The following is a 42,769-nucleotide window of genomic DNA, read 5'->3' as shown; positions in this document are numbered from 1 at the left end:
TCCCCAAGCTCTCAACTCCGTTCGCGCAGGGGAGGCCCCATCCCGGGCGACCTTCGGGCGGCCGACGAAGAACACCGCCGGCAGTGCGGCGACGAGGAAGCGGAGGGCGGAGAAGAGCAGCGGCGGGAAGTGGTCGAGGCCGATCTCGATGACGACGAAGTTGACTCCCCAGACGGCGGCGACCAGGACGGCGAGGGCGATGTGGGCGGGGGCGAGGCGTGCGGGGTGCATGCGGTCGAGCATGGCCGTCACCGATCGTGTAGCACCAGCACAGGTCTCTTCATGGTGGGATGAAGCATTCCTACATCGAGGACCCTTCGGAGCTGCCCCGTGCTGGATCTCGGTCGTCTGCGCGCCCTGCACGCCGTCGCCGTCCACGGCAGTGTCGGCGCCGCCGCCACCGCCCTCGGCTACACCCCGTCCGCGGTCTCGCAGCAGATCGCGAAGCTGGAGCGGGAGACCCGTACGACCCTGCTCGAACGCAGCGGGCGCGGCATCCGGCTCACCGATGACGCGCATCAACTCGCCGCCACCGCACGCCAGTTGCTGGCGCTCGTCGAGGAGGCGGAGGTACGGCTCGAAGAGCGGCGCGGGCGGCCCGCCGGGCGGCTCACGATCGCCTGCTTCGCGAGCGCGGCGCGCGGTCTGATGCCCCGGGTGCTCGCCGAGCTGGCCCGGCTCCACCCCGACCTCGACGCCCGCCTCTCGGAGGTGGACCCGCACCTCTCGGTCGACCTGGTGGCGCGGGGCGTGATCGACCTGGCGGTGGCGCACGACTGGGACATCGCGCCGCTGCCGGCGCCGCCGGGGGTCGAGCAGGTGGTCATCGGCGACGACCGGTGCGACATCCTCGTCCACCGGGACCATCCGCTGGCGGCGCGGGAGTCGGTGCGCCGGGAGGAGCTGGCGGCGGAGCGGTGGATCTCGCAGCCGCCGGGCACGGTCTGCCACGACTGGCTGACGCGGACGCTGCGGGCGACGGGGTACGAGCCGCTGATCGTCCATCAGGCCGAGGAGAACCACACGCAGGTGGCGCTCGTGGCGGCCGGTCTGGGGATCGCGCTCGTCCCGCGCCTGGGGCGCGGGGCGCTGCCGCCGGAGGTGGTGCCGGTGCGGCTCGACCCGGTGCCGACGCGCCGGCTGCACGCCATGTGGCGGACGGGTGCGGCGCGCCGCCCGGCGATCCGGGAGACGGTCCGTACGCTCCAGGAGCTCTGGCCCTCGATCGCCTCGGCCGGCTGAGGCGTCCGAGGCCGGCCGCGGCGCCCGCGGCCGACCGGGGCGGCCATGGTCTGCCGAGGCGATCGAGGGCGATTCCTGCGCGGGTCCTTGACCTGGCAGTTACTTTCGGGCTATCCGTGACACCTTGGAAGTTTCCTTCAACCTTGCACGGCCGGAAGGAGCATCAGTGCACCACCGCGCCCCCGCCCCCTCCCGACGCACCCTCCTCACGGTGACCGCCGCAGCCGCCGCGGCGGCCGTCACCGGCGCCCTCGCCCCCGCGGCCCGGGCCGAGACGGACTCGGAGTCGAACGACCTCGCGCTCCGGCGGATCATCGACCGGATGTCCCTCGAGGAGAAGGTCGGCCAGCTCTTCGTGATGCGGGTCTACGGGCACTCCGCCACCGCCCCCGACCAGGCCGACATCGACGCCAACCTCGCCGAGATCGGCGTCCGCACCGCCGCCGAGCTGGTCGAGCGCTACCACGTGGGCGGGGTCATCTACTTCTCCTGGGCCCACAACACCCGCGACCCGCAGCAGATCGCCGAGCTCTCCAACGGCATCCAGCAGGCCGCGCTCGCGCAGCCCACCCCGGTCCCGGTGCTCATCTCCACCGACCAGGAGCACGGCATCGTCTGCCGGGTCGGCAAGCCCGCCACCCTGCTGCCCGGGGCGATGGCCCTCGGCGCCGGGGGTTCGCACGCGGACGCCCGCAAGGCCGCGCAGATCGCGGGCGAGGAGCTCGCCGCCCTCGGCATCCGGCAGAACTACGCCCCGGTCGCCGACGTGAACGTCAACCCGGCCAACCCCGTCATCGGCGTCCGCTCCTTCGGCTCCGACCCGCAGGCCGTCGCCGGTCTCGTCGCCGCCCAGGTCAAGGGGTACCAGCGGGCCGGGGTCGCGGCCACCTCCAAGCACTTCCCGGGTCACGGCGACACCGCCGTCGACAGCCACTTCGGCCTGCCGACGATCACCCACACCCGGGAGCAGTGGGCGGAGCTCGACGCGCCGCCGTTCCGGTCGGCGATCGACGCCGGCATCGACTCGATCATGACCGCGCACATCGTGGTCCCCGCGCTCGACCCCAGCGAGGACCCGGCGACGCTCTCCCGGCCCATCCTCACCGGCATCCTCCGCGAACAGCTCGGCTACGACGGCGTGGTGGTCACCGACTCCCTCGGCATGGAGGGCGTACGCACCAAGTACGGGGACGAGCGCGTCCCGGTCCTCGCCCTGAAGGCCGGCGTGGACCAGCTGCTCAACCCGCCGAAGCTCGACGTGGCCTGGAACGCGGTCCTGAAGGCCGTCGGGGACGGCGAACTGACGGAGGCCCGGCTCGACGAATCGATCCTGCGGATCCTGCGGCTCAAGGCGAAGCTGGGCCTCTTCCGGCAGGCGTACGCGACCCGGGCGGGCGTCGAGCGGGTCGTCGGCACCGAGGAGCACCTCGCCCAGGCCGACCGGATCGCCGAGGCGACCACGACGCTCCTCCTCAACGAGGACGGCTTCCTGCCGCTGAGCCCGGCCTCCCACGGCTCGGTCCTCGTCGTCGGCGCCGACCCGGCCTCGCCGTCCGGTACGACGGGCCCGCCGACGAGGACGCTCGCGACGGCGCTGACGGAACTGGGCTTCACGGCGACGGCCCTGTCCACCGGGATCACGCCGACGGCGGCGAAGATCGAGGAGGCGGTGGCGGCGGCGGCCGGCAAGGACGTGGTGCTCGTCGGCACCTACAACGTCTCGGCCACGAGCCCGCAGCGGACGCTCGTGGCGCGGCTCGTCGCCACCGGGGTCCCCGTGGTGACGGTCGCGATCCGCAACCCGTACGACGTCGCCCGTCTCGGCGGCCAGCGGGCGACCCTCGCCGCGTACTCCTGGACGGACGTCGAACTCCGTGCGGCGGTCCGGGTCCTGGCGGGCGAGGCCCGGCCCCGGGGCCGGCTCCCGGTCCCGGTCCAGAGCGCGGAGGACCCGACGAAGGTGCTGTACCCGGTGGGGTACGGGCTGTCGTACGAGCGCTAGCGGTGAGCAGGGGGTGCGCCCGTCGGGCGCGCCCCCCGCTCGTGCCGGGAGGTTACGGCCGGAGGCCGTGTTCCCGGGTCGTGTCCTCGTCGACCGGCTGGTCGACGCGTGCGTCGAAGCGCGCCAACGGCTGCGCCGCCTGGACCGCCGGGGCGGAGACGCCGGCCCAGTCCAGGATGCGGGCGGTGGCGTTCGCGCGCTCGGACTCGACGAGTCCGGCGACGTTCGCGCCGTGGTTCATGCCCGGCGCCACGTACACGTACGAGTCACGCGCGCCCTTGTCGACGCGGAACTGCTCGGAGCCCCACGGGTCGTTGCCGCCGTAGACGAAGAGCATGTGGTTCGCGTTCTTGCGGACCCAGTCGTCGACGTCGCGCATGACCCACGGCTTGAACTTCATCGGGATCGAGCTCGGCACGAAGCTGCTGGCCGGCTGGTAGCCGTAGCGGGTCAGACCGTCGAGGTGCGGCTGCTTGATGGTGGGCGAGCCGAGCTCGGTGGCCGCCTGGTAGTAGTACGGCGTGTAGTACTCCAGGCCCTGGTCGGTGTACGCGGACCAGCCGGAGTACGCGTCGATCGTGTCGTACACGACGTCGTCGCTCGCGGTCGCCGCGTCCGGGATCTGGTCGCAGACGTCCTGGCCGTAGTACTGCCAGAAGCCCCACACGAAGTCGAGGACGACGGCCTCGTAGGCCTTGTCGAGCGAGCCGACCGTGTTGAAGGTGGCGCCCTCGGACTCGGCCCAGGCCTTGTACTTCTTCTCCAGCGGCTCGCGGCGGACGAGGGCCTCGCGCTGCATGTTGTTCAGGCGGTCGCGGCAGTCCTTCGTGCCGACGGTCTCGAAGAACCGGTCGTAGGCCGAGTCCTCCTTGTTGACCACGTCGTTCGGGGCCACGTACGCGACGACGCCGTCCATGTCGCGCGGGTAGAAGCGCTCGTAGTACGTGGCGGTCATGCCGCCCTTCGAGCCGCCGGTGGCCAGCCAGTTCTTCCCGTAGATCGACTTCAGCGCCGTGTAGATGCGGTGCTGGTCGCTGGCCGCCTGCCAGATGTCCAGCTTCGACCAGTCGGCCGGCGCCGGGCGGGACGGCGTGAAGAAGCGGTACTCCATGGAGACCTGGTTGCCGTCGATGATCCGGGTCGGCTCGGTCCGGCTCGGCGTGGTGGAGAGACCGTAGCCGCTGGTGCGGAAGACGGTGGGGCGGCTCGTGTCCTTGTGGAGGATCGAGATCCGCTGCTGGAACGTGCCCAGCCACGGGCGCTTGTGGTCGATCGGCTGCTCGTAGTTGAGGACGAAGTAGCGGTAGCCCGCGTACGGCTTCTCCTCGATCAGGCTCATCCCGGGGATCGCCAGGATGCGGTCCTTGATGTCGGTGCTCGTGCTCTGCGAGTCGACGACGGTCGCGCTGCCGGTCTCCGTGTCCGCGGCGGTGGCCACACCGGACGACCCCACGGTGCCTATGAGCACCGAAAGCGACAGCGCCCATCTCAGCGACTTGCGCATTCACCCTCCCCTTGGTTCACAACGGTGTCGCGAACCTAGCGGGGACAACGTGCGGACCGCCAGCCCCAGTTGATCCTTACCCGTGGACTTTCCTGACTTCTCCGCACATCACTCGTACGGGTGAGGGGAGGGACGGTGGCCCCGGGAAACCTCGTTGCCGCCCGGGGCCCCCGTCCGGATCATGTGGCCATGGGGAAACAGGCGAGTACGGAGACCATCGGAGCACCTGCGGCTACGGCTACGTCCGCGCCCGCGGCCGCGGGCGTGCGCGTGGACTGGTGGGCCGTTCCCGCCGGCGTGAGGAGCCGGGTCGAGGCGGCCCTGGGATCCCCCGTGGAGAGTGCCGTCACCCAGGCCGGCGGCTTCTCGCCCGGCGTCGCCGCCCGTGTGCGCCTCGTCGACGGACGGCGGGTGTTCGTGAAGGCGGTGGGACCCGAACCCAACCCCGACACTCCCGCCCTCCATCGGGCGGAGGCCGGGATCACGGCGGCCCTGCCGGTCACCGCTCCCGCGCCGTCGCTGCTCCTGACCCTGGAGCACGAAGGCTGGGTCGTCCTGGTCCTCGAGGACGTGGACGGCAGGGCGCCGGCCCAGCCGTGGCGGCCGGACGAGCTCCGGCGTGTCCTTGCCGCGGCCGCCGAGCTGTCCGTACTGCTCGATCCTTCGCCGATCGAGGCGCCGACCCTCGCCGACCGGTTCGGTGAGAAGTTCCAGGGCTGGCGTCGTCTTTCCGCCGCTTCCGCGGAGGGGGCGGACGACCTGTCGTGGCTCGACCCCTGGGCGCGACGCCACATCGGACGTCTCGTCGACCGAGAAGCCGCCTGGACCGCCGCCGCGGCCGGCGATGTCCTGGTCCACGGCGATCTGCGTGCGGACAACGTGCTGCTGACCGATGACCGCGTCGTGGTCGTCGACTGGCCGTGGGCCTCGCTCGGTGCCGGGTGGTTCGACGTCGTGGCGATGGGCCCGAGCGTGATCATGCAGGGCGTCCCGGACACGACGAGTGTGCTCGACCGGCATCTCCACGCCCGGGGCGCCGACCCCGACGACGTGACCACCGTCCTCATCGCCCTGGCCGGCTACTTCCTTCGCCAGTCCGTCCAGGCCCCGCCGCCGGGGCTGCCGACCTTGCGGGGCTTCCAGCGCGCCCAGGGCGAAGCCGCCCTGAAGTGGGTGCGCGAGCGGACAGGGTGGCGTTAGCGGACCGGCCTCGCGCGACGGGGCTTCGGCATCAGCACAGGATCCAGCCCGTCGTCGTTCCCCGGCCCGCCACCGAACCGGTCGCCCGGACGCAGCGGTTGAGCGCGTGGACGGTCAGGGGGCCCGCCTGCCGGTCGAAGCGGCCCGACCGGACGACGGGGTGGCCGCCGCGCGGCTGGAGCGAGACGGCCATCGGGCGGCGGGGGCCCGGCCGTTTGGCGACGGTGACGGCGCAGACGTACTGGCGGGTCCGGTAGAGGCGCAGCTCGCCGGTGGCGAAGGCGATCGTCCGGGTGGGCCGGCCCTGGCAGACGGAGGCGGCGTCGGCCACCCCGCCACCGGGGCCGGGTCCGGGGAGGAGGAGCAGCGCGAGGGCGGCGAGGAGCGGGACGAGTATGCGGGCGAGCGCGCGGGACGTGCCGGTGTCCGTGGTCATGCGTTCCCCTCCCGGGCGAGTCGTCGTACGGCCGTACGACGCACGAGGTCCCGGAATGGTTGCCTCCACATGTATCCGTCAGCCGAAGGTCGTCATGACCAGCAGCAGGAAGACGAACTCCGCGCCGAGCTGGGTCCAGACCGCGGCCCGGCGGACGGTGGCGCGGTCCGCGCCCTGGGCGATCGCGAAGGCCACGGCCGCCACCACCAGGCTCACGACGTACGGGTAGCCGGGGGTCGAGCCGCATCCCTCCCCGTACTCGATGCAGCGGCCCGCGTTCTCCGCGGTGAGGGCGACGATTCCGGCGAGCACGGCCGCCGGGACGAACAGCCCGGCCCAGATCACGGAGCGCTTCCGGAGGCGCGCGCCCTCGACGTCCGGCGGGGTGACGGGGACGGGCGAGGCGGCGCGGGCGCGGGGGTCGTGGCTCATGTCCCCGATTCAAGCCCGCGGGACGACGGCGGGGGATCCGCCGGGATACTCACCCGGCGGATCCCCCGTACTCAGACGCGGTCCCGGACCAAGCCTCAGACCCGCTCCGGCTCCGCCTCCCCGATGAACGTGTTCCACAGCGTCGCGTACCGGCCGCCCAGGGCCAGGAGTTCGTCGTGGGTGCCGTCCTCCGCGACCCGGCCGTGGTCCATCACGACCACCCGGTCCGCGCGCGCGGCCGTCGTCAGGCGGTGGGCGACGACGAGGGTCGTGCGGCGGCCCGCGAGCCGGTCGGTGGCCTGGTTGACCTGGGCCTCGGTCGCCAGGTCCAGGGCCGCCGTGGCCTCGTCCAGGAGCAGGATGTCCGGGTCGACGAGCTCGGCGCGGGCGAGCGCGATCAGCTGGCGCTGACCGGCGGAGAGGTTGCGGCCGCGCTCGGCGACCTCGTGGAGGTAGCCGCCGTCGAGCGTGGCGATCATGTCGTGCGCGCCGACCGCGCGGGCCGCCGCCTCGACCTCGGCGTCGGTCGCCTCGGGGCGGCCGTACGCGATGGCGTCGCGGATCGTCCCGGCGAAGAGGTACGCCTCCTGGGGGACGACGCCGAGCCGGTGGCGGTACGCGGTGAGGTCGAGGTCCCGCAGGTCGGTGCCGTCGGCGGTGATCCGGCCGCCCGTCGGGTCGTAGAACCGGGCGACCAGCTTGACCAGCGTGGACTTGCCGGCGCCGGTCTCGCCGACGAAGGCGACGGTCTGCCCGGCCGGGATGCGGAGATCGATCCCGGTGAGGGCCTCTTCCTCGTCCCCGTACGCGAACGAGACGTCCTCGAACGCGATCTCGCCGCGCAGCGAAAGCACGTCCAGGGGCGCGTCGGCGGCGGCCGTCGACGTCGGCTCCTGGAGGAGCTCCTGCATCCGCTTCAGCGAGACGGCGGCCTGCTGGTAGCCGTCGAAGACCTGCGAGAGCTGCTGCACGGGCGCGAAGAAGAGGTCGATGTAGAGGAGGTAGGCGACGAGGGCGCCGGTGGTGAGGGTGCCGGCCTCGATGCGGTTCGCGCCGACGATCAGGACGGCGGCGGCCGCGACGGAGGACAGCAGGGTCACGAAGGGGAAGTAGACCGAGATCAGCCACTGGCCCCGGACGCGCGCCTCGCGGTACGAGTCGCTGCGCTCCGCGAACCGGGCCGCGCCCGAGCGCTCGCGGCGGAAGGCCTGCACGATCCGCAGGCCGGAGACGGACTCCTGGAGGTCGGCGTTGACGACGCTGATCCGCTCGCGCGCCAGCTCGTACGCCTTCACGCTGGAGCGGCGGAAGTAGTACGTGCCGATGGCGAGGACCGGCAGGGTCGCGAAGACGACCAGGGCGAGCTGGAGGTCGAGCACGAGCAGCGCGACCATGATCCCGAAGAAGGTCACGACCGAGACGAAGGCGGTGACCAGGCCCGTCTGCAGGAAGGTCGACAGGGCGTCGACGTCCGTGGTCATCCGGGTCATGATCCGGCCGGTGAGCTCGCGCTCGTAGTAGTCGAGGCCGAGCCGCTGGAGCTGGGCGAAGATCTTCAGGCGCAGCGCGTACAGCACCCGCTCGCCGGTGCGGCCGGTCATCCGGGTCTCGGCGGTCTGCGCGACCCACTGCACGAGGACGGTGACCAGGGCGAGCGCGGAGGCCGCCCACACGGCGCCGATGGCGAGCCGGTTCACGCCCTCGTCGATGCCGTGCCGGATCAGGACCGGGAGCAGCAGGCCCGCGCCCGCGTCGAGGGCGACAAGACCGAGGCTGATGAGCAGCGGGACGCCGAAGCCGCGCAGGAGCCGGCGCAGCCCGTACGCGTCCTCGGGCGACACGGCCCGGGCCTCGTCGATGTCCGGGGTGTCGGTGGCCGGCGGCAGCGCCTCGACGGCGGCGAGGAGCTCGGGGGTGGCTCCGGGCGCGGGGGTCTCGCGGCCGGTGGTCTCGTCCCGTACCCACAGGGTCGGGGTGATGCCCCGCTCGGCGTCGAACTCGGCGTCCAGCTCGGCCCGCAGCGTGCGGTCCTCGGGGAGCTCGTCCGGCGGGGTGAGGTGGCCGGGCGAGACGGCGCCGAGCTCCTCGGGGTCGGTGAGGAGGCGGCGGAAGAGCGGGGAGCGCTGCTCCAGCTCGGCGTGGGTGCCGATGTCGGCGAGGCGGCCGTCCTCCAGGACGGCGATGCGGTCGGCGAGGCCGAGGGTGGAGCGGCGGTGTGCGATGAGCAGGGTCGTACGGCCCGCCATCACCGACTTCAGGGCCTCGTGGATCTCGTGCTCGACCTTGGCGTCGACGGCCGAGGTGGCGTCGTCGAGGAGGAGGAGCCGGGGGTCGGTGAGGATCGCGCGGGCGAGGGCGACGCGCTGGCGCTGGCCGCCGGAGAGGGTGAGGCCGTGCTCGCCGACCTTGGTGTCGTACCCGTCGGGGAGATCGGCGATGAAACGGTCCGCCTGGGCGGCGCGGGCGGCGGTCTCGATCTGCTCGCGGGTGGCGTCGGGGACGCCGTACGCGATGTTCGCGGCGACCGTGTCGGAGAAGAGGAAGGAGTCCTCGGGGACGAGGCCGACGGCGGCGCGCAGCGAGTCGAGGGTGAGCTCGCGGACGTCGTGGCCGCCGACGAGGACGGCGCCGTGGGTGACGTCGTAGAAGCGGGGCAGGAGGAGCGAGACGGTGGACTTGCCGGAGCCGGAGGCGCCGACGACGGCGACGGTCTCGCCCTGGCGGATCTCCAGCGAGAAGCCTTCGAGGACGGGCCGCCCGTCCTCGTACGCGAAGCTCACGTCGTCGAACTCGACGGTCGCGGGCGCGTCGGCGGGCAGCTCCTTGGTGCCGTCCTTGATGGTCGGCTCGGTGTCGATGAGGTCGTAGACCCGCTCGACGCCGGCGCGGGCCTGCTGGCCGACGGTGAGGACCATGGCGAGCATGCGGACCGGGCCGACGAGGGAGGCCAGGTAGGCGGAGAAGGCGACGAAGGTGCCGAGGGTGATCTGGTGCCGGTAGGCGAGCCAGCCGCCGAGCGCGAGGACGGCGACCTGGCCGAGGGCCGGGACGGCCTGGAGCGCCGGGGTGTACTTCGAGTTCAGCCGGATCGTCCGCAGGCGCCCCGCGAACAGCTTCCGCCCGGCCTCGCGGATCTTGCCGGTCTCCTGGTCCTCCTGGCCGAAGCCCTTGACGACCCGGACGCCGGTCACGGCCCCGTCGACGACCCCGGCGACGACGGCGGCCTGCTGCTGCGCGTGCCAGGTCGCCGGGTGGAGGCGGGTGCGGCTGCGCTTGGCGATCCACCAGAGGGCGGGGGCGACGGCGAGCGCGACGAGGGTGAGCGGGATCGACAGGTAGGCCATGACGGCCAGCGAGATGAGGAAGAGCAGGATGTTCCCGATCGTCATCGGGAGCATGAAGAGAAGACCTTGGATGAGTTGCAGGTCGCTGGTGGCCCGCCCGACGACCTGCCCGGTGGACAGCTCGTCCTGCCGCCGCCCGTCGAGCCGGGTGACGGTCTCGTACATGTCGGTCCGCAGGTCGTGCTGGACGTCGAGGGCGAGGCGGCCGCCGTAGTAGCGGCGGACGTAGGTGAGGGCGTAGACGAGGACGGCGGAGCCGAGGAGCAGCCCCGTCCAGACGCCGAGGCTCCGGGTCTTCGTCCCGATGACGTCGTCGATGATCACCTTGGTGACGAGCGGCACGAGCGCGAGCACGGCCATGCCGACGAGGGACGACCCGAGCGCGAGCAGCGTGTTCGCCTTGTACCGCCACGCGTACCCGGCCAGCCTGCGCGCCCAGCCCTGCTGTTTCCGATCCGGCTCTTTGTGCCCCACCGCCGCCACGAAGGCCTCCCGTTCGTCCTGCTCTACCGGAAGGCCCAACACGGCCGACGTGCGATTTCATCCCGCCGCAACAAATACGGGACCGTGGTCCTAGGACCACCAGCAGGTGCAGGAGGCCGCGAGGAACGCCAGGACGGCCACGACCCCGAAGGCGACGGTGGCGGCGGCCGCCAGCCGTCCCTTGCGGCGCCGCCCGGGCCCGCGGAAGGCCTCCATGGCCCCGTACCCGACGAACAGCACGAACAGCCCGCCTGCGGTGGCGGTCCCCGCGGGGCTGACGCGCATCCCCTGGATCACCAGGAATCCGACGCCGAGCAGCACCCCGAAGACGAGCAGACAGGCGAGGGCCTCCCCGACGAGCTCCCCCACGAACTCGCCGATGCCCTTCGCCACCTTCACCAGCACGCGCATCACGGCTCCCCCCGTCGCTGCCACGGCCCCTTCGGGGACTGGGACCGCGGCAGCGGCGCGAAGGTTGCCCGCACGGGCGGGAGCGGTTGTGGGTAGGAGGCCCGTGGCACAGCCGAGCGGAAGGGAGAGCGCATGGCACGGGTCGAGGACGGGAGGGCGTACCAGTGGGGACGGCTGTACGCGGCGCTGCGGGCGGTACGGGGGTTCGCGACGGCGGGCCGGTTGACACCGGTGACGGACAGGGACCTGAGGAAGACGACGGACAGCCCGCGGGCGGCCTTCCTGGAATTCCTGCGAGATGCAGGACCCGACGTACTGACCGCGCGGGAGCGGGGCGGGGCCGTCGCCGAAGCGGCGGCGGAGGCCTTCGCCGACGTGGCGCGGCTGATACCCCCCAAGGCCATGAGCCGCGAGAACGTGAGGGCGGAGGCGGAGCACTTCCGCCAGGGGTACGAGGCCCAGCTCGCCGAGTACCGGAAGGCCTGGGAGGGGCTCGTCGACTGAGCGGGTGACCCGCCCGGCCCCCCACGGGCCGGGCGGGTCACCCGCACCCGTCACAGGTGCGTCGGCTCGAACATCCTCAGGAGGGCCGGGAGGACCACCACCGACGGGCCCGGGGTGGCGAGGGCCTTCGCCAGGTCCGCCGTCAGGGACTCCGGGGTCGTCAGGGTCGCCGGGACGCCGAAGGACTCGGCGAGGGCCACGAAGTCCGGGCGGGACAGTTCGGTGGCCGTGGCCTCGCCGAACGCGCCCGTCATGTACTCGCGCAGGATCCCGTAGCCGCCGTCGTCGACGATCAGCCAGGTCACGTCGAGGCCGTACTGCTTCGCCGTCGCCAGCTCCGCGATCGAGTACATCGCGCCGCCGTCGCCGGAGACCGCGAGGACCGGCCGGGACGGGTCGGCGGCGGCCGCGCCGAGGGCGGCGGGGAAGCCGTAGCCGAGGCCGCCGGCGCCCTGGGCCGAGTGCATCGTGTTCGGGTGCCGCGCGTCGAAGGCCGACCACGCCCAGTACGCCAGGATCGTCATGTCCCAGAAGCTCGGCGCCCGGTCCGGCAGCGCCTCCCGTACGGCCGCGACGATCCGCTGCTCCAGGCCGAGGTCCTGGGCCGCGATCCGGTCCCGGACCTTGCCCAGGACCGCCGAGACCCGCTCCGGGGCCGTCGGGTCCTCACGGGTCCCGACCGTCTCCAGGAGCGCCTGGAGCGCGAGGCGGGCGTCCGCGTGGATGCCGAGCGCCGGGTGGTTGGACTCCAGCTTGCCCGCGTCGGCCTCGATCTGGATCACCCGGCCGCGCGGGGCGAACGTGTGGTAGTTCGAGGACAGCTCGCCGAGGCCCGAGCCGACGACGAGGAGGACGTCGGCGTCCTCCAGGAAGTCCGTCGTGTGCTGGTCCTCCAGCCAGGACTGGAGCGACAGCGGGTGCTCCCACGGGAAGGCGCCCTTGCCGCCGAAGGTGGTGACGACGGGCGCGTCGATCTTCTCGGCGAGCGCGAGGAGCTTGCCGGAGGCGTCGGAGCGGACGACGCCGCCGCCCGCGATGATCGCGGGCCGCTCGGCGTTCGCCAGGAGGTGCGCCGCGACCGCCGTCAGCTCGGGGCGCGGGACGACGTCCTCGGGGGTCGCGTCCATGGCCGTGACGACGGGGATCGTCGTCTCCGCGAGGAGGACGTCCTGCGGGATCTCCACCCAGACCGGGCCGTGCGGGGCGGTGAGCGCCGACTCCCAGGCCGCCGCGATCGCGGACGGGATCTGGGACTGCGTACGGACCGTGTGGACGGACTTCACGACGTCGCGGAACGAGGCCTGCTGGTCGCGGAGCTCGTGCAGGTAGCCGTGCCGGCCGCCGCCGAGCCCGGCCACCGGGATCTGGCTGCCGATCGCGAGGACGGGGGCGGAGGCGGCGGCCGCCTCCTGGAGCGCGGCGAGCGACATGAGCGCGCCGGGGCCGGTGGAGAGCAGCAGCGGGGCGGCCTCGCCGGTGATCCGGCCGTACGCGTCGGCGGCGAAGCCGGCGTTGTTCTCGACGCGGAGGCCGACGTAGCGGAGGTCGGAGCGGCGCAGGGCGTCGAACATGCCGAGGGCGTGCTGGCCGGGGAGGCCGAAGACCGTCGTGGCGCCGAGGCCGGTGAGGGTCTCTACGACGAGGTCGCCGCCGTTGCGGCCGGGGGGCGGGTTCAGGGCCGCATCCGTCTGGGCCGCGGTGGGCCGGAGCACGAGGTCGTGGTCGTGGGTCATGGAGGCGTCCCTTCGGGGATGGCGGTCAGGACGTGGGCAGGCGTTCCGCAGGGCGGAACGGGCGGGCACGACCCGACCACCGGGCCGCACCCCACCACGTACCTGAGCCCGCTGCCGCCCGAGGTTACTTCGCGTCTGCGGCGCGGCCCGCAGCGATCTGGCGGGACATGATCGTCGTCAGTTCGTACGCCGTGTGCGACGCGGCGACCGCCGTGATCTCGGCGTGGTCGTACGCCGGGGCGACCTCGACGACGTCGGCGGAGACCAGGTTGCAGGAGGAGAGGCCGCGGAGGATCTCCAGGAGCTCGCGGGAGGTCATGCCGCCGGCCTCGGGGGTGCCGGTGCCGGGGGCGTGGGCCGGGTCGAGGCAGTCGATGTCGATGGAGATGTACAGCGGGCGGTCGCCGATGCGCTGGCGCAGCTGGTCGGCGACCTCGTCGGCGCCGCGGCGGTAGACGTCGGAGGACGTCACGATGCCGAAGCCGAGCTTCTCGTCGTCGGTGAGGTCCTGCTTGCCGTAGAGCGGGCCGCGGGTGCCGACGTGGGAGAGGGCGGAGGTGTCGAGGATGCCCTCCTCGACGGCGCGGCGGAACGGGGTGCCGTGGGTGTACTCGGCGCCGAAGTAGGTGTCCCAGGTGTCGAGGTGCGCGTCGAAGTGGAGCAGGGCGACGGGGCCGTGCTTCTTGGCGACGGAGCGCAGCAGCGGCAGGGCGATGGTGTGGTCGCCGCCGAGGGTCATCATGCGGGCGCCGGTGCCGAGGAGGTCGTCGGCGGCGGCCTCGATGGTCTCGACGGCCTCGTTGATGTTGAACGGGTTGGCGGCGATGTCACCGGCGTCCGCGACCTGGGCGAGGGCGAAGGGGGAGGCGTCCTGCGCGGGGTTGTAGGGGCGCAGGAGGCGGGAGGCCTCGCGGATGGCGTTGCCGCCGAAGCGGGCGCCGGGGCGGTAGGAGACGCCGGTGTCGAAGGGGACGCCGACCACGGCGACGTCGGCGGTGCCGACCTCGTCGAGGCGCGGCAGCCGGGCGAACGTCGCGGGACCGGCGTACCGCGGGATGCGGGACGAGTCGATCGGGCCGCGGAAGGCGTTCTGGTCGCTGCTGCTCATGGTCGGGGTCCTCCTGGGAGTGTCGGTGGGTCCGGCTCGACAGTAAATGGCCCGAAAGAGACATTGAAGTGTACGTTCCCTCCACTGCACGGACAGTTGATGTACGAAGGGTCCATCTCGATGACCGCACCCACCCCGGCGACCGCGGCGACCGCACCGGAGCCCGGCTCCACTCCCCCGGCGCCGCCGGTGTCGCTCGCCGCGCTGCTCGCCCGCCCCGACCTGGGGCTCAGGCTGCTCGCCGGGCCCGAGGACGTCCCGCTGCACTGGGTGCACACCTCGGAGATGGCCGACCCGTATCCGTATCTGCTCGGCGGCGAGCTGCTCATGACGGCCGGCGTGCAGCTCACCGATCCGGCGCACTACGTCGAGCGGGTCGTGGAGGCGGGGGCGGCGGCGCTCGCCTTCGGGGTGACGCCGGTCTACGACACGGTGCCGCGGGAGCTCGTCGCCGCGTGCGAGCGGCACGGCCTGCCGCTCGTGGAGGTCCCTCCCCGGACCCCGTTCACGGCGGTGGCGCGGGCGCTGTGGCGGCTGATGGCGGAGGCCCGGCTGCACGAGCTGCGCCGGGTGACCGAGGCCCAGCAGTCCCTGGCGGCGGCCGCGGCCCGGCCGGCCCCGGTCCCGGCGGTGCTCGGCGCGCTCGCCTCGCGGCTCGGCGGGCGTGCGGTGCTGTTCGGGGCGGACGGCACGGAGTCGGCGGCGGCCGGCCGGGAGGTCCCGGCGGAGGCGGCGCGGGCCCTGCGGGACCTGGCGGGGGTGCTCGGGCCGCGCCCGGGCGGACCGGCGTCGGCGAGCGGGGACGGCGGCGGGCTGCGGCTCGCCGCGTACGCGCTCGGCGGCGGGGAGGGCCTGACGCTGGGGGTGGCGACGGAGCGGCGCGGCCCGGGCGACCACACGATCGCGGGCGTCGCGGTGGTCCTGCTCTCCCTGCTCACGGCCCCGCACCGGGGCGCGGACGTGACCGTGCGGGACGGGGCCCTGGTCCGGCTGCTGCTCGGCGCGCCCCCGGCGGAGGTCGCGGGCGCGCTGGGCCCGGGCCCCTGGACGGTGGTCCACGCGCGCGGCGGCGACGGCACCCCGTTCGCGGCGGCGAGCCTGGCGGCGGCCCTCGGGACCCCGCTGGTGGCCACGGACGTGGCCGCGGACGTGGCCACGGGCGCGACACCGGCCGCGACACCGGCGGGCCCCGGCCCGGGCCCGGACACCCCGGGCGCCGTGCGCCCCGGCACCGTGCGCCTCCTCCTGCCCTCCTCCGCCCCCGTCACCGCCCAGCAGGGCTGGACCCTCGGCGCGAGCGCCCCGGTGGCGGCCTCGGAGCTCGCGGCCGGGGACGCCCAGGCGGCCCGGGCACTGCGCAGGGCGGAGGCGTCCCGGGCGGCCCTGGTCCGGCACCGCGCCAACGGCTTCGCCTCGCTGGTGGACCGCGACGAGGCCGCCGCGTACGCCCGGGACGTGCTGGCCCCGCTCACCGAACCCCTCGTCGAGACGCTCCGGGTCTGGCTCTCCCTGCACGGCAGCTGGGACCGGACGGCGGTGGCGACCGGCCTGCACCGCAACACCGTCCGCCAGCGCATCGCCCGCTGCGCGGCGCTCCTCGACCGGGACCTGGACGATCCGGACGTACGGATGGAGCTGTGGTTCGCATTGCACTCGGCACCGAACGCTGGACAGAGGGGTTGACCGGTCGGTAACTTCGTACTCAACAACACTGAGCAAGCGCTTAGACAACTGGCCCGCACACCGGAGGAGTCGCACCGTGCGCCGTACCGTATTCAACGAGGACCACGAGGCGTTCCGGGAGACCATCCGCGCCTTCATCGAGGCCGAGGTCGTCCCCGTCTACGACGAGTGGTTCGCCGCGGGCCAGGCGCCGCGCGAGTTCTACGACAAGCTCGGCGAGCTCGGCATCTTCGGCATCAACGTCCCCGAGGAGTTCGGCGGCGCGGGCCTGGACACCCACAAGTTCGAGGCCGTCCTGTACGAGGAGACCTCGCGCGCCGGCGTCCAGTTCGGCGGCTCCGGCGTCCACGTGCTGCTCGCCCTGCCGTACATCAAGATGCTCGCCACCGACGAGCAGAAGAAGCGCTTCCTGCCGAAGTTCGTCACCGGCGAGGAGATGTGGGCCCTCGCGATGACCGAGCCGGGCACCGGCTCCGACGTCGCGGGCATGAAGACCACCGCCAAGCTCTCCGAGGACGGCACCCACTACGTCCTCAACGGCGCCAAGACCTTCATCACCGGCGGCGTCCACGCCGACCGCGTGATCGTCTGCGCCCGCACCTCCGCCCCGTCCGAGGACGACCGCCGCTTCGGCATCTCCCTCTTCGCCGTCGACACCAAGTCCGAGGGCTACTCCATCGGCCGCAAGCTCGACAAGCTCGGCCTGCGCACCTCCGACACCGCCGAGCTGGCCTTCGTCGACGTCAAGGTGCCCGCCGAGGACCTGCTCGGCGAGGAGGGCAAGGGCTTCTACTACCTCGGCCACAACCTGGCCTCCGAGCGCTGGGGCATCGCCTTCGGCGCCTACGCCCAGGCCAAGGCCGCCGTCCGCTTCGCCCAGCAGTACGTCACGGACCGCACGGTCTTCGGCAAGCCGGTCGCCTCCTTCCAGAACACCAAGTTCGAGCTGGCCGCCTGCCAGGCCGAGGTCGACGCCGCCGAGGCCGTCGCCGACCGCGCCCTGGAGGCCCTGGACGCGGGCGAGCTGTCCCCCGCCGAGGCCGCCAGCGCCAAGCTGTTCTGCACCGAGGTCGCGCACCGCGTCATCGACCGCTGCCTCCAGCTGCACGGCGGCTACGGCTACATGAACGAGTACCCGATCGCCCGCCTGTACGCCGACAACCGCGTCAACCGCATCTACGGCGGCACCAGCGAGATCATGAAGTCGATCATCGCGAAGTCGATGGGCCTGTAAGTGCCGCAACCGCACACGGCACTGGATGACCTGCTCGATCTGCTCGACCTGGAGCGGATCGAGCAGGACATCTTCCGGGGCGAGTCCCGCTCCTCGATCGTCCCCCGCGTCTTCGGCGGCCAGGTGGCCGCCCAGGCGCTGGTGGCGGCGGGCCGGACCGTCCCCGGGGACCGCCTCGCACACTCGCTCCACGCGTACTTCCTGCGGCCCGGCGACCCGGGCGCGCCGATCGTCTACACGGTCGACCGCATCCGCGACGGCCGCTCCTTCACCACCCGCCGGGTCGTGGCCGTCCAGCACGGGCAGCCGATCTTCCACCTCTCCGCGTCCTTCCAGACGTACGAGGAGGGGCTCGACCACCAGGTGGAGATGCCGGCAGCGCCGGATCCGGAGTCGCTGCCCACGCCGGCCGAGATGCTCCCCCGCCACCTCCCCCGCGAGGTCGCGGACCGGCTGATCGAGGCCAGGGCGGCGGTGGACCTGCGCTACGCCGAGACGCCCCCGTGGGGGACGGTCGGGCAGCCGCGCGAACCGCGCTCCCAGGTCTGGTTCCGCACCAACGGCAAACTGGCCGACGACCCGCTCCTGCACGTCGTCCTCGCCACGTACGTCTCCGACATGACGCTGCTCGACTCGGTCCTCCTCGCCCACGGGCGCGGCGGCTGGGCCGTCGGCGACGTCGTCGGGGCGTCCCTGGACCACGCCATGTGGTTCCACCGCCCCTTCCGGGCCGACGAATGGCTCCTGTACGACCAGGAGTCGCCGACCGCGTCCGGCGGGCGCGGCCTCGGGCAGGCCCGGATCTTCACCCAGGACGGACGCCTGGCGATCTCCGTCATCCAGGAGGGTGTCGTTCGCGTCCCGCGCCACTGACCGGACATACCGTCCGACACATGGCGGAACAGGGAGAGAGCACCTTCACGGTGATCGTGGCGGCGGCGGCGAACCTCGGGATCGCCGTCGCCAAGGCCGTCGCGGGCATCGTCAGCGGCTCCAGCGCGATGCTCTCGGAGGCCGCCCACTCGGTCGCCGACACCGTCACCGAGGCCCTGCTGCTCACCGCGCTGAAGCGGAGCGAGAAACCGGCCGACGAGGACCACCCCGTCGGCTACGCGGGCGAGCGCTACGTCTGGGCGTTGCTGGCCGCGGTCGCCACCTTCGTCGGAGGCGCGGTCTTCTCGATCTACGACGGCATCCACACCCTCACCCACGGCGAGGAGCTCGGCGACCCGCTGGCCTCGTACATCGTCCTGGGCGTCGCCTTCCTCCTGGAGGGCTTCTCGCTCCGCACCGGCATCAAACAGGTCAGGGCGGAGGCGGAGCGGGTGAAGACCCCCTTCGCCCAGTACCTCCGACTGACCCCCGACACGACCGTCAAGGCGGTCGTCATGGAGGACTCCGCCGCCCTCGTCGGCCTCATGCTCGCGGCGGGCGGCCTGCTCGGCGGCCAGATCACCGGCTCCGGCGTCTGGGACGGCATCGCCTCGATCCTCATCGGCGTGCTGCTCGTGTACGTGGCCTGGGTCCTGGGCCGCTCCAACGCCGAACTCCTCGTCGGCCGCCCTGCCCCGCGCCGCATGCGCGAAGGCATCCGCGAGGAACTGCTCTCCGTCCCCCACGTCATCGGCGTCCTCGACCTGATCACCCTGATCCAGGGCCCCGGCGAGGTCATGGTCGCGGCGAAGATCGACTTCCGGGACGTGTCGTCGGCGGAGCAGGTGGAATGGGCCTGCGAGGACGCGGAGTCCCAGCTCAGGGAGCGGTTCCCGGCGATCCGCCGGGTGTACCTGGACCCGACGCCGGGGGTGGGACAGCGCCGGGCCGCCCCCTGACGGGGCTCAGGCAAGCCCCGCCGCGTTCAGCGTGTACGCCGTCAGGGGCTCGTAGAAGCGGGGGTCCAGGACGTGGTCGTCGAGGGGGATCGTGACCTGCATCGTGCCCTCCGCCTCGCCGATGAAGAGCGCGGGGTCGTTGCAGTCCGCGTAGCCGACGGAGTCGATGCCCCGCTGGCCCGCGCGCCCGGCCCAGCCGTGGTCCGCGACGACCAGGTCCGGGCGGCCGTCCTCGCCGAGCGCGTCGAGGATCGCGTTCATCGGCTCAGGGGAGTGGGTGTGCCACAGACTCGCGCCGCGCTCGAAGACGGCCACGTCGGCGAACTGCACGACGTACCCCTCGTCGGCGACGAGCCCGCCGGGGATCCGGACGATGTCGCAGCCCTGGGCCCGCAGCGCGGCGGCGACCCGGCTGTGGACGTCGATGAGCGAGCCGGGGTGACCGGTCGCGAAGAGGACCCGCTCGCGGCCCGCGGCGGCCTTGCGGAGGCGCGCGGCCATCCGGTCGAGGCCGTCGACGGTGAGCTCGGGGTCGATGGTGTCCTGACCGACCCGGTGGGCGGGGTCGTCGACGACGCCGCACCGCTCAGCCATCACGGCGAGCACGTCCTGCTCGTCGGTCCAGCGGTCGCCGAGCTCCAGGCCGAGCCAGTAGTGCCGGTCGCCGTTGGCGAGCGCCCGGTAGTGGGAGAGGTTGTTGTCGCGCGGGGTGGCGACGTCTCCCGCGATCCGGGTGCGGACGAGGTGCTCGACGAGGGCGGGGCGGCTGAGTATCGGCATGGGGTCATTCTGTCGGAGCCGCCTTGCCGATCGGTAAACGTTTCGGCCCTCGGACCGGACGGCCTACGCGCCCAGCGCCCCGAACGCCCCGTGCGCCAGCTTCCGCAGCAGGTCCTCCATGGGGCGGCGGCCGAGCGCGGCCAGGTGCGGGGTCGAGTTGAGCAGGCCGAAGACGGCGTGGACGGCCGTGCGGGACTCGGACTCCCCCGCGTCGGGGTACAGCTCGCGGACGACCGCGACCCACAGTTCGACGTACTGCCGCTGGAGCTGCCGGACCCGCTTGCGGTCCTCGTCCTTGAGCCGGTCGAGCTCGCGGTCGTGGAGGGTGATCAGCGGCCGGTCGTCGAGGGCGAAGTCGATGTGCCCGTCGATGAGGGAGCCGAGGAGGACGACCGGATCCCCGTCGGCCTCGGCCACGCGCAGGCGGCCGCCGGACAGGAGCCGCTCGCTGATGCCCACCAGGAGCTCCGCGAGCATCGCGTCCTTCCCGGGGAAGTGGCGGTAGAGGCCGGGGCCGCTGATGCCGACCGCGGCTCCTATCTCGTCCACGCCCACCCCGTGGAAGCCGCGCTCGGCGAAGAGGCGGGCGGCCTCCTTGAGGATCTGCTCGCGGCGGGTCGGCGCGTCCATCCGCGTCGGGCTGGTGGTCATGAATCCAATCCTAGACAACCCGGTTAGCGGTCGTTAACCTGGGCGGCATACGTTAACGCTCATTAACCGGACAAGGGAGATCGGTCGATGCAGCAGGCACCTGTGCTGTCGAGTGCGGCGGATCCCGCCTCGCCGGCCTGGCAGGCCAACGAGGCGGCCCATCACGAGCTGGCCGCGACCCTGCGCGCCAAGCTCGCGGCGGCCGCCCTGGGCGGCGGTGAGAAGTCCCGGGCCCGGCACACCGCGCGCGGCAAGCTGCTGCCCCGGGACCGGGTGGACACACTGCTCGACCCGGGCTCGCCGTTCCTGGAGCTGGCGCCGCTCGCGGCGAACGGCATGTACGGCGACCAGGCCCCGGCGGCCGGTGTCATCGCGGGCATCGGCCGGGTCAGCGGGCGCGAGTGCGTGATCGTCGCGAACGACGCGACCGTCAAGGGCGGCACGTACTACCCGATGACCGTGAAGAAGCACCTGCGGGCGCAGGAGGTGGCACTGGAGAATCGTCTCCCCTGCCTCTATCTCGTCGACTCGGGCGGCGCCTTCCTGCCGATGCAGGACGAGGTCTTCCCGGACCGCGAGCACTTCGGCCGGATCTTCTTCAACCAGGCCCGGATGTCCGGCGCCGGCATCCCGCAGATCGCGGCCGTCATGGGCTCCTGCACGGCGGGCGGCGCGTACGTCCCGGCGATGAGCGACGAAGCCGTGATCGTACGGAACCAGGGCACGATCTTCCTGGGCGGTCCGCCGCTCGTGAAGGCGGCGACCGGCGAGGTCGTCACGGCCGAGGAGCTCGGCGGCGGCGAGGTCCACTCCCGGATCTCCGGCGTCACCGACCACCTGGCGGAGGACGACGCGCACGCCCTGCGGATCGTGCGGAACATCGTGGCGACCCTCCCCGAGCGCGGGCCGCTGCCCTGGAAGGTCGAGCCGGCCGAGGAGCCGAAGGTCGACCCGTACGGTCTTTACGGGGCCGTGCCCGTCGACTCCCGCACCCCCTACGACGTGCGCGAGGTCATCGCCCGGATCGTGGACGGCTCCCGCTTCCAGGAGTTCAAGTCGGAGTACGGGCAGACGCTCGTCACCGGCTTCGCCCGGATCCACGGCCACCCGGTCGGCATCGTCGCCAACAACGGCATCCTGTTCGCCGAGTCCGCCCAGAAGGGCGCGCACTTCATCGAGCTGTGCGACCAGCGCGGCATCCCGCTGGTGTTCCTGCAGAACATCACCGGCTTCATGGTCGGCAAGGCGTACGAGCACGGCGGCATCGCCAAGCACGGCGCGAAGATGGTCACGGCCGTGGCCACCACCCGGGTGCCGAAGCTGACGGTCGTCGTCGGCGGTTCGTACGGCGCGGGCAACTACTCGATGTGCGGCCGGGCGTACTCCCCCCGCTTCCTGTGGATGTGGCCCAACGCCAAGATCTCGGTCATGGGCGGCGAGCAGGCCGCGTCCGTGCTCGCGACCGTCAAGCGCGACCAGCTCGGCGACGAGTGGAGCGCGGAGGACGAGGAGGCCTTCAAGGCTCCGATCCGCGAGCAGTACGAGAGCCAGGGCAACGCCTACTACGCGACCGCCCGGCTGTGGGACGACGGGGTCATCGACCCGCTGGAGACCCGGCAGGTCCTCGGCCTCGCCCTGACCGCCTGTGCCAACGCGCCCCTGGGTGACCCCCAGTTCGGCGTCTTCCGGATGTGAAGGGCTCCCAGAAGATGCAGAGCATGTTCGACACCGTCCTCGTGGCCAACCGGGGCGAGATCGCCGTCCGCGTCATCCGCACCCTGCGGGCGATGGGCGTGCGCTCGGTGGCCGTCTACAGCGACGCGGACGCCGACGCCCGGCACGTACGGGAGGCGGACACGGCGGTACGGATCGGTCCGCCGCCGGCCTCCGAGTCGTACCTGTCCGTCCCGGCCCTGCTCGACGCGGCCCGGCGGACCGGGGCGCAGGCCGTCCACCCCGGCTACGGCTTCCTCGCCGAGAACGCCGGGTTCGCGCAGGCCTGCGCGGACGCGGGCCTCGTCTTCATCGGGCCGTCCGCCGAGGCGATCTCCCTCATGGGCGACAAGATCCGGGCGAAGGAGACCGTGAAGGCGGCCGGCGTGCCGGTCGTCCCCGGTGCCGCCGACCCCGAGATCGCCGAGGCCGCCCGCGAGTTGGGCGCCCCCGTCCTCCTCAAGCCGAGCGCGGGCGGCGGCGGCAAGGGCATGCGCCTGGTGCGGGACCTCGCGGTCCTGGACGAGGAGATCGCGGCGGCCCGCCGGGAGGCGCGGGCGTCCTTCGGCGACGACACGCTGCTCGTCGAGCGGTGGATCGACCGGCCCCGCCACATCGAGATCCAGGTCCTGGCGGACGCGCACGGGAACGTGGTGCACCTCGGCGAGCGCGAGTGCTCGCTCCAGCGCCGCCACCAGAAGATCATCGAGGAGGCGCCGAGCGTCCTCCTCGACGAGAAGACCCGCGCGGCGATGGGCGCGGCGGCCGTGGAGGCCGCCCGGTCCTGCGGCTACGTCGGCGCGGGAACGGTCGAGTTCATCGTCCCGGGCGGTGACCCGTCCGCGTACTACTTCATGGAGATGAACACCCGTCTCCAGGTCGAGCACCCCGTGACCGAGCTGATCACGGGCCTGGACCTGGTGGAGTGGCAGCTGCGGGTCGCCGCCGGTGAGCCGCTGGGCTTCGGCCAGGACGACGTCCGGCTCGACGGCTGGGCGATCGAGGCCCGGATCTGCGCCGAGGACCCCTCGCGCGGCTTCCTGCCCTCGGGCGGCACGGTCCTCGCGCTGAACGAGCCGCAGGGGAACGGCGTACGGACGGACTCGGGCCTGGTCGAGGGCAGCGAGGTCTCCTCCCTCTACGACCCGATGCTGTCGAAGGTCATCGTCCACGCGGCCGACCGGCCGACGGCCCTGCGGAAGCTCCGCGCGGCCCTCGCCGACCTGGTCACCCTGGGCGTCCCCACGAACGCCGGCTTCCTCCGCCGCCTGCTCGCCCACCCGGACGTGGTGTCCGGGGCGATGGACACGGGTCTGGTGGAGCGGGACGCGGAGAGCCTGGTCCCGGCGGGCGTACCGGACGAGGTGTACGCGGCGGCGGCCGCCGTGCGGCTCGCGGAGCTGGCCCCGGCGCCCCGGGACGGCTGGACGGATCCGTTCGACGTGCCGAGCGGGTGGCGCCTGGGCGGCGCACCGAAGCCGCTCGCCTTCCCGTTCCGGGTACCGGGACTCGAGCCGGTGACGGCTCAGGCCCCGACCGGCTCCCGGGTCACCCCCACCGGGGTGACCGTCACCGTGGACGGCCTCACCCACGCCTTCCACCGCGCCGGCGACTGGCTCGGCCGGGACGGGGACTCCTGGCACGTCCTGGACCACGACCCCGTCGAGGCCGCCCTCTCCGGCGCCCGGCACGGCGGGGCCGACACGCTCGCCGCGCCGATGCCCGGGACCGTGACCGTCGTGAAGGTGGCCGTCGGGGACGAGGTGGAGGCCGGGCAGAGCCTGCTGGTGGTCGAGGCGATGAAGATGGAGCACGTCATCTCCGCCCCGCACGCCGGCACCGTCACCGAGCTGGACGTCACGCCCGGCACCACCGTCGCCATGGACCAGATCCTGGCCGTGGTGACGCCCCGCGAGGAGGAGGACGCATGAGCGGCGGACTGCCGATGACCGTGCCCGACCCGTCGCTCCCCGCCCGGGTGCGGATCCACGAGGTCGGTGCCCGGGACGGGCTGCAGAACGAGAAGACGGCCGTCCCGACGGACGTGAAGGCCGAGTTCGTGCGGCGGCTCGCCGCCGCGGGCCTGACGACCATCGAGGCGACGAGCTTCGTGCACCCGAAGTGGGTGCCCCAGCTCGCCGACGCCGAGGAGCTGTTCCCGCGCGTCCGGGACCTTCCCGTACGGCTCCCGGTGCTCGTGCCGAACGAGCGCGGTCTCGACCGGGCCCTCGCGCTCGGCGCCCGTGAGGTCGCCGTGTTCGCCTCGGCGACCGAGTCCTTCGCGAAGGCCAATCTGAACCGGACCGTCGACGAGGCGCTCGCGATGTTCGCGCCGACCGTCACCCGGGCCATAGAGGCCGGGCTGAAGGTGCGCGGCTATCTGTCGATGTGCTTCGGCGACCCCTGGGAGGGCGCCGTCCCCGTCGAGCAGGTCGTCCGGGTCACGAAGGCCCTCGCCGACATGGGCTGCGACGAGCTGAGCCTCGGCGACACGATCGGCGTCGCGACCCCCGGGCACGTCCAGGCCCTGCTGACGGGGCTGAACGAGGCCGGTGTCCCCACCTCCCGTATCGCCGTGCACTTCCACGACACGTACGGGCAGGCCCTGTCCAACACCCTGGCGGCCCTGCGCCACGGGGTGACCACGGTCGACGCCTCCGCCGGCGGCCTCGGCGGCTGCCCGTACGCGAAGAGCGCGACCGGCAATCTCGCCACCGAGGACCTCGTGTGGATGCTCGACGGCCTCGGCATCGAGACCGGGGTCGATCTGGCCGCCCTCACCGCCACGAGCGTGTGGATGGCCGAACAGCTGGGCCGGCCCAGCCCTTCCCGCACCGTCCGCGCCCTCTCCCACAAGGAGTGACGAAAGACATGTCCCTCGACCACCGGCTCTCCGAAGAGCACGAGGAACTCCGCCGCACCGTCGAGGAGTTCGCGCACGATGTCGTCGCGCCGAAGATCGGCGACTACTACGAGCGGCACGAGTTCCCGTACGAGATCGTCGCCGAGATGGGCCGCATGGGCCTGTTCGGGCTGCCGTTCCCCGAGGAGTACGGCGGCATGGGCGGCGACTACCTGGCGCTCGGGATCGCCCTGGAGGAGCTGGCCCGGGTCGACTCCTCCGTGGCGATCACCCTGGAGGCGGGCGTCTCCCTCGGCGCGATGCCGGTCTTCCGTTTCGGTACGGAGGAGCAGAAGCGGGAGTGGCTGCCGAAGCTGTGCTCCGGCGAGATGCTCGGCGCGTTCGGCCTGACCGAGCCCGGCGCGGGTTCGGACGCGGGCGGCACCCGCACCACCGCCGTCCGGGACGGCGACCACTGGGTCATCAACGGTTCGAAGTGCTTCATCACCAACTCCGGTACGGACATCACGGGTCTGGTGACGGTCACGGCGGTCACCGGCCGCAAGCCCGACGGGCGTCCGCTGATCTCCTCGATCATCGTGCCGTCCGGCACCCCGGGCTTCACGGTCGCGGCGCCGTACTCGAAGGTCGGCTGGAACGCCTCGGACACCCGTGAGCTCTCCTTCGACGACGTCCGCGTCCCGGTGGGGAACCTGCTCGGCGAGGAGGGCCGGGGGTACGCGCAGTTCCTGCGGATCCTGGACGAGGGCCGGGTCGCGATCGCGGCGCTCGCGACGGGCCTCGCACAGGGCTGTGTGGACGAGTCGGTGAAGTACGCGAAGGAGCGCCACGCCTTCGGGTCGCCGATCAGCACGTACCAGGCGATCCAGTTCAAGATCGCCGACATGGAGACGAAGGCGCACATGGCCCGGATCGGCTGGCGGGACGCGGCCTCGCGCCTGGTCCTCGGCGAGCCGTTCAAGAAGGAGGCGGCGATCGCGAAGCTGTACTCCTCCACGGTGGCGGTGGACAACGCCCGCGAGGCGACCCAGGTCCACGGCGGCTACGGCTTCATGAACGAGTACCCGGTGGCCCGCATGTGGCGCGACTCGAAGATCCTGGAGATCGGCGAGGGCACCAGCGAGGTCCAGCGGATGCTGATCGCCCGGGAGCTGGGCCTGCCGGCCTGACGGGACACGTAAGAGCCAGAAGGGGCGCGCGGCCCGAGCCGCGCGCCCCTTCCTTGTGTCATGCCCGATCAGGCCACGGTCGCTCCGGCGCCCTGGCCGGGCGTGGCGTTCCACTCCCGGATCCGGGCGGCGAGGTCCACGAGCCGCTGGTCGAGCGGGCCGACGGCGATGTAGAAGAGGGACTCGTCCACCGGCTTGTCGTCACCGCCCCAGCGGACCACGCCGTCGCAGTCCGCGAGGATCGCGCGGACGGCGTCGGTCTGGAGCGGGAACAGCGTTCCCCGCGTCGCCCCGATGCCCGGGCGGATCCGCACGGCCGTGCCGGACGCGAGGTTCGACTCGGGGTGGCGGCGGCGCACCTCCTTGGCGGGGCGCCAGCCGGCGAGGTCCCCGGCGTGGAGCTCCTCCACCTCGTAGTGGAAGCGGCGCACGACGTGGAGCAGGACGGTCTCGACGTCGCCGATCCACACGGGCACGGTCAGTCCGGCGCCGGACACCGAGCGCGTCCACACCTGGGAGTCGCGGTCGACGTTGGTCTGGATCGTCCAGCCGTTCGCGGACGTCGCCGGGCGCTCGGGCCTGCGGGCCCCCGGGGCGGCGGCCGTGGCGGCGGCCGTGGCGGCGCCCGTGCCCGGCGCGGCCGTGGCGGTGGCGGACAGGACCGGGCTGAGGGCGGCGGCCGCGCCCACGACGGCGGCGGTCCGCACGACCGTGCGGCGCGTCATCTTCTGCTGCATGTGCTTCGTGTCTCCTCTCAAGTCTTCGTCAGAACAGCCCGATCGCCAGGAAGGGCGCCAGGGAAGCCACCGCGCACACCGTCCAGTACACGGTCTTCGGGGCGGGTGTCCGGCGCGCGAGGCGCCGGTTCACCAGGCCCCACACGAGGCCGTAGATCCCGAGGACCGGTACGAGGATGACCAGCCACAGCAGCATGCCGTCGTTCTCGTTCGGGTCCTGCGTCGTCCACCCGAGGGCGGCGAGCGGTCCGTTGGCCAGGACGTACCAGACCAGGAAGTACGGAACGATTCCGGGCACGCCGAGCAGCAGGTTCACCCCGGCCGGCACGAGCAGCTTCCTCATGCACCCATTCTTCGCGATCGGTGGGGGCCGCTAGGCGCGGCTGAGCGCGTTGTAGTTCTCCAGGACCTGGTAGAGGCCGACGAGCTCGCGCCCGTACTGCTCCGCCTTGGGCCCGGTGCCGTTGTACCGGGCGAGCAGCGCCTGGGTGTCGGCGAGGCTGGTGGTCAGCGACGGCGAGGGGATGCTCAGCTGGTAGGAGTTGAACATCGTGAGGTACGCGACGGACCGGATGTTGTACTCGGGGTCCTGGAGCTGGTCCCAGACCGACTTCAGGTCGGCCTCGTAGGTCAGCGGGCTCGCGTTGAGGATGCCCTGCTGGATGCAGTAGTTCCGGGCGTCGATGGCGACCTTGGCGAAGATCTGGCCCCAGCCCGTGCTGCTGTCGTCCCGCAGGCCGGCCTTCACGGCCTCGTCGGAGACCGCGTCGAGCGGGTTCAGCTTGCGCAGCTCCCACAGGACGGGGGCCTGGATGAGCGCCTTGCGGATCTTCAGCGTCCTGGCGAGGTTGGTGAACAGGTAGTCGGCGCTGAGGACCATGTTGAAGGCCTCGGTGGTGGAGATGACGCCGTACGTGACCCAGTCGCCGTCCAGGGTCCAGCCCTCGCCGCCGGTCTCGGGGACGCCGATGGAGGTGAGGTAGGACTGGATGTCGGCGAGCAGGGGCGCCTTGTACTTGGCCTGGTCGAGGTCCTTGTCCAGGCCGGAGACGATCCCGGCGGGCGGGTTGAAGTCCGCCTGGCCCTGGTCCCGGCCGGAGGCCATGTTGTTGTCGATGTTGATCGCGCCGTCGCCGGAGCCGACCGTGATCGTGGAGATCTGGTCGAAGGCCCACTTCGTCGGCAGCGGGTAGCCCAGGTTCCCGGAGAAGCCCGCCGACATGTCGGAGACGAAGGCGGTCTCGGCGTACCCGGCGTCGGTGACGCGCTGGCAGATGTTGCGCGGGCCGTAGACGCCGACCCGGTAGCCCGAGTTCTCGGTGACGGTGCGGGAGACGCCGCGGAAGTGCGGGAGGATGAAGTCGGTGACCTCGCCGTCCATGGCGTCGTAGTCGACGGCGAAGTAGATGATCGAGCCCGGCTTGAAGCCGTGCGCCTGGGCCCATTCGACGGCGTTGGTCGCGTCGACGCAGCCCTGGCCGTACTTGAAGTAGCTCGCGGAGTTCGAGAACGTCTGGTAGATCGGGAAGCAGCGCAGCCCGTAGTTCTTGATCGTCTCCAGCTCGCCCGGCTGGATCTGCTTCTCCGGCAGGCTGCCGTTGGGGTACGGGTTGTAGAGGTACCGGCCGACGTACGTGTAGCCCGCGTTGACGAGGGTCTGGGCGCGGGCCGGCGTGATCTTGGTGACGCAGTCGCAGGCGCTGCCCTTGCGGGTCTGGTCGCCGTACGAGACGAGCAGCGAGGACCAGGTCGCGTAGTCGCCGACGCCGGTGACCGGGAGCATGGAGAAGGCCTGGAAGGTCTCGACCTCGCTCTGGACGGCGCCGGTGAACTCGCCGAAGAGGACGTTGCGCTTGTTGAGGACCATCGCGGCCGTGAACAGGTACGCCCAGGTGCTGCTGTTGCCCTGGCCGACGGTGTGGGACTTCAGGCCGGACTGGGTGCCGGGGCCGAAGTTGCCGTTGGCGACGCCGTCGGCCATGCCCAGCTCGTACTGGATGGCGAACAGCATGGACTTGGCGACGTCACGGGAGTGGTGGCCGTCGCAGGGGATGATGTAGAAGTCCCGGCGGTTCACGTAGCGCGCGTTGAGCCACCGCTGGACGGTGCGGATCTGCTCGTTCGCGCCGGCGGTGCTGACGTACGCGTCCATGTTGAGCAGGCCCTTGACGACCTTCGGCTCCAGGGACGTGCCCGGGTAGGCGCCGTCCACGCCCATGTGGAGCTTGAGCTGCGCCACGGCGCTCTGGACCCGGCTGTTGTAGGTTCCGTCGATCTCGCCGCCGTCGTAGCCCTTGCAGTACAGGGCGGACTGGATGATGCGGCAGAAGTTCGCCGACGGCATCGTGGAGGCGTTGAGGCTCGGGTACTTCGACTGCAGCGTGGACAGCGTGGTGGGCCCGAAGGCGTTCGACAGGCTGGTGAGGCCCATCTCGTACTGGAGAGCCCGGGTGAGGGCGTACATGACCGTCCAGCCGGTCTTGCCGTCCTCCTCCAGCTTGGATATGCCCAGCATCGCCCCGTTGTCGTAGGTCGAGTTGATGAAGCGCTGGGCCCTCTCGACCATAGCGTCGGCCATGGATCTCCTTCGTTCTGTGGCAACGCACGCGGAGAGGCGTCACGCCGTCGCCGAAACGAGGAGCCCCCTCTCCTGAATCAGCCAGACCCTAGCAACAGAACCAGCCCCTGTTGATCAATATGAGGTTAGGCTAACCTCATTTCCATGACGAACGCCGAGACCGCCCCCTTCCAGTTCTTCTCCCTCCAGGTCGACCGGACACGGCGGCTCGGCCCGTCCCTGGTCAGGATCACCTTCACCGGGGACGACCTGAAGGACTTCGCCGCCGGGGGCCGCGACCAGTCGCTCTCCCTCTTCCTGCCGCACCCCGGCCAGGAGGCGCCGGTCCTGCCGCCCCTGGACGACCCGGACATGTACGCGATCCTCGGCGCCTGGCGCGCGATGCCCGACGACGAGCGGGCCGTGATGCGCTCGTACACCGTCCGCGAGCAGCGCACCGAGCCGGCGAACGAGGTGGACATCGACTTCGCGCTCCACGAGGACGGGGGTCCCGCCTGCCGCTGGGCGAGCCGCGCCGAGCCCGGCGACCGGGTGGTGGTCCTGGGCCCGGCGGTCGCCGAGAACACGGGCGTCCGCTTCCAACTGCCCGAGGACGCCGACTCCGTACTGATCTGGGCCGACGAGACGGCCCTGCCCGCCGCCTCCGCGATCCTGGAATGGCTGCCGGCCGAGACCCGCGCCCGGGTGTTCCTGGAGGTGCCGTACTCCGGCGACCGGACGGAGCTCGCGACCGAGGCGGACGCCACGGTCACCTGGCTCGTACGGGAGGAGGGGGCGCCGTCCGCCGTGGACGCGGTGTCCGGCGTCGAACTGCCCGGAGAGGCCCCGTACGTCTGGATCGCGGGCGAGTCGGGCTCCGTGAAGGCACTGCGCCGCCACTTCGTACGGGAGCGGGGCCTGGACCGGCGCCGGGTCACGTTCGTCGGCTACTGGCGCAAGGGCCTGTCCGAGGACGCGCTGCGCGAGGTCCCGGACGAGACGGCGCAGGACGAGGCGTAGGGAGAGGCGCCGGGAGAGGCGCGGAACGAGACGCGGAAGGAGGCGCCGGGAGAGGCGCAGCAAACCGGCCATTCACCGACGGCCCCTCAGCCCCTCGGGGCCGGGGGGCTTCCCCATGGTCAGACTTAGGTTAGGCTAACCTTACTAACGACCATCTCGGCCGACCGCGTCCCCACACCCGGAAGGGCACCCGCATGCGCTCCCACCTGCTCAACGACACGACGGCGGAGAGCTACCGGCGCTCCGTCACCGAAGGAGTCGAGCGGGTGGCGAGGAAACTCGCCGCGACGCGAGGCCCGTTCACCGGCGTCACGCCCGCCGACCTCGCCCCCGTCGTCGACGCCGTCGACCTCGACCGCCCGCTCGGCGACCCCTCCGCCGCCCTCGACGAGCTGGAGAGCGTCTACCTCCGCGACGCCGTCTACTTCCACCACCCCCGCTACCTCGGGCACCTCAACTGCCCGGTGGTCATCCCCGCCGTCCTCGGCGAGGCCGTCCTCTCGGCGGTCAACTCCTCCCTCGACACCTGGGACCAGAGCGCCGGCGGCACCCTCATCGAGCGGAAACTGATCGACTGGACCACCGGCCGCATCGGCCTCGGCCCGCTCGCCGACGGCGTGTTCACCAGCGGCGGCACCCAGTCCAACCTCCAGGCCCTGCTCCTCGCCCGCGAGGAGGCCGGCAGCACCGACCTGAAGAAGCTGCGGATCTTCTCCTCCGAGTGCAGCCACTTCAGCGTCCAGAAGTCGGCCCAGCTGCTCGGCCTCGGCCGCGACGCCGTCGTCGCCGTCCCGGTCGACCGGAACAAGCGCATGCAGTCCGTGGTCCTCGCCGCCGAACTGGAGGCCTGCCGCGCCGAGGGCCTGATCCCGATGGCGATCGTCGCCACCGCCGGCACCACCGACTTCGGCTCCATCGACCCGCTGCCCGAGATCGCCGCCCTCGCCGCCGAGTACGGCGCCTGGATGCACGTCGACGCCGCCTACGGCTGCGGACTGCTCGCCTCCCGCACCCGCCGCCACCTCCTGGACGGCATCGAACGGGCCGACTCCGTCACCGTCGACTACCACAAGTCCTTCTTCCAGCCGGTGAGTTCCTCCGCCGTCCTGGTCCGCGACGGCGCCACCCTGCGCCACGCGACCTACCACGCGGACTACCTCAACCCGCTCCCCCAGGCTCTCGGCTTCGCTCGAGCAGGGGGGACCCCCTCGACCCTCGCCGAGCAGATCCCCAACCAGGTCGACAAATCCCTCCAGACCACCCGCCGCTTCGACGCGCTCAAGCTGTGGATGACCCTGCGCGTGATGGGCGCCGACGGCATCGGGGAGCTCTTCGACGAGGTCTGCGACCTGGCCGCCGAGGGCCACGCGCTGCTCACCGCCGACCCGCGCTACGAGGTCGTCGTCGAACCGCAGCTCTCCACCCTCGTCTACCGCTACGTCCCCGAGGCCGCCGCCTCCCCCGCCGACGTCGACCGGGCCAACCTCCACGCCCGCAAGGCCCTGTTCGCCTCCGGCGAGGCCGTCGTCGCGGGCACCAAGGTCGACGGCCGCCAGTACCTCAAGTTCACCCTGCTCAACCCCGAGACGACGCCGGCCGACATCGCCGCAGTCCTCGACCTCATCGCCGGCCACGCCGAGCAGTACCTGGGAGAGAACCTTGTCCACGCAGCCTCTTGATTTCATCGGCATCGGGCTCGGTCCGTTCAACCTCGGACTCGCCTGCCTGACCGAGCCGATCACCGAACTGAACGGCCTGTTCCTGGAGTCCAAGCCGGACTTCGAGTGGCACTCGGGGATGTTCCTCGAAGGCGCCCACCTCCAGACCCCGTTCATGTCGGACCTGGTCACCCTCGCGGACCCGACCTCGCCGTACTCCTTCCTCAACTACCTGAAGGAGAAGGGCCGCCTGTACTCGTTCTACATCCGCGAGAACTTCTACCCGCTGCGGACCGAGTACAACGACTACTGCCGCTGGGCCGCCGGGAAACTGACCTCGATCCGCTTCTCGACGACGGTCGCGTCGGTGACGTACGACGGGACCACCGACCTGTACGCGGTGACCACGGAATCCGGAGAAACGTTCCGGACGCACCGGATCGTCCTCGGCACGGGCACCCCGCCCCACATCCCCGAGACCTGCGAAGGCCTCGGCGGCGACCTGATCCACAACTCGAGCTACCTCCCGAACAAGGAGCGGCTCCAGAAGAAGAAGTCGATCACCCTGGTCGGCAGCGGCCAGAGCGCGGCGGAGATCTACTACGACCTCCTGAGCGAGATCGACGTCCACGGCTACAAGCTGAACTGGGTGACCCGCTCCCCCCGCTTCTTCCCCCTCGAATACACCAAGCTCACGCTCGAGATGACGTCCCCGGAGTACGTGGACTACTTCCACGCGCTGCCCGAGCAGACCCGCTACCGCCTGGAGACGGCGCAGAAGGGCCTGTTCAAGGGCATCGACGGCGAACTCATCGACGCGATCTTCGACCTGCTCTACCAGAAGAACCTGGCCGGCCCGGTCCCCACCCGCCTCCTGACCAACTCGTCCCTGAACACGGCGGCGTACGACGGGACGACGGGCACGTACACGCTCGGCTTCCGCCAGGAGGAGCAGGAGAAGGACTTCACCCTGGACACCGAGGGCCTGATCCTCGCGACCGGCTACAAATACACCGTCCCGGCCTTCCTGAAGCCGATCGAGGACCGCCTCCGGTACGACGGCCGGGGCCGCTTCGACGTGGCCCGCAACTACGCGATCGACACCACGGGCCGGCGGATCTTCCTGCAGAACGCCGGCGTGCACACGCACTCGATCACGTCCCCGGACCTGGGCATGGGCCCGTACCGGAACGCGTACATCATCGGGGAGATGCTGGGTTCCGAGTACTACCCGGTAGAGAAGACCATCGCCTTCCAGGAGTTCGCGATATGACCGTCCAGACCATCGAGATCCGCCCCCTCGACCCCCTGAAGGACGCGGAGCTGATCCACCCCTGGGTCACGCACCCGAAGGCCGCCTTCTGGATGATGCAGGACGCGAAGCTCCAGGACGTCGAGCGCGAGTACATGGCGATCGCGGCGCACCCGCACCACGACGCCTTCGTCGGCCTGGTGGACGGCGAGCCGGCCTTCCTGATGGAGCGCTACGACCCGTCGAAGGTGGAACTGGTCGGCCTGTACGAGCCGCAGCCCGGCGACGTGGGCATGCACTTCCTCGTGGCACCCACCGACACCCCCGTGCACGGCTTCACCCGGACCGTGATCACCGCCGTCATGACGGAGCTGTTCGCCGACCCGGCGACCGCCCGGGTGGTCGTCGAGCCGGACGTCCGCAACAAGGCGGTGCACGCGCTCAACGAAGCCGTGGGATTCGTCGCCTCCGGAGAGATACAGAAGCCGGAGAAGAAGGCCCTGCTGAGCTTCTGCACCCGTGCCCAGTTCGAGACCGCCGTCGGAGCCGCAGCATGAACCCCGTCGCACACCTCACCCCCGAGCGCTGGGCCGCCGCCAACCGCGCCCTGATCCGCAAGGGCCTCGCCGAGTTCGCCCACGAGCGGCTGATCGACCCGAAGGAGCTGGGCGAGAGCCGCTACCGGGTCCTCAGCGACGACGGCGGTACGGAGTACCGCTTCACGGCCGACCGCTTCGCCCTCGACCACTGGCAGGTCTACCCGGACTCGATCAGCCGCCACCGGGGCGAGGAGCAACTCCCCCTGGACGCACTCCAGTTCATCACCGAACTGCGCGGCTCGCTGGGCCTGAGCGACGAGATCCTCCCGGTCTACCTGGAGGAGATCTCCTCCACCCTGGCCGGTACGGCGTACAAGGCGACCAAGCCGCCCGTGACCTCGGCGGAGCTGGCCCGCGCCGGCTTCCAGGCGATCGAGACGGGGATGACCGAGGGCCACCCCTGCTTCGTCGCCAACAACGGCCGGCTGGGCTTCGGTGTCGACGAGTACCGCGCGTACGCCCCGGAGACGGCGAGCGGGATCCACCTGATCTGGCTGGCGGCGCACCGCGACCGGACCACCTTCACGGCCGGGGCGGGCATCGAGTACGAGACGTTCATCCGTGCGGAACTGGGCGACGCGGCGGTGGACGGCTTCGCGGCGGCCCTGGCCGCCCGGGGCCTGGACCCGGCGGACTACCTCCTCGTACCGGTGCACCCCTGGCAGTGGTGGAACAAGCTGTCCGTCACCTTCGCGGCCGAGGTGGCGCAGCAGCGTCTGGTGTACCTGGGCGAGGGCGACGACGCGTACCTGGCGCAGCAGTCGATCCGTACGTTCTTCAACTCCACGGACCCGGCCAAGCACTACGTGAAGACGGCCCTGTCGGTCCTCAACATGGGCTTCATGAGGGGCCTGTCGGCGGCGTACATGGAGGCGACGCCGGCGATCAACGACTGGCTGCACGGCCTGATCGAGTCGGACCCGACGCTCAAGGCGGCCCGCTTCTCGATCATCAGGGAGCGGGCGGCGGTCGGCTACCGGCACCTGGAGTACGAGGCGGCGACGGACCGCTACTCGCCGTACCGGAAGATGCTGGCGGCGCTCTGGCGCGAGTCCCCGGTGCCGGCGCTCGCGGAGGGCGAGCGGCTGTCGACGATGGCGTCGCTGCTGCACCTGGACCACACGGGCGCGTCGTTCGCGGGAGCGCTGATCAAGGAGTCGGCCCTGGAGCCGACGGTGTGGCTCCGCCGGTACCTGGACGCGTACCTCCTCCCGATCCTGCACTGCTTCTACGCGTACGACCTGGTCTACATGCCGCACGGCGAGAACGTGATCCTGGTCCTGGACGAGCGGGGCGCGGTCGAGCGGGCGATCTTCAAGGACATCGCGGAGGAGATCTGCGTGATGGACCCGTCGGCGGTCCTCCCGCCGGTGGTGGAGCGCATCCGCGCCGAGGTCCCGGAGGACATGAAGCTCCTCTCGGTCTTCACGGACGTCTTCGACTGCTTCTTCCGCTTCCTGGGCGCGACGCTCGCGGCGGAGGGCACCCTGGCGGAGGACGACTTCTGGCGCACGGTGGCGGAGTGCGTGAAGGACTACCAGCGCGCGAACCCCGCCCTGTCGGAGAAGTTCGCGCAGTACGACATGTTCGCGGAGACCTTCGCCCTGTCGGCCCTCAACCGCCTCCAGCTCCGCAACAACAAGCAGATGGTCGACCTGGCGGACCCGTCGGCGGCCCTCCAGCTGGTCGGCGACCTGGTGAACCCGATCGCGCGGTTCGCCTGACCCCGCATACGGGCGAGCCCCGGCGGAGTAGGTCCTCCGCCGGGGCTCGCATCCGTGCGACCGAACGGAGCGCCCGGCCGAGGGGGCTCGGCCGGGCGTTCGGTGCGTACGGACCCCTTTTCGCGGGCGGCGTCAGTTGTAGCTGGGCACCATCCAGCGTGCCCGGTAGTACTGGGCGTTGGTCTTGCGCCAGTACTCGTTGTGGCGGCTCGCCTCATTGTCGACGTCGGGGTCGACGTCGATGGTGGTGTCGATGAAGGTGATCGCCGGGGTCGTCCACAAGGCGGCGCCCGAGACGGACGGGTCGCAGGCGGTGGCGTCTTCCGCGCACGTCGTGATCACGCGGCCGGAGACCGGGTCGTTGCCGACGCTCTTGGCCATGCCGCCCTTGTTGACCAGGCCTTCGTAGTCGTAGTCCGTGCACCAGCGGTTGGGCTCGCCGTGCTCCATCGCCGTAGGGGTCGGCCACCGGGACGTCTTGTAGCAGGACGCGGCTCCGGACTTGGAGAACTGGACGATGCCCGCGTTGGCGGACACCCACAGCCGGTCGGGGTTCCCGTAGACGGGCTGGATGTCGTGCCCGTAGGGCGAGGAGTAGCCGTTGGCGTTCAGCGGGATGGCGAAGGTCTCGGGTTCTCCGAGCTTCCCGGTGCCGAGCGTGTAGGGGTAGCGGACGAGTTCGTTCTTCCCGATGGCCCACAGCGAGTCGGTGTCCTTGTCGTACAGCAGGCTGTGGGCTTCCTCCAGCGTCTTGGTGTCCGCGGGGGTGGCGTAGGCGCTCGGGGCGTTGCCGATCGCGCCCTGGGCCTTCGTGTAGACCTTCACCTGATGGGTCCGGGTCAGGGCCACGGCCACGTTGCCGTCCGGCATGAGTTCCACGCCGTGCAGGTTGGTGACCGCCTGGGTTCCGACGTTGATCGCGAAGCGCGCGCCCGACAGCGCGGGGTACGGGACGACGGCGACGAGGCCGCTCTGCCCGTCCCCGACGACCAGGACCTGCTCGTCGGTGCGTCCGGGCGCCGTGTACTCGCCCGCGGGGCGCAGCTTGTGCTCCGTGCCGCCCGCGAACGCCCCCCGGAGGAGGTCGCCGTAGGGGTCCTTGAAGGAGTGGTACGCGTCGGGGACCCACCGCTGGTAGGGGCCCGTCGCCGGCCACAGGGAGGGGTTGGAGGAGTCGTAGAACTCCAGCGCCGAGCTCGTGGCCGGGTAGCCGCCGTAGTTCACGGCGTACTGGTCGCCCGCGCTGATGACCGGTGCGCCGGGGTTGAACTCCACTTCCAGCGTCGGCGTGTAGTACGACAGGTGGCAGGCGGGGTCGGAGGCGGCGGGGTTCATGGAGCAGAGCTCCTTGTACGCCACGCTGCCCAGCTCGCCTGCCGACAGGCGCAGGCCGTTGTTGGGCAGCCTGTCCTGCATCCGCGTCCAGGCCTTGACCGTCGCGGTCAGGTCGATCCGCTTGATCGCGTTCGAGGTGTCCGGGTCGGAGTCCACCGGCCGGTCCGGGCAGGCGGCGCTTCCGAGGCCGAACTTCGCGGAGGTCTCGTAACCGGTGACGAGCGCCGGCTGGTTGGCCCAGGTGATCGCGGACGGGTCCCAGGCGGCGGCGACCGGGTTGGCGTACATCCAGTAGCCGTCGCAGGAGCCCGTGTCGGAGTTGTACATCCGCAGGCTGGCGCTCTTGATGTCCGCGCCGTTCAGCTTGGAGACGTCGAACTTCAGGAAGCTGCGGTACCTGGTCGTGCCGTTGTCCGGCGTGCCGAGGCGCAGGAGGTGCTCCGTGGAGTGGTCCGCGCTGTCCACGTTGCTGACGTAGGTGTCCTGCACCCGCGTGATGATGTTGCGCGGGCCGCTCTGCACGAACGGGGAGACGGCGGGGGTGACGGTGTAGGCGGCGGCCTCCGGGGCCGGTGCGGACGCGTCGGCGCCGTCGCCGCCGGAGGGCGCGGTGACCAGCGAGGCAGTGAGTCCGGCACCCATCAGGAGCACGGCAAGGCGGGGAAGTCTGCCTTTGTGGCGAATCATGCGGGAATCTTTCCGGGGGAAGGCGGCGCTGGTGTGGGGCCGCTTGCGGGAAGGGGTGAAGCCCCTGGTGGATTCTCGACCAAGATCAACCTGCCCGCCCGCCGTTTTCCGCTCGCGGCCTCCGTCCCGACGGGACCCCGTCGGGACGGCCTCGCCCTGCGGATGTGGGGCCGGTCCGATGCCCTGCTCGCGGGCTCTTGAACTGCCGCGGCTCCGCCGTCGGATCGGATCAGCCGTTCAGGGCGTCGGACAGCAGGCCTGCGACCACGAAGAAGACGCCGACCGCGGCGAGACCGACCCCGAGCATGGCGACCGCCTTGACGGGTGTCGGCAGCTGCGTCTTGGCGATCTTCACGTTGGTGACCATGCCCAGCGCGCCCACCGCACCGCCTATCGCGCCGCCGACGAAGAGCAGTGCCAGCGGAAGCGCCGCGAGAGCCGTCTGCCACGGGGCGAGCCCGTCGAAGAGCCTCTTCTTGGCGAGGAGCGGGGTGGGGCCGTTCTTCGACGGCTGCGACATGTCTGATCCTTCCGATGGGTCGTACGTGCGCAGTCGACTCGAAGTGAGGGTGCGCGGGAGATGAGGCGCCTGATCAGAACGTGTCCACGGGACCGGTCCGGCGAGCGCGACGAGATCCTAGCGGGCTCCGTTCGCCGCCTTCGTGGCCGTGGTCGAGAACGGCGGCCCCGGCGACGCCCGACCGTCACACCCACGCGGAAACGCCCGGCCGGGTCTCCCCGGCCGGGCGTTTCGCGTGAACGTACAGGCGGCTACTCCGCCGGCCACGGCACCTGCGGTGAGCGGTAGTACGTGATGCCCAGCGCGTCGAAGCGCGGCGCCTGTTCCGCGAGCCGCTCCTTGTACGTGTTCCAGTCGTGGGTCGACGCCGGGGACCAGCCCAGTTCCGCCACGCCCGGGAGGCGGGGGAAGGCCATGACGTCCAGGTCGCCCGTGGAGGCGAGGGTCTCCGTCCACAGAGGGGCCTCGACGCCGCGGACGGAGTCCGCCGGGGCGCCGGGGAGGTACGTGGAAGGGTTCCAGTCGTACGAGCGGCGGACCTCGACGTGTCCCGCCCAGGCCAGGCCCAGCGGGGTGTCCTTCGTGTACTTCATGTCGAGGTACGTGCGGTCCGCCGGCGAGAGGATCAGGCCCGTGCCGTTGCGGGCGGCGGCCGCGACCCGCTCCTTCTCCTCCGCGGGGGTGCGGTCGAGGCCCCAGTACTGGACGAGGGCGCCCTTCGCCGGGGTGGCGCCCGTCAGCTGGTGCCAGCCGACGACGGTCTTGCCGTACTTGGCGACGATCGGCTGCACCCTGTCCATGAAGGCCGCGTAGTCCTCGTGGCTGGTGGAGTGGGCCTCGTCGCCGCCGATGTGGAGGTAGCGGCCCGGGGTGAGCGCGGCGATCTCGCGGATCACGTCGTCCGCGAAGTCGTACGTGATCTGCTTCGGCGCGCACAGGGAGCTGAAGCCGACCTTCGTGCCCGTGTAGAGGGGAGGGGCCACGCCGTCGCAGGTCAGGTCGGCGTACGAGGCGAGGGCGGCGTTCGTGTGGCCCGGCATGTCGATCTCGGGGATCACCTCCTGGTAGCGGGAGGCGGCGTATTCGACGATCTCCCGGTACTGCGCCTTGGTGTAGAAGCCGCCGGGGCCGCCGCCGACCTCGGTGGAGCCGCCGTAGGTGGTGAGCCGGGGCCAGGAGTCGACGGCGATGCGCCAGCCCTGGTCGTCGGAGAGGTGCAGGTGGAGGGTGTTGACCTTGTAGAGCGCGAGCTGGTCGATGTACCGCTTCACCTCGTCGACGGTGAAGAAGTGGCGGGCGACGTCGAGCATGGCGCCCCGGTAGGCGTAGCGCGGGGTGTCGGTGACGGTGCCGCCGGCGATCTTCCAGGGGCCGGGCTGGACGCTCTTGCGCTCGACGGCGGAGGGGAGCTGCTGGCGGAGGGTCTGGACGCCGCGGAAGAGGCCGGCGGGTTCGCGGGCGGTGAGGGTGAGGCCCTCGGGTGCGGAGGTGAGCCGGTAGCCCTCGTCGCCGAGGTCGGTCTCCTCGGGGTCGAGGCGGAGCCGGATGCCGCGGCCTGCGGCGCGGTCGTCGACGACGGGCAGCGGGAAGCCGGTGGCGGGGCGGAGGAGTCCGGCGAGGTAGCGGCCGAGGTCCCGGGATTCGCCGGAGGTCTTGTCGATGCCGATGCGGGTGGCGGCGGTGAGGGTGTAGGGCTCGCCCTCGGGGGTGACGGAGGCGGGTACGGGCACGATGCGGCCGAGCGGGCGGACCTCGGGCTCGGCCGAGGCCCTGCCGGGTGCCTTGGCGTCGGTGCCGTCGCCGTCGGCGGCGGCCTCTCCGCAGCCGACCCCGGCGGTCGCGAACAGGAGCAGGGATCCGATCAGGCGCGGAATCGTCATGCGCTGTCTCACAGGCGGGCTCCCCTTCGGGTGATCAACTTCGGATGATCGACTTCGGGTGATCGACTTCGGGTGATCGACACGTCCCTCGTTCTGTATATCCCCTCGGCGACCATGCGTATCGCGCGCCCTACCGGCGGTCAAGGTCTGGACCAAAGGGCCGGTTCCATGCGTGAACCATGACACTCCTGCCCGATTTCGGGCAGGATTCTTGCTAAGCGCCTGGGTGACCCCTCAGTATTCACGGGTGCTCGAACGCCGCCCGTCGCACGACGACCTCATCGACCACCTGGTCCGCAGCACCGCGCTCCAGCGCGGTGAGGCCGCCCGGGTGGTGCTCGACGTGCTGGCGTACTTCGACGAGACGACCGAGGAGTTCGTCCGCCGCCGCCACCGCGAACTGCAGTCCGGCGGCGCCGTGAACGCCGAGATCTTCGAACGGATCGCGACGGAGCTGCCGCACCGGGCGGTGGCGCCACCGGAGCTCTCGCTCCGGCAGCTGCGCCGGATCGTCTACGGCTGAACCGTCCGAGGCCGAATCGTCCGCGGCCGAGCAGCACTCACCACTGACCTGGAGGGGTTTCACCTTTATGTGCGGAATCGTCGGTTACATCGGTAAGCGCGACGTGGCCCCGCTGCTCCTTGAGGGCCTGGCCCGCCTGGAGTACCGCGGCTACGACTCGGCCGGCATGGTCGTCACCAGCCCGAAGGCCACCGGCCTGAAGGTGGTCAAGGCCAAGGGCCGCGTCCGCGACCTGGAGGCCAAGGTCCCCAAGCGCTTCACCGGCACCACCGGCATCGCCCACACCCGCTGGGCCACGCACGGCGCCCCGAGCGACGTCAACTCGCACCCGCACCTCGACCCCGAGAACAAGGTCGCGGTCGTCCACAACGGCATCGTGGACAACGCCCAGGAGCTCCGCGCCAAGCTGGAGGCCGACGGCGTCGTCTTCGCCTCCGAGACGGACACCGAGGTCATCACCCACCTGATCGCCCGCTCCGAGGCCGAGACCCTCGAGGAGAAGGTCCGCGAGGCGCTCAAGGTCATCGAGGGCACCTACGGCATCGCCGTGATGCACGCCGACTTCAACGACCGCATCGTGGTGGCCCGCAACGGCTCCCCGGTCATCCTCGGCATCGGCGAGAAGGAGATGCTCGTCGCCTCCGACGTCGCCGCCCTGATCGCCCACACCCGCCAGGTCGTCACCCTGAACGACGGCGAGATGGCCACCCTGAAGGCCGACGACTTCCGCACCTACACGGTCTCCGGCGCCTCCACCACCGCCACCCCCGAGACCGTCGAGTGGGAGGCCGCCTCCTACGACATGGGCGGCCACGACACGTACATGCACAAGGAGATCTCCGAGCAGCCCGACGCGGTCGACCGCGTGCTGCGCGGCCGCATCGACGACCGCTTCTCCACCGTGCACCTGGGCGGCCTGAACCTCGACGCCCGCGAGGCCCGCACCATCCGCCGCATCAAGATCCTCGGCTGCGGCACCTCGTACCACGCCGGCCTCATCGGCGCCGGGCTCATCGAGTCCATGGCCCGCATCCCCGCCGACGCCGAGCCGGCCTCGGAGTTCCGCTACCGCAACCCGGTCGTGGACCCCGACACCCTCTACATCGCCGTCTCCCAGTCCGGTGAGACCTACGACGTGCTCGCCGCCGTCCAGGAGCTCAAGCGGAAGGGCGCCCGCGTCCTCGGCGTCGTCAACGTCGTCGGCTCCGCCATCGCCCGCGAGGCCGACGGCGGCGTGTACGTCCACGCAGGACCCGAGGTCTGCGTCGTCTCCACCAAGTGCTTCACCAACACGGTCACCGCCTTCGCGCTGCTCGCCCTGCACCTGGGCCGCATCCGCGACCTGTCCGTCACCGACGGCAAGCGGATCATCGAGGGCCTGCGCAAGCTGCCCTCGCAGATCGAGGAGATCCTCAAGACCGAGGAGCAGATCAAGGAGATCGCCGCGGAGTACGCCGGCGCCCAGTCGATGATGTTCATCGGCCGTGTGCGCGGCTACCCCGTCGCCCTGGAGGCCTCCCTCAAGCTGAAGGAGATCTCCTACATCCACGCCGAGGCGTACCCGGCCTCCGAGCTGAAGCACGGCCCGCTCGCCCTCATCGAGCCGGCCCTGCCGACCGTCGCGATCGTCCCCGACGACGACCTGCTCGAGAAGAACCGCGCCGCCCTGGAGGAGATCAAGGCCCGCAGCGGCCGCATCCTCGCCGTCGCGCACCAGCCGCAGGCGAAGGCCGACCACACCATCGTCGTCCCGAAGAACGAGGACGAGCTGGACCCGATCCTCATGGGCATCCCGCTCCAGCTCCTCGCCTACCACACGGCGCTCGCCATGGGCCGTGACATCGACAAGCCGCGCAACCTGGCGAAGTCCGTCACCGTCGAGTAGGCCCACCCGGCCCCCTCAGCCGTCGCGGCCGAGGCTCCGGGGGACAGGCCCGGAGCCTCGGCCGGACA

35 protein-coding genes are annotated in these 42,769 nt (G+C 71.6%); 19 read left to right on the top strand and 16 right to left on the bottom strand.

Going from position 1 to position 42,769, the window contains the following annotated elements:
* Positions 1–231 (bottom strand): EamA family transporter (locus tag CCN56_RS03495; protein ID WP_179199669.1); only part of this gene is annotated, 231 nt, incomplete at its 3' end.
* A 99-nt stretch (positions 232–330) separates the two neighbouring features.
* On the opposite strand from CCN56_RS03495, the gene CCN56_RS03490 reads away from it, so the two are divergent.
* Positions 331–1,242, top strand: a complete 912-nt coding sequence (locus CCN56_RS03490) for a LysR family transcriptional regulator (protein ID WP_041129333.1) — start codon at positions 331–333, stop codon at positions 1,240–1,242.
* Between the two features lie 166 nt (positions 1,243–1,408).
* Positions 1,409–3,244: a glycoside hydrolase family 3 protein gene (locus tag CCN56_RS03485; RefSeq protein WP_086823431.1), complete on the top strand. Its 1,836-nt coding sequence runs from the start codon at positions 1,409–1,411 to the stop codon at positions 3,242–3,244.
* A gap of 52 nt (positions 3,245–3,296) precedes the next feature.
* On the opposite strand, the gene CCN56_RS03480 is transcribed toward CCN56_RS03485, so the two are convergent.
* Complete coding sequence (locus CCN56_RS03480; protein ID WP_086823428.1) at positions 3,297–4,748, bottom strand: S28 family serine protease; 1,452 nt, start codon at positions 4,746–4,748, stop codon at positions 3,297–3,299.
* A 189-nt stretch (positions 4,749–4,937) separates the two neighbouring features.
* Here CCN56_RS03480 and CCN56_RS03475 point away from each other — a divergent pair, with 189 nt between their 5' ends.
* Positions 4,938–5,948, top strand: coding sequence for a phosphotransferase family protein (locus tag CCN56_RS03475; protein ID WP_086823423.1), 1,011 nt, complete (start codon positions 4,938–4,940; stop codon positions 5,946–5,948).
* Positions 5,949–5,979: 31 nt separating this feature from the next.
* Here CCN56_RS03475 and CCN56_RS03470 read toward each other — a convergent pair whose 3' ends face one another.
* The 4 genes from CCN56_RS03470 to CCN56_RS03455 all read right to left on the bottom strand — a co-directional run bounded on the left by CCN56_RS03470 (position 5,980) and on the right by CCN56_RS03455 (position 11,054).
* A complete protein-coding gene (locus CCN56_RS03470) occupies positions 5,980–6,384 on the bottom strand; it encodes a hypothetical protein (RefSeq protein ID WP_107484090.1) in 405 nt (134 codons plus the stop codon).
* 78 nt (positions 6,385–6,462) lie between these two features.
* Positions 6,463–6,816, bottom strand: a complete 354-nt coding sequence (locus CCN56_RS03465) for a hypothetical protein (protein ID WP_086823421.1) — start codon at positions 6,814–6,816, stop codon at positions 6,463–6,465.
* Between the two features lie 95 nt (positions 6,817–6,911).
* Positions 6,912–10,643, bottom strand: coding sequence for an ABC transporter ATP-binding protein (locus tag CCN56_RS03460; protein ID WP_373412816.1), 3,732 nt, complete (start codon positions 10,641–10,643; stop codon positions 6,912–6,914).
* A gap of 90 nt (positions 10,644–10,733) precedes the next feature.
* Positions 10,734–11,054, bottom strand: a complete 321-nt coding sequence (locus CCN56_RS03455) for a hypothetical protein (RefSeq protein WP_086823418.1) — start codon at positions 11,052–11,054, stop codon at positions 10,734–10,736.
* A 132-nt stretch (positions 11,055–11,186) separates the two neighbouring features.
* Here CCN56_RS03455 and CCN56_RS03450 point away from each other — a divergent pair, with 132 nt between their 5' ends.
* Positions 11,187–11,558 carry a hypothetical protein gene (locus CCN56_RS03450; RefSeq protein WP_086823415.1) on the top strand — a complete coding sequence of 124 codons (372 nt, stop codon included), beginning with the start codon at positions 11,187–11,189 and terminating at the stop codon, positions 11,556–11,558.
* Between the two features lie 50 nt (positions 11,559–11,608).
* Here the strand turns inward: CCN56_RS03450 and CCN56_RS03445 are convergent, their stop codons facing one another.
* Together CCN56_RS03445 and speB are read right to left on the bottom strand one after the other, a co-directional pair.
* Positions 11,609–13,291: a thiamine pyrophosphate-binding protein gene (locus CCN56_RS03445; protein WP_086823413.1), complete on the bottom strand. Its 1,683-nt coding sequence runs from the start codon at positions 13,289–13,291 to the stop codon at positions 11,609–11,611.
* A 124-nt stretch (positions 13,292–13,415) separates the two neighbouring features.
* Positions 13,416–14,399, bottom strand: coding sequence for an agmatinase (speB, locus tag CCN56_RS03440; protein WP_086823410.1), 984 nt, complete (start codon positions 14,397–14,399; stop codon positions 13,416–13,418).
* Between the two features lie 120 nt (positions 14,400–14,519).
* Here speB and CCN56_RS03435 point away from each other — a divergent pair, with 120 nt between their 5' ends.
* The 4 genes from CCN56_RS03435 to CCN56_RS03420 all read left to right on the top strand — a co-directional run bounded on the left by CCN56_RS03435 (position 14,520) and on the right by CCN56_RS03420 (position 19,148).
* Entirely contained in the window at positions 14,520–16,082 is a 1,563-nt protein-coding gene (locus tag CCN56_RS03435; RefSeq protein ID WP_086823439.1) for a PucR family transcriptional regulator, read from the top strand.
* A 76-nt stretch (positions 16,083–16,158) separates the two neighbouring features.
* The gene (locus CCN56_RS03430; RefSeq protein WP_041129344.1) at positions 16,159–17,316 is read left to right on the top strand and encodes an acyl-CoA dehydrogenase family protein; all 1,158 of its coding nucleotides are present in this window, start codon (positions 16,159–16,161) and stop codon (positions 17,314–17,316) included.
* Complete coding sequence (locus CCN56_RS03425) at positions 17,317–18,189, top strand: acyl-CoA thioesterase II (RefSeq protein WP_086823407.1); 873 nt, start codon at positions 17,317–17,319, stop codon at positions 18,187–18,189.
* 20 nt (positions 18,190–18,209) lie between these two features.
* Positions 18,210–19,148 (top strand): cation diffusion facilitator family transporter, encoded by a 939-nt coding sequence (locus CCN56_RS03420; RefSeq protein ID WP_086823404.1) that lies wholly within the window; start codon positions 18,210–18,212, stop codon positions 19,146–19,148.
* Positions 19,149–19,154: 6 nt separating this feature from the next.
* On the opposite strand, the gene CCN56_RS03415 is transcribed toward CCN56_RS03420, so the two are convergent.
* Together CCN56_RS03415 and CCN56_RS03410 are read right to left on the bottom strand one after the other, a co-directional pair.
* Entirely contained in the window at positions 19,155–19,928 is a 774-nt protein-coding gene (locus CCN56_RS03415) for a phosphatase (RefSeq protein WP_086823401.1), read from the bottom strand.
* Positions 19,929–19,991: 63 nt separating this feature from the next.
* Positions 19,992–20,579: a TetR/AcrR family transcriptional regulator gene (locus CCN56_RS03410; protein WP_086823396.1), complete on the bottom strand. Its 588-nt coding sequence runs from the start codon at positions 20,577–20,579 to the stop codon at positions 19,992–19,994.
* Positions 20,580–20,666: 87 nt separating this feature from the next.
* Here CCN56_RS03410 and CCN56_RS03405 point away from each other — a divergent pair, with 87 nt between their 5' ends.
* From CCN56_RS03405 to CCN56_RS03390, 4 genes are read left to right on the top strand one after another with little or no spacing between them, the layout of a single operon-like run.
* Positions 20,667–22,274, top strand: coding sequence for a carboxyl transferase domain-containing protein (locus tag CCN56_RS03405; RefSeq protein ID WP_086823393.1), 1,608 nt, complete (start codon positions 20,667–20,669; stop codon positions 22,272–22,274).
* A gap of 23 nt (positions 22,275–22,297) precedes the next feature.
* Positions 22,298–24,223 carry a biotin carboxylase N-terminal domain-containing protein gene (locus CCN56_RS03400; RefSeq protein ID WP_086823436.1) on the top strand — a complete coding sequence of 642 codons (1,926 nt, stop codon included), beginning with the start codon at positions 22,298–22,300 and terminating at the stop codon, positions 24,221–24,223.
* On the top strand, positions 24,220–25,155 hold the full coding sequence (locus tag CCN56_RS03395) for a hydroxymethylglutaryl-CoA lyase (protein ID WP_086823391.1): 936 nt from the start codon (positions 24,220–24,222) through the stop codon (positions 25,153–25,155). Before CCN56_RS03400 ends, CCN56_RS03395 begins: the two co-directional genes overlap by 4 nt.
* A gap of 8 nt (positions 25,156–25,163) precedes the next feature.
* On the top strand, positions 25,164–26,324 hold the full coding sequence (locus tag CCN56_RS03390) for an acyl-CoA dehydrogenase family protein (protein WP_041129351.1): 1,161 nt from the start codon (positions 25,164–25,166) through the stop codon (positions 26,322–26,324).
* 68 nt (positions 26,325–26,392) lie between these two features.
* On the opposite strand, the gene CCN56_RS03385 is transcribed toward CCN56_RS03390, so the two are convergent.
* From CCN56_RS03385 to CCN56_RS03375, 3 genes are read right to left on the bottom strand one after another with little or no spacing between them, the layout of a single operon-like run.
* On the bottom strand, positions 26,393–27,061 hold the full coding sequence (locus CCN56_RS03385; RefSeq protein ID WP_086823389.1) for a hypothetical protein: 669 nt from the start codon (positions 27,059–27,061) through the stop codon (positions 26,393–26,395).
* A gap of 28 nt (positions 27,062–27,089) precedes the next feature.
* A complete protein-coding gene (locus CCN56_RS03380) occupies positions 27,090–27,404 on the bottom strand; it encodes a hypothetical protein (RefSeq protein WP_179199668.1) in 315 nt (104 codons plus the stop codon).
* A 30-nt stretch (positions 27,405–27,434) separates the two neighbouring features.
* Complete coding sequence (locus CCN56_RS03375; protein ID WP_086823386.1) at positions 27,435–29,639, bottom strand: glycoside hydrolase domain-containing protein; 2,205 nt, start codon at positions 29,637–29,639, stop codon at positions 27,435–27,437.
* A 144-nt stretch (positions 29,640–29,783) separates the two neighbouring features.
* On the opposite strand from CCN56_RS03375, the gene CCN56_RS03370 reads away from it, so the two are divergent.
* The 5 genes from CCN56_RS03370 to CCN56_RS03350 all read left to right on the top strand — a co-directional run bounded on the left by CCN56_RS03370 (position 29,784) and on the right by CCN56_RS03350 (position 35,871).
* A complete protein-coding gene (locus CCN56_RS03370) occupies positions 29,784–30,638 on the top strand; it encodes a siderophore-interacting protein (protein ID WP_086823383.1) in 855 nt (284 codons plus the stop codon).
* A gap of 194 nt (positions 30,639–30,832) precedes the next feature.
* Positions 30,833–32,317 (top strand): aspartate aminotransferase family protein, encoded by a 1,485-nt coding sequence (locus tag CCN56_RS03365; protein ID WP_086823380.1) that lies wholly within the window; start codon positions 30,833–30,835, stop codon positions 32,315–32,317.
* Entirely contained in the window at positions 32,298–33,569 is a 1,272-nt protein-coding gene (locus CCN56_RS03360; protein WP_086823377.1) for a lysine N(6)-hydroxylase/L-ornithine N(5)-oxygenase family protein, read from the top strand. The genes CCN56_RS03365 and CCN56_RS03360 overlap by 20 nt, the downstream gene beginning before the upstream one ends.
* A complete protein-coding gene (locus CCN56_RS03355; RefSeq protein WP_086823374.1) occupies positions 33,566–34,105 on the top strand; it encodes a GNAT family N-acetyltransferase in 540 nt (179 codons plus the stop codon). Before CCN56_RS03360 ends, CCN56_RS03355 begins: the two co-directional genes overlap by 4 nt.
* Positions 34,102–35,871 carry an IucA/IucC family siderophore biosynthesis protein gene (locus tag CCN56_RS03350; protein WP_086823370.1) on the top strand — a complete coding sequence of 590 codons (1,770 nt, stop codon included), beginning with the start codon at positions 34,102–34,104 and terminating at the stop codon, positions 35,869–35,871. The genes CCN56_RS03355 and CCN56_RS03350 overlap by 4 nt, the downstream gene beginning before the upstream one ends.
* Before the next feature lie 132 nt (positions 35,872–36,003).
* On the opposite strand, the gene CCN56_RS03345 is transcribed toward CCN56_RS03350, so the two are convergent.
* From CCN56_RS03345 to CCN56_RS03335, 3 genes are all read right to left on the bottom strand, one after another.
* On the bottom strand, positions 36,004–37,848 hold the full coding sequence (locus CCN56_RS03345) for a DUF6528 family protein (RefSeq protein ID WP_179199667.1): 1,845 nt from the start codon (positions 37,846–37,848) through the stop codon (positions 36,004–36,006).
* Between the two features lie 274 nt (positions 37,849–38,122).
* On the bottom strand, positions 38,123–38,413 hold the full coding sequence (locus CCN56_RS03340; protein WP_086823363.1) for a hypothetical protein: 291 nt from the start codon (positions 38,411–38,413) through the stop codon (positions 38,123–38,125).
* A gap of 251 nt (positions 38,414–38,664) precedes the next feature.
* On the bottom strand, positions 38,665–40,293 hold the full coding sequence (locus CCN56_RS03335) for a beta-N-acetylhexosaminidase (RefSeq protein WP_086823360.1): 1,629 nt from the start codon (positions 40,291–40,293) through the stop codon (positions 38,665–38,667).
* 247 nt (positions 40,294–40,540) lie between these two features.
* Here CCN56_RS03335 and CCN56_RS03330 point away from each other — a divergent pair, with 247 nt between their 5' ends.
* Together CCN56_RS03330 and glmS are read left to right on the top strand one after the other, a co-directional pair.
* Positions 40,541–40,816, top strand: coding sequence for a hypothetical protein (locus tag CCN56_RS03330; protein WP_041129361.1), 276 nt, complete (start codon positions 40,541–40,543; stop codon positions 40,814–40,816).
* 67 nt (positions 40,817–40,883) lie between these two features.
* Entirely contained in the window at positions 40,884–42,701 is a 1,818-nt protein-coding gene (gene glmS / locus CCN56_RS03325) for a glutamine--fructose-6-phosphate transaminase (isomerizing) (RefSeq protein ID WP_086823357.1), read from the top strand.
* Positions 42,702–42,769: the final 68 nt, after the last annotated feature.

This window comes from Streptomyces sp. NRRL B-24572 (genome assembly GCF_002156145.1).
In the GTDB taxonomy this organism is placed as follows: Bacteria; Actinomycetota; Actinomycetes; order Streptomycetales; family Streptomycetaceae; genus Streptomyces; species Streptomyces vietnamensis.
The sequence above is the reverse complement of the archived record's forward strand: the minus strand, read 5'-3'. Positions and strand labels throughout refer to the sequence as shown.

Coding starts and splice junctions, on each gene's coding strand:
- CCN56_RS03405 (WP_086823393.1), top strand. CDS start 20,667: ATGCAGCAGGCACCTGTGCTGTCGAGTGCGGCGGATCCCGCCTCGCCG.
- CCN56_RS03450 (WP_086823415.1), top strand. CDS start 11,187: ATGGCACGGGTCGAGGACGGGAGGGCGTACCAGTGGGGACGGCTGTAC.
- CCN56_RS03470 (WP_107484090.1), bottom strand. CDS start 6,384: ATGACCACGGACACCGGCACGTCCCGCGCGCTCGCCCGCATACTCGTC.
- CCN56_RS03480 (WP_086823428.1), bottom strand. CDS start 4,748: ATGCGCAAGTCGCTGAGATGGGCGCTGTCGCTTTCGGTGCTCATAGGC.
- CCN56_RS03445 (WP_086823413.1), bottom strand. CDS start 13,291: ATGACCCACGACCACGACCTCGTGCTCCGGCCCACCGCGGCCCAGACG.
- CCN56_RS03410 (WP_086823396.1), bottom strand. CDS start 20,579: ATGACCACCAGCCCGACGCGGATGGACGCGCCGACCCGCCGCGAGCAG.
- CCN56_RS03335 (WP_086823360.1), bottom strand. CDS start 40,293: ATGACGATTCCGCGCCTGATCGGATCCCTGCTCCTGTTCGCGACCGCC.
- CCN56_RS03345 (WP_179199667.1), bottom strand. CDS start 37,848: ATGGGTGCCGGACTCACTGCCTCGCTGGTCACCGCGCCCTCCGGCGGC.
- CCN56_RS03340 (WP_086823363.1), bottom strand. CDS start 38,413: ATGTCGCAGCCGTCGAAGAACGGCCCCACCCCGCTCCTCGCCAAGAAG.
- CCN56_RS03370 (WP_086823383.1), top strand. CDS start 29,784: ATGACGAACGCCGAGACCGCCCCCTTCCAGTTCTTCTCCCTCCAGGTC.
- CCN56_RS03350 (WP_086823370.1), top strand. CDS start 34,102: ATGAACCCCGTCGCACACCTCACCCCCGAGCGCTGGGCCGCCGCCAAC.
- CCN56_RS03455 (WP_086823418.1), bottom strand. CDS start 11,054: ATGCGCGTGCTGGTGAAGGTGGCGAAGGGCATCGGCGAGTTCGTGGGG.
- CCN56_RS03475 (WP_086823423.1), top strand. CDS start 4,938: ATGGGGAAACAGGCGAGTACGGAGACCATCGGAGCACCTGCGGCTACG.
- CCN56_RS03415 (WP_086823401.1), bottom strand. CDS start 19,928: ATGCCGATACTCAGCCGCCCCGCCCTCGTCGAGCACCTCGTCCGCACC.
- CCN56_RS03420 (WP_086823404.1), top strand. CDS start 18,210: ATGGCGGAACAGGGAGAGAGCACCTTCACGGTGATCGTGGCGGCGGCG.
- CCN56_RS03375 (WP_086823386.1), bottom strand. CDS start 29,639: ATGGCCGACGCTATGGTCGAGAGGGCCCAGCGCTTCATCAACTCGACC.
- CCN56_RS03385 (WP_086823389.1), bottom strand. CDS start 27,061: ATGCAGCAGAAGATGACGCGCCGCACGGTCGTGCGGACCGCCGCCGTC.
- CCN56_RS03465 (WP_086823421.1), bottom strand. CDS start 6,816: ATGAGCCACGACCCCCGCGCCCGCGCCGCCTCGCCCGTCCCCGTCACC.
- CCN56_RS03365 (WP_086823380.1), top strand. CDS start 30,833: ATGCGCTCCCACCTGCTCAACGACACGACGGCGGAGAGCTACCGGCGC.
- CCN56_RS03400 (WP_086823436.1), top strand. CDS start 22,298: ATGTTCGACACCGTCCTCGTGGCCAACCGGGGCGAGATCGCCGTCCGC.
- CCN56_RS03380 (WP_179199668.1), bottom strand. CDS start 27,404: ATGAGGAAGCTGCTCGTGCCGGCCGGGGTGAACCTGCTGCTCGGCGTG.
- CCN56_RS03395 (WP_086823391.1), top strand. CDS start 24,220: ATGAGCGGCGGACTGCCGATGACCGTGCCCGACCCGTCGCTCCCCGCC.
- CCN56_RS03390 (WP_041129351.1), top strand. CDS start 25,164: ATGTCCCTCGACCACCGGCTCTCCGAAGAGCACGAGGAACTCCGCCGC.
- CCN56_RS03435 (WP_086823439.1), top strand. CDS start 14,520: ATGACCGCACCCACCCCGGCGACCGCGGCGACCGCACCGGAGCCCGGC.
- speB (WP_086823410.1), bottom strand. CDS start 14,399: ATGAGCAGCAGCGACCAGAACGCCTTCCGCGGCCCGATCGACTCGTCC.
- CCN56_RS03355 (WP_086823374.1), top strand. CDS start 33,566: ATGACCGTCCAGACCATCGAGATCCGCCCCCTCGACCCCCTGAAGGAC.
- glmS (WP_086823357.1), top strand. CDS start 40,884: ATGTGCGGAATCGTCGGTTACATCGGTAAGCGCGACGTGGCCCCGCTG.